This window comes from Acinetobacter sp. ANC 4805 (assembly GCF_022549495.1).
In the GTDB taxonomy this organism is placed as follows: domain Bacteria; phylum Pseudomonadota; class Gammaproteobacteria; order Pseudomonadales; family Moraxellaceae; genus Acinetobacter.
Window position 1 is genome coordinate 173,015 of record NZ_JAKZGD010000004.1, and the last position, 57,671, is coordinate 230,685.

51 protein-coding genes, 1 other RNA gene and 1 pseudogene (2 of these 53 running past the window's edge) are annotated in these 57,671 nt (G+C 38.1%); 32 read left to right on the forward strand and 21 right to left on the reverse strand.

Annotation, left to right across the window (positions count from 1 at the left end; translation table 11 throughout):
• Positions 1-189, forward strand: the final stretch of a protein-coding gene (sohB, locus tag MMP60_RS07105) for a protease SohB (protein ID WP_241335620.1). 774 nt of this gene lie to the left of the window's left edge; the window shows 189 of its 963 coding nt (coding positions 775-963); the start codon falls outside the window, past its left edge; it ends in the stop codon at positions 187-189.
• Positions 190-434: 245 nt separating this feature from the next.
• Entirely contained in the window at positions 435-2,612 is a 2,178-nt protein-coding gene (blp2, locus tag MMP60_RS07110) for an Ig-like repeat protein Blp2 (protein WP_241335621.1), read from the forward strand.
• Between the two features lie 23 nt (positions 2,613-2,635).
• Here the strand turns inward: blp2 and MMP60_RS07115 are convergent, their stop codons facing one another.
• Together MMP60_RS07115 and MMP60_RS07120 are read right to left on the reverse strand one after the other, a co-directional pair.
• The gene (locus MMP60_RS07115) at positions 2,636-3,274 is read right to left on the reverse strand and encodes a DUF2238 domain-containing protein (protein WP_241335622.1); all 639 of its coding nucleotides are present in this window, start codon (positions 3,272-3,274) and stop codon (positions 2,636-2,638) included.
• A gap of 39 nt (positions 3,275-3,313) precedes the next feature.
• Positions 3,314-3,664 carry a hypothetical protein gene (locus MMP60_RS07120; RefSeq protein WP_241335623.1) on the reverse strand — a complete coding sequence of 117 codons (351 nt, stop codon included), beginning with the start codon at positions 3,662-3,664 and terminating at the stop codon, positions 3,314-3,316.
• A gap of 144 nt (positions 3,665-3,808) precedes the next feature.
• Here MMP60_RS07120 and MMP60_RS07125 point away from each other — a divergent pair, with 144 nt between their 5' ends.
• Both MMP60_RS07125 and MMP60_RS07130 read left to right on the forward strand, forming a co-directional pair.
• Entirely contained in the window at positions 3,809-4,414 is a 606-nt protein-coding gene (locus tag MMP60_RS07125) for a GNAT family N-acetyltransferase (RefSeq protein WP_241335624.1), read from the forward strand.
• Positions 4,415-4,509: 95 nt separating this feature from the next.
• Positions 4,510-4,914 carry a hypothetical protein gene (locus MMP60_RS07130; protein ID WP_241335625.1) on the forward strand — a complete coding sequence of 135 codons (405 nt, stop codon included), beginning with the start codon at positions 4,510-4,512 and terminating at the stop codon, positions 4,912-4,914.
• Here MMP60_RS07130 and rsmD read toward each other — a convergent pair.
• Complete coding sequence (gene rsmD / locus MMP60_RS07135) at positions 4,911-5,459, reverse strand: 16S rRNA (guanine(966)-N(2))-methyltransferase RsmD (RefSeq protein ID WP_241335626.1); 549 nt, start codon at positions 5,457-5,459, stop codon at positions 4,911-4,913. The two genes, MMP60_RS07130 and rsmD, sit on opposite strands and share 4 nt — an antisense overlap.
• Complete coding sequence (gene mrdA / locus MMP60_RS07140) at positions 5,459-7,462, reverse strand: penicillin-binding protein 2 (protein WP_241335627.1); 2,004 nt, start codon at positions 7,460-7,462, stop codon at positions 5,459-5,461. Before mrdA ends, rsmD begins: the two co-directional genes overlap by 1 nt.
• A 245-nt stretch (positions 7,463-7,707) precedes the next feature.
• On the opposite strand from mrdA, the gene MMP60_RS07145 reads away from it, so the two are divergent.
• The 9 genes from MMP60_RS07145 to MMP60_RS07185 all read left to right on the forward strand — a co-directional run bounded on the left by MMP60_RS07145 (position 7,708) and on the right by MMP60_RS07185 (position 18,473).
• Entirely contained in the window at positions 7,708-8,229 is a 522-nt protein-coding gene (locus tag MMP60_RS07145; protein ID WP_241335628.1) for a hypothetical protein, read from the forward strand.
• Between the two features lie 63 nt (positions 8,230-8,292).
• Positions 8,293-9,606: a hypothetical protein gene (locus MMP60_RS07150; protein ID WP_241335629.1), complete on the forward strand. Its 1,314-nt coding sequence runs from the start codon at positions 8,293-8,295 to the stop codon at positions 9,604-9,606.
• 83 nt (positions 9,607-9,689) lie between these two features.
• Positions 9,690-10,343: an adenylate kinase gene (adk, locus tag MMP60_RS07155; RefSeq protein WP_241335630.1), complete on the forward strand. Its 654-nt coding sequence runs from the start codon at positions 9,690-9,692 to the stop codon at positions 10,341-10,343.
• 186 nt (positions 10,344-10,529) lie between these two features.
• On the forward strand, positions 10,530-11,861 hold the full coding sequence (locus MMP60_RS07160; RefSeq protein ID WP_241335631.1) for an SWIM zinc finger family protein: 1,332 nt from the start codon (positions 10,530-10,532) through the stop codon (positions 11,859-11,861).
• Positions 11,852-13,489 (forward strand): hypothetical protein, encoded by a 1,638-nt coding sequence (locus MMP60_RS07165; RefSeq protein ID WP_241335632.1) that lies wholly within the window; start codon positions 11,852-11,854, stop codon positions 13,487-13,489. Before MMP60_RS07160 ends, MMP60_RS07165 begins: the two co-directional genes overlap by 10 nt.
• 32 nt (positions 13,490-13,521) lie before the next feature.
• Positions 13,522-14,604, forward strand: a complete 1,083-nt coding sequence (locus tag MMP60_RS07170) for an AAA family ATPase (RefSeq protein WP_241335633.1) — start codon at positions 13,522-13,524, stop codon at positions 14,602-14,604.
• Between the two features lie 76 nt (positions 14,605-14,680).
• A complete protein-coding gene (locus MMP60_RS07175) occupies positions 14,681-17,038 on the forward strand; it encodes a DUF5682 family protein (RefSeq protein WP_241335634.1) in 2,358 nt (785 codons plus the stop codon).
• 3 nt (positions 17,039-17,041) lie between these two features.
• Positions 17,042-18,226 (forward strand): VWA domain-containing protein, encoded by a 1,185-nt coding sequence (locus MMP60_RS07180; RefSeq protein WP_241335635.1) that lies wholly within the window; start codon positions 17,042-17,044, stop codon positions 18,224-18,226.
• 64 nt (positions 18,227-18,290) lie between these two features.
• Positions 18,291-18,473 (forward strand): hypothetical protein, encoded by a 183-nt coding sequence (locus MMP60_RS07185; protein WP_241335636.1) that lies wholly within the window; start codon positions 18,291-18,293, stop codon positions 18,471-18,473.
• Here MMP60_RS07185 and nth read toward each other — a convergent pair.
• Positions 18,470-19,156 (reverse strand): endonuclease III, encoded by a 687-nt coding sequence (nth, locus tag MMP60_RS07190; protein ID WP_087543785.1) that lies wholly within the window; start codon positions 19,154-19,156, stop codon positions 18,470-18,472. The two genes, MMP60_RS07185 and nth, sit on opposite strands and share 4 nt — an antisense overlap.
• Positions 19,157-19,957, reverse strand: coding sequence for an RnfABCDGE type electron transport complex subunit B (locus tag MMP60_RS07195; RefSeq protein ID WP_241335637.1), 801 nt, complete (start codon positions 19,955-19,957; stop codon positions 19,157-19,159).
• Positions 19,958-20,340: 383 nt separating this feature from the next.
• Between MMP60_RS07195 and gdhA the strand changes: the two genes are divergently transcribed.
• The gene (gene gdhA / locus MMP60_RS07200) at positions 20,341-21,684 is read left to right on the forward strand and encodes an NADP-specific glutamate dehydrogenase (protein WP_241335638.1); all 1,344 of its coding nucleotides are present in this window, start codon (positions 20,341-20,343) and stop codon (positions 21,682-21,684) included.
• An 88-nt stretch (positions 21,685-21,772) separates the two neighbouring features.
• On the opposite strand, the gene MMP60_RS07205 is transcribed toward gdhA, so the two are convergent.
• The 5 genes from MMP60_RS07205 to MMP60_RS07225 form a co-directional block, all read right to left on the reverse strand.
• Positions 21,773-22,879 (reverse strand): META and DUF4377 domain-containing protein, encoded by a 1,107-nt coding sequence (locus MMP60_RS07205; protein ID WP_004663193.1) that lies wholly within the window; start codon positions 22,877-22,879, stop codon positions 21,773-21,775.
• A 181-nt stretch (positions 22,880-23,060) separates the two neighbouring features.
• Positions 23,061-23,834 carry a class III extradiol ring-cleavage dioxygenase gene (locus MMP60_RS07210; protein ID WP_046739158.1) on the reverse strand — a complete coding sequence of 258 codons (774 nt, stop codon included), beginning with the start codon at positions 23,832-23,834 and terminating at the stop codon, positions 23,061-23,063.
• Positions 23,835-23,934: 100 nt separating this feature from the next.
• Entirely contained in the window at positions 23,935-24,414 is a 480-nt protein-coding gene (gene rlmH / locus MMP60_RS07215) for a 23S rRNA (pseudouridine(1915)-N(3))-methyltransferase RlmH (protein WP_241335639.1), read from the reverse strand.
• 325 nt (positions 24,415-24,739) lie between these two features.
• The gene (gene lon, locus MMP60_RS07220; protein ID WP_241335640.1) at positions 24,740-27,169 is read right to left on the reverse strand and encodes an endopeptidase La; all 2,430 of its coding nucleotides are present in this window, start codon (positions 27,167-27,169) and stop codon (positions 24,740-24,742) included.
• A 143-nt stretch (positions 27,170-27,312) separates the two neighbouring features.
• Positions 27,313-27,900 (reverse strand): 5-formyltetrahydrofolate cyclo-ligase, encoded by a 588-nt coding sequence (locus MMP60_RS07225; RefSeq protein ID WP_241335641.1) that lies wholly within the window; start codon positions 27,898-27,900, stop codon positions 27,313-27,315.
• Positions 27,901-28,395: 495 nt separating this feature from the next.
• On the opposite strand from MMP60_RS07225, the gene MMP60_RS07230 reads away from it, so the two are divergent.
• Positions 28,396-28,596 (forward strand): hypothetical protein, encoded by a 201-nt coding sequence (locus MMP60_RS07230; RefSeq protein ID WP_241335642.1) that lies wholly within the window; start codon positions 28,396-28,398, stop codon positions 28,594-28,596.
• A 69-nt stretch (positions 28,597-28,665) separates the two neighbouring features.
• On the opposite strand, the gene MMP60_RS07235 is transcribed toward MMP60_RS07230, so the two are convergent.
• A complete protein-coding gene (locus MMP60_RS07235; protein WP_241335643.1) occupies positions 28,666-29,046 on the reverse strand; it encodes a MerR family transcriptional regulator in 381 nt (126 codons plus the stop codon).
• A gap of 99 nt (positions 29,047-29,145) precedes the next feature.
• Between MMP60_RS07235 and MMP60_RS07240 the strand changes: the two genes are divergently transcribed.
• From MMP60_RS07240 to MMP60_RS07250, 3 genes are all read left to right on the forward strand, one after another.
• Entirely contained in the window at positions 29,146-31,863 is a 2,718-nt protein-coding gene (locus tag MMP60_RS07240) for a heavy metal translocating P-type ATPase (RefSeq protein WP_241335644.1), read from the forward strand.
• 162 nt (positions 31,864-32,025) lie between these two features.
• Positions 32,026-33,264 (forward strand): putative solute-binding protein, encoded by a 1,239-nt coding sequence (locus MMP60_RS07245; RefSeq protein WP_241335645.1) that lies wholly within the window; start codon positions 32,026-32,028, stop codon positions 33,262-33,264.
• Between the two features lie 239 nt (positions 33,265-33,503).
• Complete coding sequence (locus tag MMP60_RS07250) at positions 33,504-35,204, forward strand: Hsp70 family protein (protein WP_241335646.1); 1,701 nt, start codon at positions 33,504-33,506, stop codon at positions 35,202-35,204.
• Between the two features lie 54 nt (positions 35,205-35,258).
• On the opposite strand, the gene MMP60_RS07255 is transcribed toward MMP60_RS07250, so the two are convergent.
• Positions 35,259-37,229 carry a molecular chaperone gene (locus MMP60_RS07255; RefSeq protein ID WP_241335647.1) on the reverse strand — a complete coding sequence of 657 codons (1,971 nt, stop codon included), beginning with the start codon at positions 37,227-37,229 and terminating at the stop codon, positions 35,259-35,261.
• Positions 37,230-37,569: 340 nt separating this feature from the next.
• Here MMP60_RS07255 and MMP60_RS07260 point away from each other — a divergent pair.
• Positions 37,570-38,013 (forward strand): annotated as a pseudogene (locus MMP60_RS07260) (SMI1/KNR4 family protein).
• A gap of 51 nt (positions 38,014-38,064) precedes the next feature.
• Here MMP60_RS07260 and ssrS read toward each other — a convergent pair.
• From ssrS to MMP60_RS07275, 3 genes are all read right to left on the reverse strand, one after another.
• Positions 38,065-38,246, reverse strand: a non-coding RNA gene (ssrS, locus tag MMP60_RS07265) — 6S RNA.
• Between the two features lie 90 nt (positions 38,247-38,336).
• Entirely contained in the window at positions 38,337-38,624 is a 288-nt protein-coding gene (locus MMP60_RS07270; protein ID WP_018678673.1) for a cell division protein ZapA, read from the reverse strand.
• 2 nt (positions 38,625-38,626) lie between these two features.
• Positions 38,627-39,181, reverse strand: coding sequence for a hypothetical protein (locus MMP60_RS07275; RefSeq protein WP_241335648.1), 555 nt, complete (start codon positions 39,179-39,181; stop codon positions 38,627-38,629).
• A gap of 66 nt (positions 39,182-39,247) precedes the next feature.
• On the opposite strand from MMP60_RS07275, the gene MMP60_RS07280 reads away from it, so the two are divergent.
• From MMP60_RS07280 to MMP60_RS07305, 6 genes are all read left to right on the forward strand, one after another.
• A complete protein-coding gene (locus tag MMP60_RS07280; RefSeq protein WP_241335649.1) occupies positions 39,248-39,880 on the forward strand; it encodes a UPF0149 family protein in 633 nt (210 codons plus the stop codon).
• A gap of 63 nt (positions 39,881-39,943) precedes the next feature.
• Positions 39,944-41,269, forward strand: coding sequence for a Xaa-Pro aminopeptidase (gene pepP / locus MMP60_RS07285; RefSeq protein WP_241335650.1), 1,326 nt, complete (start codon positions 39,944-39,946; stop codon positions 41,267-41,269).
• Positions 41,270-41,324: 55 nt separating this feature from the next.
• Positions 41,325-41,786: a hypothetical protein gene (locus MMP60_RS07290; protein WP_241335651.1), complete on the forward strand. Its 462-nt coding sequence runs from the start codon at positions 41,325-41,327 to the stop codon at positions 41,784-41,786.
• Positions 41,787-41,926: 140 nt separating this feature from the next.
• A complete protein-coding gene (gene ubiH, locus MMP60_RS07295) occupies positions 41,927-43,138 on the forward strand; it encodes a 2-octaprenyl-6-methoxyphenyl hydroxylase (RefSeq protein WP_241335652.1) in 1,212 nt (403 codons plus the stop codon).
• Positions 43,135-44,367, forward strand: a complete 1,233-nt coding sequence (locus MMP60_RS07300) for an FAD-dependent monooxygenase (protein WP_241335653.1) — start codon at positions 43,135-43,137, stop codon at positions 44,365-44,367. Before ubiH ends, MMP60_RS07300 begins: the two co-directional genes overlap by 4 nt.
• Before the next feature lie 174 nt (positions 44,368-44,541).
• Complete coding sequence (locus MMP60_RS07305; protein WP_018678667.1) at positions 44,542-44,790, forward strand: hypothetical protein; 249 nt, start codon at positions 44,542-44,544, stop codon at positions 44,788-44,790.
• Positions 44,791-44,815: 25 nt separating this feature from the next.
• Here MMP60_RS07305 and MMP60_RS07310 read toward each other — a convergent pair whose 3' ends face one another.
• Positions 44,816-45,265: a MerR family transcriptional regulator gene (locus MMP60_RS07310; protein ID WP_241335654.1), complete on the reverse strand. Its 450-nt coding sequence runs from the start codon at positions 45,263-45,265 to the stop codon at positions 44,816-44,818.
• A 61-nt stretch (positions 45,266-45,326) separates the two neighbouring features.
• Here MMP60_RS07310 and MMP60_RS07315 point away from each other — a divergent pair, with 61 nt between their 5' ends.
• Positions 45,327-45,968 carry a cation transporter gene (locus MMP60_RS07315; protein WP_241335655.1) on the forward strand — a complete coding sequence of 214 codons (642 nt, stop codon included), beginning with the start codon at positions 45,327-45,329 and terminating at the stop codon, positions 45,966-45,968.
• A gap of 65 nt (positions 45,969-46,033) precedes the next feature.
• Here the strand turns inward: MMP60_RS07315 and rsmI are convergent, their stop codons facing one another.
• The gene (gene rsmI, locus MMP60_RS07320; protein ID WP_241335656.1) at positions 46,034-46,873 is read right to left on the reverse strand and encodes a 16S rRNA (cytidine(1402)-2'-O)-methyltransferase; all 840 of its coding nucleotides are present in this window, start codon (positions 46,871-46,873) and stop codon (positions 46,034-46,036) included.
• 59 nt (positions 46,874-46,932) lie between these two features.
• Between rsmI and MMP60_RS07325 the strand changes: the two genes are divergently transcribed.
• From MMP60_RS07325 to MMP60_RS07340, 4 genes are all read left to right on the forward strand, one after another.
• On the forward strand, positions 46,933-47,073 hold the full coding sequence (locus tag MMP60_RS07325; protein WP_162147134.1) for a hypothetical protein: 141 nt from the start codon (positions 46,933-46,935) through the stop codon (positions 47,071-47,073).
• A 90-nt stretch (positions 47,074-47,163) separates the two neighbouring features.
• The gene (locus tag MMP60_RS07330) at positions 47,164-47,568 is read left to right on the forward strand and encodes a YraN family protein (protein ID WP_241335657.1); all 405 of its coding nucleotides are present in this window, start codon (positions 47,164-47,166) and stop codon (positions 47,566-47,568) included.
• 61 nt (positions 47,569-47,629) lie between these two features.
• Complete coding sequence (locus MMP60_RS07335; RefSeq protein ID WP_241335658.1) at positions 47,630-48,340, forward strand: BON domain-containing protein; 711 nt, start codon at positions 47,630-47,632, stop codon at positions 48,338-48,340.
• 3 nt (positions 48,341-48,343) lie between these two features.
• Positions 48,344-49,216, forward strand: coding sequence for an alpha/beta hydrolase (locus tag MMP60_RS07340; RefSeq protein WP_241335659.1), 873 nt, complete (start codon positions 48,344-48,346; stop codon positions 49,214-49,216).
• 452 nt (positions 49,217-49,668) lie between these two features.
• On the opposite strand, the gene nudC is transcribed toward MMP60_RS07340, so the two are convergent.
• From nudC to dnaQ, 3 genes are all read right to left on the reverse strand, one after another.
• Complete coding sequence (gene nudC, locus MMP60_RS07345; protein WP_241335660.1) at positions 49,669-50,418, reverse strand: NAD(+) diphosphatase; 750 nt, start codon at positions 50,416-50,418, stop codon at positions 49,669-49,671.
• Positions 50,418-52,064 (reverse strand): chemotaxis protein, encoded by a 1,647-nt coding sequence (locus tag MMP60_RS07350; protein ID WP_241335661.1) that lies wholly within the window; start codon positions 52,062-52,064, stop codon positions 50,418-50,420. The genes nudC and MMP60_RS07350 overlap by 1 nt, the downstream gene beginning before the upstream one ends.
• 125 nt (positions 52,065-52,189) lie before the next feature.
• Positions 52,190-53,551 (reverse strand): DNA polymerase III subunit epsilon, encoded by a 1,362-nt coding sequence (gene dnaQ, locus MMP60_RS07355; protein ID WP_241335662.1) that lies wholly within the window; start codon positions 53,549-53,551, stop codon positions 52,190-52,192.
• A 283-nt stretch (positions 53,552-53,834) separates the two neighbouring features.
• On the opposite strand from dnaQ, the gene MMP60_RS07360 reads away from it, so the two are divergent.
• A complete protein-coding gene (locus MMP60_RS07360) occupies positions 53,835-57,119 on the forward strand; it encodes a LysM peptidoglycan-binding domain-containing protein (RefSeq protein ID WP_241335663.1) in 3,285 nt (1,094 codons plus the stop codon).
• A 6-nt stretch (positions 57,120-57,125) separates the two neighbouring features.
• On the forward strand, positions 57,126-57,671 hold the start of the coding sequence (locus MMP60_RS07365) for an extracellular solute-binding protein (protein WP_241335664.1). Its footprint extends 1,305 nt past the window's final position; 546 of the gene's 1,851 nt are visible here — the first part of the coding sequence; the start codon lies at positions 57,126-57,128; its stop codon lies off the right edge, out of view.

The following is a 57,671-nucleotide window of genomic DNA, read 5'->3' on the forward strand; positions in this document are numbered from 1 at the left end:
TTAAGCCTATTACCAAAACATGATGTGTATGTGATCAATACCCGTAAGCGCCCAACTTTTGGTGAAAAACTAGGTTTGCAGGCTGCGCAAATGGCTGAGAGTTTAATCCCAACAGTAATCGGAAAACTTGCTGATAGTTTAGTGAAGGCAAATAGTTCACTTGTGCAAATGCGTGATCCAAAATTTTAATTAGATTTTATGTTGGGTATTTTGATAAACCAGTCTATTTAGGCTGGTTTATCTTGTATTTAGAAATTTATAGTACAATTTTATTATTCAAATTTGGATACAGAACCGCTATCTGAAAACAAAAAAGTTGTTCTAGAACAGATTGTTGTTATCACTATCATTTGTTATTTTAACCATTGGGTTAATTCTTTAACGATCTAGTATTCAATAAATACATAAAAAGCAATTGATAAGAGAGCATAAAAATGACAAGAGTCGTCGTTTCATCTAAGAAAAATTTACATATTTTACAAGATGCCCAAATGAAAAGTGTCATTTTGGATCAGCCCTCAATTGTACAAATTGGTCTAAATCAGGCAGATATAAAATCAATTATCAAGCAAGGTAATGATCTTGTTATTACATTAAAAAATGGTGAGAAAATTATTATTAGTGGTTTCTACACAGATGCCAATATAAGTGAACATACACTTGCAATTCCAAATGAAGATGGAAGTTATGCAATTGCTCAATTTGATGACTCAGGCAGGTTTATCCGTTATGTGCCTGCAACTCAATTGTCTGCGTTTGTTTATAGTGAAATACCGACTCAAAGTATTCAAACCGAGAGAGGGGTAGATGATTTAGGCATTAGTAAGTCACAATTATTGAAAGTTGGTTTAGTTGCTTTAGCAGCAGAAGGCGTATATCTATGGGCTGTAAAAGATGATGATGACACATCTAATCAAAATCAGTCTGTTGATATTAGTCCACCAGTTGTTCCAACAGCAACCTTAGGTGAAGATACGCAAACCATTACAGGCAAAACAGAAGCTGGTGCAAAAATTGAAATTAAAGATACCACAGGAAAAGTAATTGCAACTTCACAGGCCGATCAGGAAGGTAATTATATAATTAAGCTTGAACAGCCTTTGGCGAATAATAACAAAGTAACGGTGATTGCGATTGATGCTGCTGGTAATTCCTCTAAAGCAATTGCCGTGATTGGTAATAAAGATACGATTGCGCCAGAAGCGCCAAGTGCTCAATTAAATGTAGATGGGACGATTGTCTCAGGTAAGACAGAAGCGAATGCTAAAGTATCTATTTATGATGCAGATGGAAAATTATTAGGCTCTGTGAATGCAAATAGTTCGGGATTGTATTCCATTAAACTTTCACCTGCATTAACGGGTGATAAAGGTGGAACAGTGATTGCTGAAGATGTCTCAGGGAATAAGTCTACGCCGTCTAAGGTTATTGCAGGAAAAGATACTTTAGCTCCTGATCAACCATTAGTAGAAGTGAATCAAGAAGGAACGTCAATTTTAGGTCGAGCAGAAGCAAATACAAAAGTACAAATTAAAGATCTAGATGGAAAAATTCTTGGAAGTGGTCTTACAGATGCACAGGGCAAATTCAATATTACACTTTCACCAGCTCTCACACTAACTCAGAAAGCGACTGTTGTGCTTGAAGATGCGGCAGGAAATCAGTCTAAGCCATTAGAGATTAGTGCAGGAAAAGATACTATTGCGCCAGACAAGGCAGTAGCACAATTAAATGCGGCAGGTGACTCGCTCACGGGTACAGCTGAAGCAAATGCTAAAATTCAAATTAAAGATTCAAGTGGTAAATTAATTGGAAGTGGGGTTGTTGATGCACAAGGTCAATTTACGATTTCTATTTCACCCGAATTAACAGATCAAAAAACAGCGAAAGTATATGTGATTGACTCAGCGGGTAATTTATCTGATGCAACGGGGATCGTTGGGACAAAAGATATTACTCCTCCCACGAAGCCTATAATTCCAAAATTAACTGATGATGTTGGTGATGTTAAAGGTCCTATTAATGCAGATGGTACAACGGATGATGTTAGACCAACCATTTCTGGAGCAGCAGGTTCAGCAGAATCTAAGGCTTTATTAACGATTTATGATAATGGTCAAGCAATAGGCGTTGTTACAGTTGCTAGTAATGGAAGCTGGGTGTTTAATCCAAATTATGATTTAGCGTTAGGGCTTCATAAAATTACTTTGACTCAGACAGACGTAGCTGGGAATACTAGTGAATTGAGTGATGAATTTAGTTTTACAATCGTTTCTCCAATGGCGACCTTAGCATTAATGCAAAGTGAAAATATTGATTCTAGTCTTAGTTATGTATCGCTCGTGGATCAGGTTGATTTGAGTTCGTTGGAAACGAAACAAGTAGCTGTTACACCATTACCATCAGTCGAAAAAATTTCATTAAATGATATATTGGTTTCGTCAAATCAACATGATAACCAACTTGATGAGGTATTAAACCAGTTTACTTCTACACCATCCACATCTACCAATGATGTTGTGGATAAGAGTTTAATAAATTCTGATTTTATTCCAATCACTAAATCAGAGATCTTTGATCCATTGGATGTATTGCAACATTCAATCATTTAGGTTCGATTTGTTAAACAAAACGTTTATTTGAGAGTAAGCGTTTTGTTTTTGTATAGTTGAATGATTCCCGTTAGGATCGCGCCAAGCGTAGCAAGAAACATGTCTTTATGTGCATCCCACTGATCACCTTGCTGCCCATTATAGTTCTCAGCATCTTCAGGAGATAAACCCATCGCAATCCACCATTCAATTAATTCATAAAATAAGCTGGTTGCCATGACAAACTGAATCACTAATAAGAATAGAGAAAATGGTTTTACTTGAGGTAACCACACTTGGAAGCATCGGTAAAAGAATGGGTACAGTAATAAACCATAAGCAAAATGTACGAACCGATCATACATGTTACGTGACCAGTCCATGCTTTGATTTAAGTCAAAGTGGAACAGCGTGCTCACCCAATCATTATAGGGAACATATGAGTATAAGTAGTGTGCGCCAATAATATGAATGAAAAGAAATGCTAAATATAAACAAAAACTATAAAAGGTAATGCCAATTTTTTTAACTGCGACCAATAGTGCAATCAGCATCAGAACAGTACCTGTCTGATGCAGTAAATAGGATTCAAATTCTAAAGGGTAAATACTTGCGAGAATTACACTGAGCAAAATGATTGCCAAAGCAATGTAGTGTTTTAAATAGAGCTGTTTTTCTATCATGCCATATCCAAAAATGAAGTAAGGCAAATGAGATTTACCTTACTTGGTCGCGTTTATGTCAATTGGTTCTTCTACTGTAGATATACCACCAAGTGCCTGACAAGCTTGTTTATATAATTGATATTTTTGTTGTACAACTTCATCTAGTGGGATGTCAAAAAGGTCTTCTCCATTTTTATATTGTTCAATATAAGTTGAAGCTTTTTCCTTGTTTGCTGCAAGTGTTTGTTGGTAAAAATTGGACATTGAAGAGGGGGCGAGCTGATTTGCTTCAATGTTTTTGCATTGGAAAGCTTGTAAGATTTTCTCAGCACGTTTGACTTCGCTAGATTTGCCAAAGATACACCCAGTTAAACCGAGAATAAGAATAAATAAGAAAAAAAGCTTCATGATAAATAGGGTAAAATTGGGTTGCGGTATTATTGTATATTAAATTAATGACATGAATTAATTATTAATGCCGAGCACAAGAAAAATTAAGTAATTTTTAATAATTTACATTTGCTTTGAAAAATAACCAATTTGGGGGTGGCTATGAACATCAGAAAAGCTGAGAAGAAAGATGTATATGAATGTGTCCCATTAATTTATAGCGCAGGAATTCCACTATTTGATTACATCTATCAGCATGAGCAGATCACAGCAGAAAACTTTATTCATAAAGAGTTTCTATCAGAACAAGGCTATACCAGTTATAAATTACATTGGGTTGTTGAAGAGCATGGCAAAGTCATTGCTGTGGTGGCGTGTTATGCAATCAAAGATTTATCCAGCATGGACAATGGAACGATTAGAAATATCTTAACCATGTATAAATTTCGATTTCCTCGCGTTTTAATACGAGCATTACATTCTGGTTCAGTGGTGACAAAACCCAATGCGGCTAGTCTGCATGTGGCAAATTTTGGTGTGCATTCTAGTTATCGTAGTAAAGGAATTGGCTCTTTATTGTTGCAGCATCTCAAATTGCTTGCAAAAGAACAGGGCTATTCGTCGCTGTCTCTAGATGTCTCACAAGGCAATCCGAAAGGGCAACGTTTATATGAACGAATTGGTTTTAAAGTTGTTCAACAAACAGCATTTAAGGGAGAGAAAAATCAAACTATACCAAATGGTCGACGGATGGAATGGCATTTCTAACAACACCTTTCATATGGAGATGAAACATTGAGTGAATTGATCAAAAATAATTTTTGGCATTATGCTAATCATCAGCATCATTAAGTCAAACATTTATGCAAGTTCTAAAAAGTATTTTATATGGTTTACTGCTTTGTTGCTCGTGTTGGGCGAGTGCTCAGGATTATGATTTCTTTGTAGAAAGAGATGATGATACTGAGCATCTGTTTGATGCGGCTTATCCAAAAATTACAACAGATTATTCAGTACTACATAATCTATTTTTTCAAGATGATCGTTGGCAAGTTTACAATTATACTGCTTATCAAACCAATCAGTTCAGCCACAAAATGTTAACAGGAGATACAAGTAATCTTTCCTTAGATGATTTTTCGATTTCACTTGGATATGGCATCGTGTATCAATTGAATCAGAATAATCGACTTGGTTATGAGTATCTCTCAAGTTTTCCGTTTGATCGTGGGCAGTTAATCCGTTTGTTTTGGTTACGTATTTTTTAAGCCTTTTTTTGATACAAACCAGCTCTGACAATCCCCGCTTTGGTTTCTTTGAGCTTTTGCCACGTTGATGGAAGTTGCAGTTGAGCCAATTCTCGATCGGCTTCTACATAAATAAATGCATTTTCAGCAATGATTGGATCAGCTAACGCAGCAAGCTCTTGCCATAAGTCTAAATCATAGGGTGGGTCTAAAAATATTACATCGAAAGGAGTATTAAGCTTCTTTAATGCCTGCTGAGCAGTGAGGCTGAGTAGCTGACAATTTTCGGCTTTTAGAAGTTGGATATTTTCTTTTAAAAAACGTGCTTGAATCGGGTTTGGTTCGATCATCACAACTTTGGCAGCACCACGTGATAGTGCTTCAAAAGCTAATGCACCAGAACCACTGCACAAGTCTAAAACCTGTGTGTTTTGAATATCCCACATGAGCCAATTAAATAAGGTTTCTCTTACGCGATCTGGGGTTGGGCGTAAACCATCAATGCTAGCAAATGGAAGTGTTCTGCGTTTCCATTCACCACCGATAATACGTAATTGATTCTTCATTATTCAGAAACTCCATCAGTTGCATGAGAAACGGCAGGTGTTGTGGTCTGATTGGAGGTTGCAGGAGCAGATGCTGGTAGGTGAGTTGCACCACTTGGTAATTCACCAGGCTTAATACCAGCGGTCATTAAGCCACCACTCACTTGATGGTTAGCTGGGCGAAGAGGATTCTTTTTACGTGTCACTAACCAGTAATCAAAAACTGGGCGGGCAAGTTGAGCTGCTGAGCCACCATGTTTACCATTTTCCCAAACGACAGCAATTGCGATTTCAGGATTGTCTGCTGGGGCGAAGCCAACAAACAAACCATGATCCCATTGTCGAGATGAAAGGGCAGCTTCATTATAGCGTTTGCCTTGAGCGATACTTTTGACTTGCGCTGTACCTGTTTTACCTGCAATAGAGTACTGTAAACCGCCTTTAATCCCACGACCTGTTCCTGATTGAATGACATCAATCATAGCAGCATGCATGTTGAGCCAATCTTGTTCTGTACCATTAAATTGAATTTTGCCATCAGGGGCGTTATGAACAGCGAATTTTTTTACGCCTTTGTGCTCTCGTAATACATGAGGGGTAAGATGAGAGCCTTTATTGGCGGTAATTGCTGTTGCCATAGCGAGTTGCAGTGGTGTTGCTGTAAATGCACCTTGCCCAATACTGACGGAAATGGTTTCACCTTTTAACCATTTCGATTTACGTGTCCGCATTTTCCATTCTGGACTTGGATACAAACCTGTACTTTCACTTGGTAAATCGATACCTGTTTTTTCACCAAATCCAAATTGGCGCATCCAATCATTCATTTTTTCGATACCCATACGGTAAGATAGGATATAGAAATAGGTGTCACAAGAAACGACTTCGGCTTTGTGTAAATTTACAGCACCATGCCCCGATTTTTTATGATCGCGGAAGCGATGGCTATCTCCAGGTAAATTAAAATAGCCAGGGTCAGAAATCGCAGTGCCCCAATCAACAAGTCCGTAGTGAATACCACCCAACCCAAACATTGGTTTAATGGTTGAGCCAGGTGGATAAACGCCTTGTACCGCACGGTTATAAAGAGGTTGATCTAAGTTATCACGTAGCCCACTATAATCTTTTGAACTAATGCCTGTAACGAATAGATTTGGATTGAAGCTTGGACTAGATACCAGCGCTAGAATTTCTCCAGTCCGTGGATCCATTGCAACAATTGCACCTCGACGGTCTGTCAATTGTTGCGCTGCAATGGTTTGAAGACCATAATCTATTGATAAATAAAGGTCATTACCTCGAATTGGGTTTTGACGTCCTAAATGGCGGAGTACATTACCGTGCGCATCTGCTTCAACAGATTCATAGCCTGGTGTCCCATGTAATAATTCTTCATAACTTTTTTCCGCCCCAATTTTTCCAATTAGGTTTGTGCCTGCATATAGATCTTTATCAATTGATTTAAGTTCTTTGTCATTAATTCGACCTACATAGCCAAGTACATGTGCAAATAGTTCACCATGTGGATAGTAGCGTGTCATTTGTGTTTCAATTTTGACGCCAGGGAAGGCATATTTGACTTCACTGAACTTAGCAATATCTGTTTCAGTCAGATTGAGTTTAATCGCAATGCGTTCGGTTTTACGTGCAGTTTTAACACGACTTTTAAAACGATCTACGTCTTCTTGGGTTAAGCTCAAGACTGGAATTAAACGTGCAATTGTTCCATCAATATCTGCAACATCTGTACGACTTAGGGTTGCAGTAAAAACAGGATAATTATCGGCTAAGAGTACGCCATTACGATCATAAATGTAGCCACGCGCAGGTGGGAGTGGCTGTAAGCGAATACGGTTTTTATCTGATGCCGTTGTAAAATCATCGTAATGAATAATCTGTAAATATGCATAACGACAGATTAATAAAAGTAGAAAAGTCGTGACAATAAAAATTGCAAAAAAGATTCGACCCTTATAAATGCGCTTTTCTTGTTGCATGTTTTTTAAAGGAAAGTGCTGTTTCATAGGGTGTCGACTTAAATTACAAGGAGAAAAACATAGAAGTGCGGTATTTTAACGTAAGTTGCATGATCATACTGTAGTATTTTCAATACATCAGTTTGTATGCATGATGGCACGACAGTTTTTGACTTTGCAGACATTAAAATTGTAGGGACTTGTATATTAGAAGCAAAATAATTCTGTTAAAGTCACAAACTGTTTGAAATAGGATTGTCCAATATACATTCTTAGGGAAAATGGAGAAAATAATGAGAAAATTTTACCTATTACTAGCGGTTTTAGCACTTAATGGCATCGTCCATGCTGAAGAAAATGCCTATATGCCCGAAGCAAAATTAAAAGGGGCAAAAGATGTAGCAACTTGGAACGTTGGTGCAGGTTTTACTAAAAAATTACTACACGCAAATCTAGAATGGGTCAATCCATATGGTATTGCCTATGTAAAAGCAGGTGCTTTTTTAAATGATGGTAACCCTGCTGGTGGTCAGATTGGATTCCGTTATCCGTACCATTTAACAGGAACGGATAAAAATGGTTATTACATTGGTGCTTATGCCGGTCATATTGAAAGTAAAAATGTTGATGGTGAAGAAAAAGCACGCTTAGGGGCCGGGGTTGATCTTTCATATGTTTGGTTGAATTCTGAACGTGTTAGTACCTTTAGTGTAGGGCTTGGTGCTGGTGAAAGACTGAAAAACTCTCGTGGTGTTGTCACTGATAAACCTGAGCCAACAATCCAGTTTTCTTACAGCTTAAGTTTTGGCTTATAGGAGCAGAACTTATTGTTCATTCTTTTATAAGTCTTAATGTATTAATAATTCTGAGAGTCATGCATGTTTGATTACGTCAATGAATTGTGGCAGATTTTCTTAAATCGACCTGACCATCTGGCGGTCCTAAGTATTATTCCAGTGACAGCCCTAGTAACATGGGCTCACGTATGGATGGCTTTAAAAATGGTATTTTACCCAATTAACTTTTGGGGATTCCATCTAGGACCATTACCTGTTGGTTGGCAAGGAATTGTGCCGCGTAAAGCAGGGCGTATTTCGGGCATCATCACAGATAATACATTATCAAAATTAGGTTCATTGCGTGAATTTTTGCAAGCAATGGATCCTGAAGATATGGCAATGATCATTGGTGAACAAGTTGGGTTTGAACTTGAGCACTTGATTGATGAAGTCATGGTTGATCGAAATGCGGTGCTGTGGGAAAACTTACCTTATTCGATTAAGCGTCGTATTTATGCGCAAGCGCATAAACAGCTTCCAAATACTTTAAAGGAACTTGTGACTGAGCTGACCATGAACGTGGAGTCACTTGTTGACATGCGTGAAATGGTGGTAAGCCAAATGGAAAATGATCGCCGTTTAATGGTGCGCATGTTCCAAAAAGTCGGACAAAAAGAAATTAATTTTATTTGGCATATCAGTGCTTTAATTGGAATGTTCTTTGGTATTTTCCAAATGATCGTTTGGTTCGTTGTACCGTGGCATTGGACAGTTCCTTTTTGGGCTGCGATTTGGGGCTTTTTGACCAACTGGATCGCAATTTGGATGGTATTTAATCCGATTGAACCGCATTATATTCGTTATCCGCAGATTTTTCGTTTGACCAAAGATCGTAAGTTTCCTTGGATTGTTCCTGTGCTAAAGCTTGGTACATATAACGTTCAAGGTGCATTCATGAAACGCCAAGAGGAAGTTTCGGATGTTTTTGCGAGCGTGGTAACGGAGGATTTGATTACTCTAAAATCCATCATGACTGAAATGATGTATGGCAGTAAAAAAGACAAAACTCGTCGTATTGTCAAGCGCCATATCAATGAAATCATGGAAACCCCATTGGTTAGAACATCATTGCAGCTTTCATTAGGTCCAAGAGAATATGCTAGACTCAAGACCGACTTGATTGATCGCTCAATTGAAATTACTATGGGTCCAGTATGTGATCCAGCTCTGAATGCAAGTCGTGCGCAGAAGATCTTTCAAATGTTTAGAGACCGCATCCGTGAACTGACACCGAAAGAGTTTCAGAATCTATTGCGACCTGCATTCCAAGAAGATGAGTGGATTTTAATTGTATTGGGTGGTGTAACTGGTTTTTTTGCAGGTTTAATCCACTTATTTGTCGCTTTCTTATAATTAATTTGATGTTGGTTGAGCAATAAGTCTGTATGATATTGCTCAATTTAAGATTTATTGTTTTTAAATGAGGATGTTCTTTTATGCGCATTATTTTACTAGGACCACCTGGGGCAGGTAAAGGTACTCAAGCTCAGTTGATCTGTAAGCGCTACAATATCCCACAAATTTCAACCGGTGATATGCTCCGTGCTGCGATTCGTGAAGGAACTGAACTAGGTCTTAAAGCGAAAAGTGTTATGGAGTCTGGTGGTTTAGTATCAGACGAACTCATTATTGGTTTGGTTAAAGAGCGTATTGCTCAACCAGACTGTGTAAACGGTTGTATTTTTGACGGTTTCCCACGTACGATTCCACAAGCTGAAGCTTTGGAAACAGCGGGTATTTCAATTGATCATGTGATCGAGATTGATGTTCCAGATGAAGAGATTGTTCAACGTCTTTCAGGTCGTCGTCAACACGCTGCATCGGGTCGTGTTTATCATATGATTTACAATCCACCGAAAGTGGAAGGTAAAGATGATGAAACAGGTGAAGATCTTATTCAGCGTCCAGATGACAAAGAAGAAACGATTCGTAAACGTTTAGGTTCATATCATAGTGAGACTGAGCAATTGGTCGGTTTCTATCAAGGTCGTGCTGCTTCAGGCGAAAATGCACCAACTTATGATAAATTGAATGGTCTACGTGCAATCGAAGAAGTTCAAAAAGAATTATTTGCAATTTTAGATAAATAATTTAGATTTTTGATAAAACTGTCTTATATGAATATAAGGCAGTTTTTTTATGCCAATAATTTTCTACGACATAAGATGTCGTCTTGTCTAATTAGATGATATAAAAATTGACTGAAAAACGTTATAGTTCATTCAAGCGTAAAATTTAAAAATACTGAAACTTAGAATTATTTTAAAGGGTTAACTATGTTGCTGACGATTCAATCTGATCAAGTCGAGCAGATTATTCCAGATGCAAGTTCGGCAAAATCAGCCAAGAAGCTCGCAAAATTTGAAGCATGGAACAATATCTCAGGTTCGACTGATCAGTGGATTTGGGGAGAAATTCAAGGCAGTGCAATTTATCAAAGTGCAATTTTTTTACCTGAGCTTAAATGCGAATGTAGTTGTCCAAGTTTTAAACGACCTTGTAAACATGCCTTAGCATTATTGTTTGTCTATACTGAGTATCAAGACAAATTTATTGTGCAATCAGATGAACAGAGCATACCTGATCGAGTACAAAAATGGCGGGATAAAAAAACAAAAACACTTGAGAAAAAAGAAAACAAGATTGATAAGCCGATTGATGAAGAAGCACGTGCAAAACGCCAATTAGCACGTGAGAAAAAAATGGATGCAGGTATTGAGGCATTACAAACATGGTTGAATGATGTTGTCACGATGGGACTTGGGCGATTGCGTCAACAACAACATGAAAAGTTCCGCGATATTCAAAGCCGTTTGGTCGATGCTCAAGTTGCAGGCCTAGTCAGTTATTTAGATGAGTTTTCGAGCGCGCTGTATCAAAGCAATTGGCAAATGCAGAGTTCATTTTGGTTAGCTAAATTACAAACAGCCGTTCATTTATGGCAAAACCGTCAACAGTTCCAACCAGAACTTTATGAAGAAGTAAAACAGCTTTTTGGTGTGAATTTACCAACTGATGTGTGGGATAACATATCCGCTCAGATACTTCATGTTTATGCCTTAGGACAAGTAACACAGGAGTTGGTCAATACTCGTGGACGTTATCGTCGTCAATGGCTGTGGGATAGTCAAAATTTACGGGACTATTTGCTATTAGATTTTGAAATTCCACCTTATTCGAACTTTGGCTTAACGTTGCCTTTCCAAAAACAACTGGCTTTAAATGCCAAACTTTATCCAGTGATAAGCCAACAACGCCTTCGTTTGGAAGATAATTTAAAGTCATTCAATGATTTGAGCCTAACGCTGGTTGCGCCAAAAGGCTTTGAAAATTTTGATCAAGCATTTACTCAATATGCGAATGGATTAAAACAATATCCTTTGCAGTTAGTACGCTTTTTCTGGCTAGAGCAATTGCATTTAGTCAAACATGACAAAGTAATTTATTTGGTCGATCAGGATCAAAAAATGTGTGAAATTGAGATTAAACAATTTGTTGAGTTATGGTTTTTAGTGGGGACTGAGCCATTTAGTGCAGGCGTTGAATGGAATGGATTGCAACTAAAACTGGTGAGTATTTGGCAGGGAGGGCACTTTGAATGTCTTTAAGCACATCATACACTGAGTTTAACCAGCAATTACTACTCAAACTGACGCTAGGACAGCAATTTAAACAGACTGTAAAAGTTCCTAATGAATTGCAAGTCTATGTGCCTCAGCAGATTGATTCAGCTCAAAATTTATTAGTCTTGAACCAATATTGGGTGCTCATGCAACAAGCAGGTTATCAAGCGCAAGTTGTGCCTGAAACAATCCAAAAAAACATGATTAAGACCGCTCAGGTACATAATGAAAAGTCATTGGATCATGAGCTTGTTCAAATTTTGAAATGGGTTGTGGCGCAAGAGTCGCCATTTTTGTATCAGGATTGGGTCAATCAAATTTTGAAACTTGCTCAACAGCAGCAGCAAGTGATTCCTCGCTATTTGGTGCTAAATGTTTTGCCACTGTGTCGAAATCCAGTATTACTGGCTTCTAGTTTCCCTGAATTTGCATTTCAAGGTGATGTGACAACACGTTTGGATGATGTTAAAAGGGTATGGAAATATTTGAAACAACAAGATGCAGCGCCATTGATTCGGCAGTTATTGAAATCAAAAAATAGCGAATGGTCATTGTTGATGAGCCAATTATGTAGTCAACTCCCCAACTTTATTCATCAGCATATTGCTGAATTTTGGTCACAATCCATTCAGACAAATCATTTGCAAAGTCATGCTGAAAGTCTTGTGACATATAATATGCCAGTGACTAAATTTGAAGCTTTATACCAGCATGTAAAAACATTAGAACCACAGAATGCAGCGACAGTAAGTAGTAATGCTGCATTAGCTTTCTATTTATATTATCAAGATAATGCACTTTATAACGAAGTTATGGCGTTACTGCGTGTATGTTTGAGCTACGATGCTCAAGCTAAAAAAGTTAAGTTCGATATTAACTTAGATCAAGATGATGTCCTCAATGATTATGGCTTTTTTGATCGAGAAGCTAATTTGGTTGAAAGTCGTAAAAGTTTAAAAACAGCTTACCAAAGTGCTCAAGTTGAGCAAGCTTATCAGGCATTTTGTGCAAGTTCACAGGGCGTACTTTATCTCAAAAGAATTTTAATCCAATTGCCACTTGCGTATTGGTTAGAATTATTTGGTGCTTGGGAACATTTATTCTTATTGCATTCACAGCAAAAAGATTCACTTTGGAATGCGTTTATTGTGTGTTGTTATCGAGAGCAACGACATGATTTAGCTATATCGTTTTACCAACATCAAGCCAAATGGTGTGAAGCTGTAACGGTATCAAGTGGGAACATGTTTGAACGTGAGTTAGTCTTTACTTTACTAGACCAAGAACCAGCAACTGGATTGTTATTAAAGCAACTCGAGTCCCATTACCAAAATCAAGATTTAGAACATTTCTGGTTGTTGTTTCAGCGTGCTAAGGCGCTGCATGATGTTCAAAATATCTCAGAAATGGCAGTCGTGTTATTACAACATGCATATGCGAACTTAGATTTGCAGCAGGATCAGAAGAAATTTACATTATTAAAAGAGCAGGCTCAATGGCTGATTTTGCAAGCTTATCCAATCGACATCAGTAGTTTACAAGCTCTTTTTTCTATTTCTGAATGGAAACAGCTCATTCAATTTAATCAGTACAAACAAAAACTTATTGCTTAATGATCAAGAAATCATAAATTAGGATAATCAACATGTCTCAACAAGTTTTACGTGCGCGTGCAGAACAACAGTTTTCTCATGAATTAGATGCATTAAAAGCACATGACAGTTTAGTAAAACCTCCTCAATGGCAGCTTTCACCAAAAGCAGTGGTTGATTATTTACTAGGAGCAACTTTAGCTGATGGCACAGTGATTTCACCAAAATATATTGGTAATCGCCGTTTGATGGAAATTGCTGTCGCAACGTTGGCGACGGATCGCGCCTTATTGTTATTAGGCGTACCAGGCACAGCAAAATCATGGGTATCTGAACATTTGGCTGCGGCGATTTCAGGTAATAGTGCTTTATTGATTCAAGGTACGGCAGGTACGAGCGAAGATACCTTACGTTATAGCTGGAACTATGCACAACTTTTATCTAAAGGCCCGAGTGAAGATGCTTTAGTCAAAAGCCCGATGTTACGTGCGATGCAAGAAGGTAAGATCGCGCGTGTGGAAGAACTGACTCGTATTCCTGCCGATGTCCAAGATACCTTGATTACCTTACTTTCTGAGAAAAATTTGCCTGTTCCTGAGTTGGGAATTGAGTATCAGGCGGTACAAGGTTTTAGTGTGATTGCAACAGCCAATAATCGCGATAAAGGGGTGAATGAACTTTCTTCTGCGTTAAAGCGTCGTTTTAATACTGTAATTTTACCGCCGCCTGCCACTATCGCAGAAGAAGTAGAGATTGTTCAAAAGCGTGTTCATTCATTAGGTAAAAGTTTACAACTGCCTGAGATTCAGCCTTTGGATATTCAAATTCAAAAACTGGTGACGATTTTTAGAGAGTTACGTCATGGGCAAACCTTGGATGGTAAGCAAAAACTAAAAACCACCACAGGAACTTTATCAACGGCTGAAGCCATTTCAGTGATGAGTCATGGTTGGGTGATGGCAGGGCATTTTGGCTCGGGCAATGTTACGGATCATGAACTAGCAGCAGGTCTACAAGGTGCAGTATTAAAAGATCCTGTGCAAGATATTGTCCCTTGGAAAGAATATGTGGAAACCGTGATTAAACAACGTGAGGGTTGGCAAGACCTGTATCGTGCTTGTCGTGACTTAGAATAAAACCAAATAATAAATGACCTCATCCCAATCTTCTCCTTGAAAAGGAGAAGCTGTGATCGAAATAAAGGATAGAAAAATGCTGCATATTCTCGGTATTCGTCATCACGGGCCTGGTTCAGCGCGTAGTGTCTGTAATGCTTTGGCTTCGATTCAACCTGATTGTATTTTGATTGAAGGGCCACCTGATGCCAATTCAATCATTGCTCAATTGCAACATGCAGATTTCAAACCACCTGTTGCATTATTGTTGAATACCCCTGTACAAAAAGAAGTGCGTTCACAAGCGGTTTTTTATCCCTTTGCTGAGTTTTCACCAGAGTGGCAAGCCTTACAATATGCGTTGCGTCAGCAAATTGCAGTAGAGTTTATGGATCTGCCTTTGCAACATCGTTTTGCGCTGGAAAAACAATGGGCAGAACAACATTTACAGCAAGCTTCAGCAGATGAACAAACATTCGCAGATGATGCTGAGATTGAGCCAGAGCTGCAAGTGCCTGATGAAGCAGCGCAGAATCTGGAGCAGCATTATCTTTCGATTCGCCGAGATCCAATTCAACTCTTGGCAGAACAGGCAGGCTATCAAGATAGCGAACGCTTTTGGGAACATTTGGTTGAACAGCAACCGCATACTGGACAAATGTTTGCCGCAATTAGTGATGCCATGGCAGCTTTACGTGATTATTTGCTAAGCCAGCAACCTGAAAATTATAGTAGTGAAGACCAACTGCTAGAGCAGTATCGCGAAGCCTATATGCGCAAAGTGATCAAGCAGGCAGAAAAGCAAGGCTACCAAAATATTGTGGTGATTTGTGGTGCATGGCATGCACCTGTATTGGCAGATTTAAAAGCGCAAAATAAAGCAGATACCGCTTTGCTCAAAGGCTTGCCTAAGGTAAAGATAGATGCTGCATGGATTGCATGGACACATGGGCGTTTGAGCCGAGACAGTGGTTATGGTGCAGGTGTAAAAGCGGTTGGATGGTATACCCATCTTTGGAAGCATTACCAACAAGCCTTAGATGCAGAGGCAGATGGCGAAAAAATTACGATTGATTGGTTAAGCAAATTTGCCCAAGCCTTACGCCAAGCAGGTCATGATGCCTCTAGCGCTCAGATTATTGATGCGGTACAACTGATTCAATCTTTATTGCAATTACGTGGACGACGTATTCCTGATTTGGAAGATTTATTTGAGGCAATTCGTTCGGTCTTAAATCACGGCTTAGATATTCCGCAACCGATTTTAGCTAAATTGCTTGAAGACGAGCAATTGGGGCAAGTGCCTGATGAGTTGATTGAGTTGCCCATTCAAAAAGACTTTTTACAGCAAGTGAAGCATTTCCGTCTGAAGCTCGAAGCACCTCATCGTGACATTAGTCTGGATTTACGTGAGGCCTTCGACTTGGCAAAAAGTCAATTTTTACATTGCGTGAAATTACTTGGTCTCGCTTGGGCAGAGTTAGCTGGTGCAGGCTCAAAGCAAGGTAACTTTAAAGAAGTTTGGCAGTTGTCTTGGCAGCCTGAAACTAGTTTATATCTGAATGAAATGTCATTGTGGGGAAATAGCATTCAGCTTGCCACACAAAGTTATGTCGAACATCAGATTAGACAATGTGACGATGTGGCGCAAATTGCGCAACTGATCGAGAGCATTTTATTGTCTGGTTTGGATCAAAGCCTAAATTTGGCTTTGGATAAATTGAATGAGCTCACTACTCAGCATCAAGACCCAAGCATTATTTTGGCAACATTAAAGCCGCTTATTACGGCAATTCGTTATGGCAGTGTGCGCCAATTTTCAATGCAACATTTACATCAAGTGGTAGAACATTTAGCGATTCGTTTGATGTTGAGTTTGCCAAGTTATTGTGTACAACTGAATGCCGAAATGGCTCAGCAATTTGCCCAACAACTACAAACTTTATATGAGCTTTTAGAACAATTACAACAAGATGAATTGTTACGGCTCTGGCAAGAGACCTTACATCAGTTATTGCAGTTGGAACATATGCAAGGTTATTTGCATGGTTGTTGTGTGCGTTTAGCTCGAGAACAGCACTTGATTGATGTGGAGCAAACACAGGGATTTCTGTTTCGAGCTTTGTCGATCGGGCAGACGGCAGATTATAGTGCAGCTTGGTTTGAAGGTTTCTTGACCCATCAAGCTTTGTTATTGATTCATGAGCAAAGTCTTTGGGACACCGTGAGCCAATGGGTCAATCAATTACAAGAGCAGCAATTCATTGAGTTATTGCCAATTTTGGCCAGAACAGCTTCAAGTTTTAGCCCTGCTGAGGCACAGCAATTAATTCAGAAAGTGACGCAGAAAGCGACCGCAGTCAAACAAGAGGTTGGTACTTTAGATATTGCACGTGCTCAAACGGTATTAGATGAAATTTATGTGTATTTACAGCCTGTTGCTGTCGAGGTTTAAGTGATGAAGATGAATGAAGAACTGATCACTTTAGAGCAACCTGACCTTGCGGAACAAGAACGACGTTGGCGATTAATTTTAGGGCAAGTCCCAAATTCGACTTCGCATTTACCGAATTGGTCGGTGCAAGATACCAAAATGCAAGAATGTCTGAATGAGCTTTATCAGGCGCAACAGCCTAATCGTCGTGGTGGTTTGGGGCATTCTAGTCCTCGAGTGGCACAATGGTTGGGGGATATTCGTCAGTATTTCCCATCTTCTGTGGTAAAAGTTATTCAAAAAGATGCTTTAGAGCGTTTGAATTTACAACAAATGTTGTTAGAGCCTGAATTGTTGGCGAGTGTAGAAGTCGATATTCATTTGGTTTCTACCTTAATTTCACTCAATCATTTGATGCCTGAAAAAACAAAAGAAACCGCGCGCATCGTGGTAGGTCAGTTGGTAGAGCAGCTTGAAAACCGTTTAAAACAACCATTACAGCAAGCGATTCGAGGCAGTATTAATCGCTCAGCACATACACGCCGTCCTAAACGCATGCAAGACATTAATTGGAAGCGCACCATTCAGTCCAATTTGAAACATTGGCAGGAAGATTTTAAAACGATTATCCCACATGAGTTACATGGGCATCCACGTCAACAAACGGCTTTAAAAGACATTGTACTCTGTGTTGATCAGAGTGGTTCGATGGCACCTTCCGTGATTTATTCCAGTGTTTTTGCGGCGGTGATGGCAAGTATTCGTGCAGTCAGTACGCAAATGATCGTGTTTGATACTGAATTAGCCGATTTAACCCCTTTGCTCGAAGATCCTGTGGATGTGTTATTCGGTACACAGTTAGGTGGGGGAACCGATATTGCTAAAGCAATTAAATACTGTCGTAGTAAAATCACTCGCCCAGAAGATACCATTTTTATTCTTATCAGTGATTTGTGTGAAGGTGGCGATGCTAAGCAAATGCTCAAGCAAGTGGCTGAAATGCTAGATAGTGGTGTGCAAGTGATTACGCTACTGGCATTGTCTGATGACGGTGCACCTTGGTACGATACTCAACATGCACAGATCTTTGCGGATATGGGGATCCCAACGTTTGCCTGCACACCTGATCAATTTCCAGAACTCATGGCGACGGCTATTGAAAAACGAGATATTCATGCATGGTTTGCAACCCAGCAAAATCTGACATAATAGAAGTTAAAGATGATGTTACGGCATAAAAGCCGAAACGTATGAGTAAATTGAGGATATGTCTTTGCTGAAAATTATTTTGATTGTGGTGGTAATTTTAAGTTTAGCTTTACTGTTGTTTTTATTGTATCAAAGTCAAAAAATGCTACGTCATGTGCAGAAACAACAGGCTTTGGAAAATAAGAAAAATGGTCAAGAACGTCGGCTACATCCCAAATTACAGCAGCGTAAAAAACCTCAGGATTAACTGAGGTTTTTTGTTGGAATTGTTTTTACGGCTCCAAATTCAAAACGATCAGGCCAGTTGCAGACATCGGATACGATACATTCAGCACATTTAGGTTTACGTGCTATACAACAATAACGTCCATGCAAGATCAGCCAATGATGAGCATCAATAATAAACTCTTTAGGAATAACCTTAATTAATCGATCTTCGACTTCTAAAACATTTTTACCTACTGCCAAACCAGTACGATTGCCAACACGGAAAATATGGGTATCGACTGCCATGGTGGGATGACCAAATGCGGTATTGAGCACGACGTTTGCCGTTTTACGCCCTACACCCGGTAAAGCTTCCAGTTCTTTTCGCGTTTCTGGAATTTGTCCTTGATATTGATCAACTAAAATCTGACAAGTTTTGATCACATTTTCAGCTTTAGCGTTATATAAGCCAATCGTCTTAATATATTCTTTTAAGCCATCAACCCCAAGATTTAAAATAGCTTGTGCGGTATTGGCAACTGCATAGAGTTTATCAGTCGCTTTGTTGACACTGACATCGGTTGCTTGTGCAGAAAGCAAAACAGCAATCAGTAACTCAAAAGGAGAGTTATAATTCAGCTCAGTTTGGGGATGTGGTCTTTGCGTACGCAAACGTTCAAAAAAAGTCTGAATCTGCTTTTTGGTCATATTCTTTACGGGCATTTAGATGTCCTGCAATTCATTTAAACGTTGTTGCAAATCAAGTAATTGTGTTTGCTTGGATTCATCTGCACGTACACTTAACTGCTTTTCTAACTTTTTGATTTGTGTTCTAATTTTCGCAAGTTCAATTGTCGTTTTTGCATCTAATACAGGATTTTCTTTAGGTTTATCTATGAGTGTGATCACGGGTACATTGTTAAGTGCTTGAGAAAATTGAGCAAAAAATTCAGTATCAATTTCAGCACGAACAATCGGTCCTTTACGACTCAAACGACGTTTTTCTTCTCTTTGAATATGTGCATAGTAACGATGTCTTAGATCATCTTGTTCAAGAGTACGTTGTTGAATTGTGGGTAATGGATTGGTATCTGCGACCAGATCAATACAATCTACAGGACAGGGTGGAATACATAACTCACAACCTGTACATAGATCAGTCAAGATACTATGCATTAATTTTCCGCTACCGATAATGGCATCAACAGGGCAGGCACTAATACATTTAGTACACCCGATACATTCATCTTCACGAATTATCGCTTTCATTTGTTGTGGTCGACCATCTGCTTGAATGTCCCAAACACTCGGTTCCGCAATCATTGTTGGTCTTTTTAATAATGTCGCAAGCGCATCTGCAACAGGTTGTCCACCTGGAACGCATTTGTTTGCATCTTCACCTTCCACGATCGACTTCGCATAAGGTAAGCAACCATCACGATGTCCACATAAACCACATTGCGTTTGTGGTAAAAGTTGGTCTACTTGAACGATAAGAGAGAGTTGTTGTGCTGAAACTGACATGAAAGAAGATAGGATAAAAACAGTGTCTCTATTATAGCAAAGAATAGTTTAATCGGCGGCAATCGTTGCTTTAATCTACTTTTTATAGATTTTTATTTTTGCAATTTTATAGTGCTAATATTGTTTTATTTTGGTGCTAAATTTTGTATTTCGAAATATTTATGTTGTCTTATTACTAAGTTAAACGCTGATTTAAGCTATTTTTGAATATTTATTATAAAAATAACGAATATTTTTAAATTTAAAATATTGATTTAAAATAATAAAAAATATTTTTTATGAAAATTAGGTTGAGAGTTGAGCATAAAGGGTATTAAATGTGTTTAACATTCTATTTTGGTGCATTTTTTGCACTAAATTAAATCACTATCTGGGGGTGAGAGTTGAAATACGATAGCTTAAATGATTTCTTGGAGTATGTTAAAGCTAGAGATCTATATCAACCTGAGTTTTTACAAGCAGTAGAAGAGGTCATGACGAGTTTATGGCCTTTTATACAGAAAAATCCTAAATACGCTCAATACGGTTTGTTAGAGCGTTTGGTTGAGCCTGAACGTGTTATTCAGTTTCGTGTATCGTGGATGGATGACCAAGGTCAAACTCATGTGAATCGAGCTTTTCGGATTCAATTTAATTCAGCGATTGGGCCATTTAAAGGTGGCATGCGTTTTCATCCTTCAGTAAATTTATCGATTTTAAAATTTTTGGGTTTTGAGCAAACTTTTAAAAATGCATTAACGACTCTCCCTATGGGTGGTGGTAAAGGTGGTTCAGACTTTGATCCAAAAGGAAAGTCAGAAGCTGAAATTATGCGTTTTTGCCAAGCGTTAATGTTGGAGTTATATCGTCATTTAGGATCAGATACCGATATTCCAGCAGGTGATATTGGGGTTGGTGGTCGTGAAGTAGGCTTCATGGCGGGGATGATGAAAAAGCTGAGTAATGATACGGCTTGTGTTTTTACGGGCAAAGGTATTTCTTTTGGCGGAAGTTTAATGCGTCCAGAAGCGACTGGTTATGGCACTGTTTATTTTGCTGAAGAAATGCTGAAAACTCGTGGTGATAGCTTTGCAGGAAAAACGGTTTCGATTTCGGGTTCGGGAAATGTAGCGCAATTTGCTGCTGAAAAAGCTATGTTTTTAGGTGCAAAAGTGGTGAGTCTGTCAGATTCGAATGGCACTGTTTTTGTAAAAAATGGTTTCACTGATGCATTACTTGCCGAAGTGATGGAGCTGAAAAATATCAAGCGTGGACGTATTTCAGAGTTTGCATCGAAGCATGGTTTTGAATATTTTGAGGGTAAAACTCCTTGGCATATTCCTGTTGATATCGCATTACCTTGTGCCACTCAAAATGAGCTAGGTGCAGAAGATGCAAAATTATTACTAGAAAATGGTGTGATGTGTGTTGCAGAAGGAGCCAACATGCCATCTACTTTGGATGCAGTTGAACAATTTATCGCAGCTAAGATTTTGTATGCACCAGGTAAAGCATCAAATGCGGGCGGAGTTGCAACTTCTGGTCTTGAGATGTCTCAAAATGCGTTACGTTTTGGTTGGACACATGGTGAAGTCGATGAACGCTTACATGCCATCATGAAAGATATTCATGCCAATTGCTTAAAATATGGAACCAAAGAAGATGGTACTGTCAATTATGTTGATGGTGCAAATATTGCTGGTTTCGTCAAAGTAGCTGATGCCATTCTCGCGCAGGGTATTTATTAAAGATCTCCCAAAATCCCGCTTTAATAAAGAGGGAATTCCCATAAAAAATCCGATGTTGAAAACATCGGATTTTTTTAACTGACTAAAATTATGGTTTTTTCACAATTTCTTGTTCAACCACCATATCTAATACATCTGCAATACTTGATTGATCGGCAGCAGGGTTTTTAATGTCGAAACGTTTAACTCGAACGATCACACGTTGGTTTGGATTATGTTCAAAACCTTCGATTTGACCATAGTAAAGTGACCAATTTTTATCAGCGTATGTTTTGATGCCTTTATCGTCATATTTAATTTCACGAACTTGCATACAAGTTTGTGGTGCTACACCTGTACATGATTTAGTTTGTGGTGAAATTTCGAGGAAAACGATTTTACCTTCAGACTGGTATTTTGCTTCAGCTGTCATTTTACCAAGGAACGTATATTTTTGACCGTTTGCATCGCTTAAAGTTAAGCTCGGCTGGTCTAAATTTGTCGCATTGATTTCAAATGGAACCTTACGTTTTTGTAAAAGTGTACCTGCAAATTGCTCTTGTTTCATCAGCGCTGGTTCACATGCCATCATTGTTGAAGCGCCATTACCTGTAACAATTGAACCATTTTCAATTTTCCATGAGGTATTTAAGCGGTTACAACCAGTATCTACAGATAAACGATCATTGGCTAAGAAACTTAATACGATTGGTTTTTTGGTATCAGTTGGTTGATATGACCAAGTATAGTTTGTTAACACACTCGTATTCACGATTTTGCTTCCTGTAAATACATGTTTTTGACCTTTACTATCAGTTACCGTCAAGATCGCTTGATCATTTTGGGTACTGAGTGTGAAAGGAACTTTTTTCTCACTAAAAATATCAGCAGATAAGCGTTCTTGTTGCATTAAATCATCCGCACACGCCATCATTGTTGATGCCAGTGGTGAGGTTACAATGGTATTACCTTCAACTTTCCAAGTCCCACCTTGATTATTACAACCAGTTTGAATAGATAATCGTTGATTATCATCGAAAGATAAAACTAAAGGTTTTGATGCTTTTGAACCTTGATAAGTCCAATTATATTCAGTTAAATTTTTTGCTGCAGTTGTATTAATTTGAGAAATAACATTATCAGTTACATTTTGTACAGTTTGGCACGCCATCAAAGAAAGCGGTAATAAGGCAAGAACTAAATATTTAATTTTCATAGTCAAACAACAGTAAATAAATAACAGTCATAAGCTTAAAGTATTCTTAAAAAAATAAAATGTAATCAGTTTATGGATTAAGTTCGTTAAATGTATCTATTTGTAAATTTTAAGAAAATTGATTTGGAAAATGACTTACTCAAATATAAGTAAGCCATTTGAAAAATATGATGTTTGGTTTTTAATCAAAACGATAAATATCCATACCTAATGATCCCATTGAAAAACTACTATGCACGATACTAAAACGATGACCTGTTCCCATTGCAAAGAATAATGGTGCAAAATGTTCAAGGGTAGGATGATTTCGTTGCACGTAGGGTAAAGATGGCCAGTCAAGTACAGCATCATAATCTTGATGGTTCAGTTTACTAACTACACTATTTCGAAATGTGCTTGCCCATATTGGAACTTCAGCATCTGCATGCCATGAAAGTTCAGAGAGATTATGGGTAATACTACCAGAGCCAATTAATAAAATTTGTTGTTCACGTAAAGGTGCTAAAACTTGCCCGATTTTGTAAATTTGCTCAGCATTCATTTCGATGGGTAAGGAAATTTCAATCACAGGAATATCGGCTTCTGGATACATATGCAATAAAGGCATCCATACACCGTGATCTCGTGGTCGCGTGCTATTTGCATGTGCAGGAATATCTGCTTCTGCAAATAGAGTTAGTATTTCCTCAGCAAGTTTTGGAGCGCCCGCAGCAGGATAACGGATCTCATAAAGTTCAGGGGGGAAACCACGAAAATCATGCCACGTTTGAGCTCGAGTTGATGTACTCACTTCTAGCGCTTGGCTTTCCCAATGAGCAGACATCACAATAATTGCTTGAGGTTTTGGTAAATTATTGCTTAAACGATGCAATGCAGGACCCACTTGTTCAGGATCAAGTGCGAGCATGGGAGAACCATGAGAAATAAATAACCCGGGTAAAGTCTGGAAATTCATAGATAAGCACCTGATTGGAAATACATCATTATCGTGACAAATTCATGGGAACAATGACAGCCCTTAAATATCAACAGATTGTTCTATAATCAGAACAATTTTAAGCGCGATGATAAGGATGATTATGATTGATACTCATCGCTCTATAAAGTTGTTCAATCAGTAGAATACGAACCATTGGATGTGGCATGGTCAATTTAGAAAGAGACCAATGCCAAGCTGCTGCTTGACGAACTGCGTCTGAATGTCCATCAGGACCACCAATCGCAAGAGCAATATCATTGCCTTCAAGCATCCATTGTTTCATGGTATCTGCCAGTTTTTCTGTACTGAGTTCTCGACCACCTACTTCTAAGGCAATTAACGTTTCACTGGGTTTAAGCGCATTTAAAATACTATCACCTTCAATTTGACAATATTTTAAAATATCTGCTTCGGAATCATTTTTGCCTCGTTTTGCCATCGGGAGTTCAATCACTTGAGTTTGTACAAAAGGTTGAATGCGTTTGAAATAGTCTTCAAATCCAGTTAACACCCAAGCAGGCATTTTTTGACCAATGGTCAGAATACGAATTTTCATAGAACAAACTGATGGGAAAAAGAAGCTTATTATAAACGCTGTCGATGCTTGATGGTGATGAGAGTAAGCATGAATGTTGTTCGATAGTATAAATGCTTTATTCCATAACATAAAAAACGCAGCTCAAAATTGCGTCTGAGCTGCGATCAAAGTGTCATCAGTCTGGAGTTCGGATGACACTAAAAAAATGAGTTTACGGAGTCAAGCTTCATCTTTATTTTTATCGACTCTATTTCATTATGCAACATATTGGTTATTTTTCAATCATGATTTGTAACAAAAAAAGAGAGCCGTAGCTCTCTTTAATTTTCAAATATTTAGTCGATTAGTGGCGTGCAGCCTTTGCTTCTTCTACTGGTTTAACAATAGGTGTTTTAGGCAAAGGTTTAGGTGTATCCGTCAATGCTAAAGGTAGGATGTCATCAATACTTTTCACAGCTTTGATTTCTAAACCTTCTTTTACATTGTCAGGAATTTCAGCTAAATCGCGAACATTATCTTGTGGAATGAAAACCAATTTAATTCCACCGCGGTGTGCTGCAAGAAGTTTCTCTTTTAAACCACCAATACGCATCGCACGACCACCAAGACTGGTTTCACCCGTCATGGCAATGTCTGGACGAATCGCAATACCTGTAAATGCCGATACAAGTGCAGTCGTCAGTGCTAAGCCAGCAGATGGACCATCTTTTGGTGTTGCACCTTCAGGTAAGTGAACGTGGACATCAGTTTCTTCAAAACGTGAAGACTCAATCCCCAATTCATCGGCACGAGTACGAACAACGGTCATTGCTGCGGTAATCGATTCTTTCATGACATCGCCGAGTGAACCCGTCGTAATGAATTTACCTTTACCTTTGACTGCTGCGACTTCAATGGTCAATAACTCGCCACCGACTGAAGTCCAAGCCAAACCATTAACACGACCGACTTGTGCTTCATCCTCTGCGATACCAAAGTCAAACTTATGTGGACCTAAGTATTCTGGAAGGTTGGTCGATGTGACTTCAATTTGTAAGTTCTTAGATTTCTTACTCACCGCTTCTTTCACAACTTTACGTGCAATCTTAGACACTTCACGTTCTAAGCTACGTACACCTGCTTCACGGGTATAACGTTGTACGATGTCACGAATCGCTTCTTCGTGAACAGTCAATTCTTTAGCACGTAGACCATTGTTCTTGATTGCCTTTGGAACAAGGTAGCGTTCAGCAATATTCACTTTTTCATCTTCGGTATAACCCGGTAGACGAATCACTTCCATACGATCCAATAAGGCTTCTGGAATATTCATGCTGTTGGCGGTACAAATGAACATCACTTCTGAAAGGTCAAGATCAAGATCTAAGTAGTGATCGTTGAACTTATTGTTCTGTGATGGATCAAGTACTTCAAGCAAGGCTGATGCAGGATCACCACGGTAGTCTTGTGCCATCTTGTCGATTTCATCGAGTAAGAACAATGGGTTCTTTACACCCACTTTCGTTAATGACTGCACAATTTTACCTGGCATCGCACCAATATATGTACGACGATGACCACGAATCTCGGCTTCATCACGTACACCACCAAGCGCCATACGAACAAACTCACGACCTGTTGCTTTTGCTACAGATTCGCCAAGTGAAGTTTTACCAACACCAGGAGGACCCACTAAACACAAAATTGGACCTTTGAGTTTTTTCACCCGCGATTGAACTGCAAGATATTCAACAATACGATCTTTCACGTCATCTAAGCCGTAATGATCTTCATCAAGAATTTCTTGTGCTTTCGCTAAGTTAATGCTGACTTTGCTCGCTTTGTTCCATGGTGTATCCAGAATGACTTCTAAATAGTTACGCACCACAGCAGCTTCACTTGAAGCAGGTTGCATCGCTTTTAGTTTACGAAACTCAGCTTCAGCTTTTTTGCGTACGTGTTCAGGTAAATCGGCTTCAGCAAGACGTTTTTCGATTTCAGCAACGTCATCTTCAGCACCGCCATTCATATCAGAAAGTTCACGTTGAATGACTTTCATTTTTTCATTTAGAAAGTATTCACGTTGGTTCTTTTCCATCTGACGTTTTACACTGTCATGCAGCGTTTGTTCAATTTGCTGCTCAGCAGATTGATTCATCAAATAGCTCATCAACTCTTGTAAATGCGCTTCAAACTCATCGTGCTCTAAAAACTTTTGTTTTACTTCAATGTTTAAAGGCACACGAGTTGCAACGAAGAACATTAACTGTAATAAGTCTTCGATTTTATTCGCTGCTGCAACAAGTTCACGTGCATTACGTAATTTTGCTTCTGCATATTGAGCAAACAAAGTCCGTAATTCATTTAAGCGAGTTTCTTGAGTCTCTTGATCCAATGGTAATGTGATTGGGCTTAAACGATGTTCAGCTGTTAGGTATTCTTCGCCATCAATAATACGTTCTAATTTAGAACGATATAGACCTTCGATCAGTACTTTAATGCAGTTTTCATCATTTTCATGATTCACCACTTGTACGATTTTAGCTACAGTTCCATATTGATAGAGGTTATCGTGATCAATTTCTTCTGTAAGCGAATCTTTTTGCGCAACTACAAATACTAAATTGTCACCGTTACGAGCCACATCCACTGCATTGATCGATTTTTCACGACCCACAAATAGCGCAATTTGCATGTGCGGATACACCACAACATCACGTAATGCTAAGAGTGGTAATACACTTGGAACCTGTGGCTCTAAGCTTGTTTCATTATTTAAAATATATTCAGACATGGGCACTCCTAATGAGTGACAACGGTGTTGCCATGTTTTTATAGTGATGTGCATTTTAAAAATTACAAGGGTTTTTGCTTAGAAAATATTAAAAAAAGACTAAATCACTCGGAATTTTTCTAGAAAATGTTTAAAAAATAAACCTAAGCTTTGAAAATATAAAATTTTTCTGAGGTGAGTAGAGCATTGAGAGGTTGATCCCATTTTTGTCTAGGCAATGTTTGATCAATATATTGGAATGTGTGAGCGAGACCTAAACGAAAAGGTCGGTGTGATGCAGTTGCTAAAGTGCGGTCATAGAAACCACCTCCCATGCCGATTCGAGTGCCTCGATGATCACAAGCAAGCAAGGGCATGATGAGTAAATCTAATGTTGACACATGATTGCCTCGGCTTGCCATAGGTTCTTTCATGCCCAATGGGTGATGCGAAAAACGTTTGTTGATGTATTGGTTTGAATTGATTTTTACCCACACAAGGTTTTGATTCATCGTGCAGATCATGGGTAAGTAAACTTGTTTTTTATGTTGAAAACAGAGCTGGATTAATTTCTTTGTATGGATTTCACCGAAAGCATGAAGATATAACCCAACTTTCTTCGCTGATTTGAATTGAGATGACGATCTTAATCGGTTTAAAACCTGTTGCTCATTTTGTTTATGCTCAAAGCGATTTACTTTTTTTCTTTTTAGGTGAATCTCTTTTCTGAGTACGTTCAAATTACTGTTCATTGTGTGTAAAGGGTGAGAGAGTTTTGAGAATGATACTTGATTTACGCTGTGCATACTTAAATATCTGATTGAGTAAATTCGGGCTGAACTGTAGATGGCTCAATTTAAACAATAGAAATAGATAAGAAAAATTGATGTATATCCGAAATTCTTCATGATGCTAGGGCGGATCAAAAAGCCTTTATTTGAGAGATCGTACACAATGCGCTAATAGATATTTGATGTTAAGGCTGCTTCCTTTAAAAAAAAGTGCAAAAAGTGTCATTTTTTGGTTTTATATGACAAAAATATAACAACTTGTATGAAAAGTGTTCTATAATCCTGCTATGAAAGTAACAAGTGCGGTGTTACTTCAGTTATTTGAATAACTAAAAGGAATATTTTTAACTGTATGAATGAAGTGGTCATTTTCATTCATCCGCGATGATATTCACTTATCGACTTTATAAAAATATTTATGAAACCTAAGAATATGATTTTTTTAGAGGCAAAACTATGTTTGATTCAAAAAACGTAATTGTGTTAGATCAAATGCTTATCTTAACCAAAGAAGGTAAAAATGATTTGGTTTATCAAAATGATACATTATTGAAAGTCATGTTGGTGTCCAATCAACACCTTATAGTCGTTGATGATTATCAAACCAGTTTTCTATTAAAGCAGAAAGATGAAAACGTCATTTGGTCGTTTATTTAATGAAGATAGCTTAGGCATCTAGGTGGTGATCTACAGATGTTTATGATGTTGAGTTGTTATTCATTTAGTTTAATGTTTAAGCTCCATTAATATCGGACAGCAATTGTTTTCTGTTGTTTTACAGTCTTCTAACCATGTCGAAAGTCGTTGTTTCAAACCGACTAATTCTTGAATACGCTCATCAATTTTGTTTAAACGCTGTTCAATCACATGTTGTACTTGAATACGATCTTCTAAGTTTAGTGTGAGCAACTCTTTAATTTCATTCAGTTGTAAACCTGCATCTTTGGCTTTTTGAATAAAACTCAAGGTTTCCAAATCCTGTTGATTATAATAACGATAACTTTGCGTACTTTCAGGGATGCGCATTAAACCAATACGTTGATAATAACGAATCGTTTCAACATTCATATTACATGATTTTGCTAGTTTTCCGATGGTAAGATTCATTTTTTGATGCCTACATTTGAAGAGTAAAAAGCACTTGACTCTGTACCTAGGTACAGACTTTATCCTAGACCCATCAAGAAAGAAAAGATAGGTGTCGTGATGGCTCATCAACAACCTTCATCATGCTGTTCTAAAAAAGAAACAGCGTTTGTTTATGAATATATTGATCCTGTTTGTGGTATGCAGATCACTGAAACTTCTCAGTATTACTTTGATTATCTAAGTATTCGATATTTGTTCTGTTCAGCAGGTTGCCAGCAAAAATTTAGTTTACAACCTGAAAACTTCTTAAAACGAGAGAACGTGCCACAAACAGCATCGTCTTGCTGTGCTAAAGAGAAAGAAAAAAAACAATCTTCATGTGGTGAGGGTGAATCAGAGCAGAAGATTGAGCCAGTCAAAGCATCATCTGGTTGTGCGCCGAAACCAATGGAGCAAAAGCTAAGTTCATGTTGTGATTCTAAACAAGACGTACCGCCTGTCAAAGAAGAAACTAAGCAATCATCTTGTTGTGGTGGTGGGCAGCAACACAGGCATGCGAACGAAGATGCGCAAACCGAGATTGACCCCGTGTGTGGTATGTCAGTCAAAACCACGACAGATTTAAAAACAGATTATGAAGGTAAAACTTATTATTTCTGTAATCCTTCTTGCTTAGACAAATTCAGCAATGATCCTGAATTTTACTTGATTCCTGCTGATCAACGTCCTGTACCAGAAGGTGCGATGGACATGGATTATACCTGTCCAATGGATCCTGAAATCGTGCAAAAAGGACCAGGGACTTGCCCTATTTGTGGTATGGCACTTGAACCGATGCAGCCGACGTTAGATGACAGTCCAAATCCTGAACTGGTGGATTTTAGTCGGCGTTTTTGGACAACGCTGCCTTTGAGTTTGTTGGTAATGATTTTGGCAATGGGTTCACATATTCATGCTTTTATTTCACCGCATATTCAGCCGTGGATTGAATTGGTTTTAACTTTACCTGTAGTGCTATGGGCAGGTTATCCCATTTTACAACGCTGTTGGGTGTCCTATAAAACTGGACATCTGAATATGTGGAGTTTGATTGGCGTTGGGGTATTTGCTGCATTTATCTACAGTGTGGTTGCCACGATTTTTCCATCGTTGATTCCAGTTGAAGCAAAAACAGGACATGGTGTTGCTGTGTATTTTGAAGCGGCTTGCATGATTGTTTCATTGAGCTTGCTTGGTCAAATTCTAGAATTAAAAGCACGTTCACAAACAGCAAATTCATTAAAAGCTTTACTACGTTTACAACCTGCTAAAGCAAAACTCGTTCAGCATGATCAAGTTGTTGAAGTTGATATTTCGATGGTCAAACAAGGTGATATTTTGCAAATATCATCGGGTGAGCAAATTCCACTTGATGGTGTCGTGGTTGATGGCAAGACCTATGTCGATGAATCTATGATGACAGGTGAGCCTGTTGCTGTGAAAAAGGAAAAAGATGATCTAGTCATTGGTGGGACGATTAATCAACAAGGTTCTATTCGAATCCAAACCACTGCGGTCGGGGCGAATACCACATTAGCCAAAATGATTCAGACCGTTGCCGATGCTCAACGCTCCAAAGCACCATTGCAACGAATTGCAGATGTTGTTGCAAAATATTTTGTGATCGCCGTACTCAGTATCAGTGTTTTGACTTTTATTGCATGGATGGTATTTGGGAAAGCACAATTTGATTTAGCTTTAATGTGTGCTGTTGCAGTTTTGATTATTGCCTGCCCATGTGCTTTAGGTTTGGCAACGCCAATGTCCGTGATGGCAACCACAGGTCGAGCCGCTCAAAAAGGCGTGTTATTTAAAGATGCCGAGGCGATTGAAGCTTTAAGTAAGGTCAATACTTTGATTATTGATAAAACAGGAACATTAACTGAAGGTAAACCAAGCTTAAAAGAGATTCAGCTTTTATCTAAAACCTATGACCAAGCACAAATTGAGCTATGGATTGCATCGATTGAACAGTATTCAACTCATCCAATTGCCCAGACCTTAACTCAACTAGTTGATGCAAATCAATTGCTCAATGTTTCTGATTTTGAAGATGTCGCGGGCTTTGGTGTGAAGGGAAATATTGATCACCAGACCTTGTATATTGGCAGTCAGAAGCTTATTGAACAGTTAGCTTTAACCTTAGATGCTGATTTAATCCACGAGTTGGATCAAAAACGTGCACAAGGCGATGTGTTTAGTTTTCTTATGTCAGAACAAGAAGTCATTGCTTATATTTCGATTCATGATGCAATCAAACAAAATGCCAAAGCGGTGATCGATCAACTACATGCTGATGGAATTGAAGTGATTATGGCAACGGGTGATCATCAGAAAAATGCAGACATGGTTGCAGGTCTTTTGGGTATTCAAACCGTTTATGGCAATCTTGACCCTAAACAAAAGCTTGAAATTGTGAAACAGGCGCAAGCTCAAGGAAAAATTGTGGCAATGGCGGGAGATGGGATCAATGATGCACCAGCGCTTGCACAGGCAAATGTCGGTATTGCGATGGGAACAGGAACAGATATTGCCAAGCAAACAGCACAAGTGACTTTAGTTAAAGGGGATATTCAAGGTGTTGCCCAAGCGGTACACATGGCAAAATTAGGTGTGAAGAACATGAAGCAAAATTTAGCTTTTTCCTTTGTTTATAATGGATTAGGTGTGCCTATTGCAGCAGGGTTATTTTATCCATTCACAGGTTTATTGCTTACGCCAATGTTTGCCGCAGTGGCAATGTCACTAAGTTCACTCTCTGTTGTGGTGAATGCTTTACGTTTGAATAAATCATAATTCACTGTGTAAGAATAAAGCCCCTATTCTCATAAATTGAGAGTAGGGGCTTTATTTTGACCCAATTGACATCATCAAAATGAATGCAGTCAATTCTATTTCTTGGTTTTATCCTTAACTTGAATCAAAACTATTGGGAAATAGCTAAGGATGGATCGAAATATGCAAAACAATAAACTCACTCGGATTGTAAAATCATTATTTACTTCAAGTGTTATCGCATCGTCACTATTACTGGCGAATGCTAGTCATGCCGCAGCTGACGGGAAGTTGGATTTAACACTTTCTGCTCATTCACAAAATAAGATTAAACAATTACTCAATGACCCAAAAACGTGGCAGCAGATTCCGAAACAAGTCACCTTGTGTGTCTTTTCTCCAAATGGTGAACACAGTGAAGCATTTGAGCAGGCAACCAGTTACATCACTGAAATTCCGCGTATGGTACGTGTCGCCAAGCAATTTGGCGTCAATATGAATGTGACACGTCCTTCGCATCTACAATTTAAACTGGATTTCGATTACCCAAAATTGAAAAAAGAAGCATCCACCTTAGTTAATCTAAAAGTCTATACCAATGAAGCGGTACTGACAGAGGATTTCCGTAGTAAGCGTTGTGATGGCGCAGGGATTAGTAATTTACGTGCAAAACAATTTAATAAATTTGTGGGGAGTATTGATGCGATTGGCGCATTACAAACCTATAAGCAATTGAGTTCGGTGATTCAGGTTTTGGCAAATCCAAAATTTGATGAAAAAATGGTAAATAAAGATTATGAAGTCGTTGGTATTGTGCCACTTGGTGCAGCATATATTATGGTCACAGATCGTAATATTAATACTTTAGCAAAAGCAGCAGGTAAGAAAGTTGCTGTTTTCCAATTTGATGAAACTCAAAAGAAATTAGTACAGAGTGTAGGTGCTCAACCTATTTCAGTGGATTTAGTCACTGTTGGAGGTAAGTTTAATAATAAAGAAGTCGATATTATGGCGGGGCCAGCTATTCTATTTGAGCCACTTGAATTACAAAAAGGTATGACTGATAAATCAGGTAAGGCTGTTGGGGGAATTATCAAGTTTCCTGTGATTCAAGTGACAGGAACTTTGATTATGCATCGTAATAAATTCCCCGCAGGAATGGGGTCGATTGCACGAGAAGTCATTTCTAAACAGTTAAATCCTGCATTTGAATTTGTCGATAAGATTGAAGCGAAAGTTCCAGATAAATTTTGGTTGAACTTACATGAAAGTGATAAACCTGGTTATGTCAGATTGATGCGTGAAGCACGTATTCAAATGACTAAAGAAGGATTTTATGACAAAGATATGATGAAGTTACTCAAACAAGTCCGTTGTTCACAAGATCCAAGTAATTATGAATGTGCTTTGAAGGATGAGTGAGATAGTTTTAACACTTTAGATTAGAGCTCTTGTAAAAGTGTGGTTTTTAATGACTTTAATAACTGCTTAAAAATTATAGATTAAAGTTATTTATTTTTGGCTTTTACAAAGGCTCTATTAATATTACTTTTTAATATAGATGGGAATTTTCTGATTATTTTTAATCTAAGACTCGCTACTTATTTATTTATCAACTAAAATGAATTTAAACTTTATTACTTTTTAATTATTGATAAAAAATGACAGAATCAAAACCTTTAATTGCAATCGATCTTGGAACAAGTAACTCTCTTGTTGGTATTTTTGAAAAGGGTCAATCTAGGCTGATCGAAAATCCATATGGATGTAAGTTAACACCTTCTGCAATTGCAATGGATGAGCAAGGGCAAATATTAATTGGGCAAGCTGCTTTAGAATTAAGAAGTGGCGGAAATGAAGTTCTCACCAGTTTTAAACGGTTGATGGGAACATCAAAGAGGTTGAAGCTCGGTCAACAGACTTTTTCGGCAGTTGAATTGTCATCACTTCTTCTTAAATCTTTAAAACAAGATGTTGAACATGAGTTGAAATGTGAGGTTGAGGAAGCGGTCATTACCGTTCCTGCATATTTTAATGATATTCAACGTCAAGCAACTATTTCTGCAGCAGAACTTGCTGGTTTAAAGGTTAGTCGTTTGATTAATGAGCCGACAGCCGCAGCTTTAGCTTATGGTTTGGGACAAACGGAAGATAGTTGCTTTCTGATTTTTGATTTAGGTGGCGGCACGTTTGACGTTTCAATTGTAGAGCTATTTGATGGCATTATTGAAGTTCGGGCGAGTGCTGGCGACAACTATTTAGGTGGTGATGATTTCGTACAACTTTTGATGAAGCAATTTTGGAAAAAAAATGCTTCAGTCTTTAGTTATATTGAAAATACAATCCCATTAGATATTGAAATTGCATTAAAAGCAAAAGCACAACATTGTTTACATGTATTAAGTAAAGAGTCTCAAACAACATTAAATTTCAAATGGAAAGATAAAGAAGCAACGCTTGATGTGAGCCAAGAAGAGTTTGCGAGTTGGTCTGAACCATTGCTTCTTCGCCTACGCCGTCCATTAGAACGTGCTTTAAGAGATGCACGCATATTACCGCAGCAAGTAGATCAAATCATTATGGTCGGTGGGGCAACTCGGATTCCTGCAGTTCGTAAAATGGTGACCAAGCTCTTTGGTCGTTTCCCATCAACCAGTGTACAACCAGATGAGGCGATTGTTCGTGGAGCATGTGTACAAGCTGGACTAAAATCAAAAGATTTATCCTTGAAAGAAGTGGTATTAACAGATGTCTGCCCATTTAGTTTGGGAATAGCAGTTGGTCTTGATGAGCAATTTTCACCAATTTTGGAACGAAATACGGTCATCCCGGCAAGTAAAGTGAATACCTATACTGCAATGAATAAAGGGCAAAGAGAAATTAATGTCAGGATTTATCAAGGTGAACATCGTTTATGTAAAGAAAATATTTTCTTAGGTGAATTGAATATTCCTTTACCATCAAATGATGATCATTTATCGATTGAAGTTCGTTTTTCTTATAATCCGAATGGGATTTTAGATGTTGATGTAGAGGTACCTATAACTGGTGAGAAGCTACAAAAAGTTGTGATCAATCATCAAAGTGTGATGAGTCCTGAACAAGTTGAGCAAGCTCGTAAACAACTACAAAAACTCAAAATTCATCCTCGTGATAATTTAATGAATAAAAGCTTATTGCTACGAGCAGAACGATTGTTTAGTGAGCGTACAGGTGATATTCGTTTACAGATTGGTGAGCGAACACAGCAGTTTAACCATATTTTAAATCTACAAGATGAAAGACAAATTCGAGAAGTACGTCAATACTTTGAAGCATTTTTAAATGAAATTGAAGATTTAAGTTTATTTGAAGAGTATTGATAAGCCTACCCATATCATAAATTTTGATGATTTATGATATGGGTAACTTATATATTAAGCGGTAATAATTTTTTTGGCTTTTAAACTACAGTATAAGAAGTAAGCAATAACAATAGGTCCAATGATTGAATAAAGAGTTAAAAAGAATAAACCGATATAGGTTGTATATTTAATAAAAGAAGATATGGTTTTAGTGCTAATTCCTGTAATTATTGTACTTGCTAATATGATGCAGCTCGCATACATGAAAGATTTAAAGTTTTCAGAAACTAAGAAGAAACTAAAACCAAATACCCAACTTAATCTAAATAGAATAACAAAAATACTTTTATAAAAAACTTTTTTCTCTGTTAGCTCGGGATGGTTTTTATTATAACCAAATATATAAAATAAAGGTCTGAATGATTCTGGTAGTAATAGTAAGCTGACTGGTATTAAGCTATATGCAACCAACCATGGATAATTCGGTTCACCAATCAGATAGAAGAGGGTCATGAGCAAGATAGATATTGCAGTGAGCCCAATGTTAATTACCCATATATCGAAAGTAATAAAAACACTCTGTAATAGCTTATTTATACCTGTTTCAGTATTAAGTTGTATGCTGCCCAATAATATAATTGAACATACTAGCCATCCATATGTTAATACTTGATGTAAGATTTCAGGAAGTAATGGTGCAAAGCCACAGAAAATAAATCCCGATAGAAGCCAATTTTTACTATAGGAGATTAATTTTTCTTCATGATTCTCACGACCTAAAATCTTGGTTTGAAAAATTGGTTGTAAGATGAAAATAAAAGTAAGACAAAATAAAAATGTTGTTACGAATCCTGTTTCTCTATAAGGTGTTGAGTTAAATAGTTTTTCTGAAAAATAGAATGTTCCAATAATAAAGATCAAGCTAATGAGTGCTAATTTCTTAAAGTTATCTAGACTCTTTAGAAAAATATAATTTTGATTTTGTGCTGAATTCTGAATTTGAAATTCATTGATGACCATATCGATCGTTGGTTTCGAATAAGCTTTTCTAAACTTCCTTCTTAGTTTGAGCATCTTAAAAGGCTTAAATTCCTTTTCGCCTGATAACTCTTGCAATTGAACATATTGATCTTGAGGGAGTTTTTTTAATAACTGTCGTTTTGATAAATAATTAGTTAATTTCTCTTGCAACAAGTTTGAATAATAAGATTGATCATATTGATTAGCATCATCAGGATAAGTCTCATGCCATAATTCAAGGAACCTGAAGTATTCAGGTTGTAAATCACTTGAATCAATTTCTGCAAGTGGTGCAATAAGTTGATCTTTAATCTGAATTTGTTGACTAAGAGGGATGTCAAATTTCTGATTCAGTAGGTATTTAAATTTATCAAAGGTAATATCATCAATATCTTTATTCCATAATGCTTCTGTTACCTCATTTAGATAAGTTGGGATAAGTGATGCAGTATTCTCTGCTAAGACTTCTTCTGCATGATCAGGTATTAATTCAGCTTGATCAGTTCCATCGTTATATGTTTGATTGATTATAGATGGTGTTATATTTTCTTGAGTTTCTTCATCTTTGAAAATAGTAAGAAAGTCATCTAAATCATATTTTTTTAATAGGTCTTTTATTTTATCGGTATAACTATTTTTTAGATCACTGTTTTCACATGTTTGTAGGAGCAGGTAAAATTGAGTTAGCTCATCTCTAATGTTGAAATTAATATCATAAATAGAAATATGCTGTTCAATTTTTAAAAATGAATCATTAAGTTGATCTTCAATAGAGAGTGTTTGGTGATGTTGCGCTACATAAACATCACTAGTTTCATTTTCAAAGAAGTAGTCATCTGAGTCATCATACTCATATGCTATATGTTCGGCTTCATATTGTGCTTGTTCAAATGCTGCTCGTAATGCAATAAAATCATCAGGTTGTTGATCTTGATCAATCAGTTTAAGTTGCTTTGCATAAGCTTTTTTAATTTCTCTTTGGTTATCTGTTGGTTCTAGTCCCAAACGCTGCCAAGCTGTCATTCATTTTACTCAGAATATTTTTAATAAATTAAAAGTGAACTTAATCAAATTTTATTTGATAGATTGATTCATATTTTAGTTATCTTTCATGATTTTACAATTAGCTGATAATATTTTTAGCTTAAAAATCTGCCGATTCCATCGCTGTATTCTATACCTTTAAGGAAAATAAAAGGTCAATTAAATTATTGATTTATGTTTTTGGTTGATCGTCATCGAAATGGTGCTATTGATAAATTTAGCATTCTATCAATCTAGTGATAAGTCATATCCAAAGAATTGATCATTGGACTAATAGAAATGATTTGTTTTATAGAAATAAATAACTATAGGGTAAATCATGAATATAATTTTTCAACTCAAAAATAAATTAATCAAACAAGGTATTCAGCTAAATAAACCAGCAACATGGCAGGAAATTTTGGCTTTTGAATATAAATATCAAGTCAAATCAAATTATCGCCAATTTTGAGAGCTTACTTCTTGGAATTTAATGGTATAGCTGATCGAGAGATGGATGATAATTATTTTACATTTTTGTCACTGGCTGAATTTCAATTAATTGAAAGCATTTCAAGCTACTACGATAAAGATAAGTATTTATATCCGAATTGTTTTGTAATTTCAGATTATCTAGTGTGGTGCTGGGGATATGCAGTACAACTCGATTAGATTGGTTTAGATGGTGCTGTATATCAAGTGGCAGGATTACTTAAAAGAAAGGTTGCAGATTCATTGACAACATTTGCAGCAATATTTAATTGATAGTGATGAATTATTATAAAAATATACAAAACAATAGCATGGTGAAATACAAGAGGGAGCTACAGAAAATAAATACTCCAGAGGTGCCGCTGCATGGTCGTTACCCTGAACCCGATGAGTTCAAGGTGGAGGTGACGTATACTTACTGGGTTTCCTACTCGAGGTAGGCATACACTCAAAATACACAGAACACATCCATAAATTTAAGTATCGGCAGGGGAATAGACGTACTGGCGAACACCCTAGAGCTAGGTTTAGTATAACTGATCTTTACACGATGACAATCCTTGCAAGCCACATATCTGTAAAGATACTTACTAGTTGATGAGGCTTTGTGCAATTTTACTCAACAGTTTGTTCTATCTCTTCCAAAATGCTTTGTAGTAAATGCTCACAGTGTGCATATTCCTGTAAAGATTTATTTAAACCAAAGACTTCTTGCGCCATTTGTAGTGCAACCATAATCACAAGTTTATTGTGCTCAACTCGTGGTGCATTTCGGCGCATATCATGAAATTTTTGATTGAGTAGCTCAGCCGCTCGCTCCAATTCTTCACGTTTATCTTCAGTTGTATTGAGGCGGAAAGTCTGTTCGATTAAGCGAAGCTCAACAACAATAGGTTCACTCATCTTCAGATCTCCTCTTGGGTTTCAGCATTCGGATGCGCGAGTTGCTGAATTTCTTGTGCGTGTTGATCTTGTGCTGTGCCTAAAATTGCAAGCCGTTGAATAATGGCTTCAACTTTAGATTTTGCCAGTTCATTCTTCTGCAACAGGCGATCACGGTCTTGCTGTAAATCTTGAATTTCTTGCTGACCATGACGTTGTTGTGCTTGTAACTTTTCTTTGGTCAGCCGTAGATCATTTCGTTCAGCCAAAATCTCTTGAAAGCGATTTTTCAAATCAGTCGTGCTTTTCTCTAAACGGCTATAACGTTCCGCTAAAGTTGTTGCATCTTGATTCAGTTGTTTAAATTGACCTTGTAACTGAGACAATTGTTCAGTTAAGTTATCAACTTCTTCCTGCTTTTGCGTGATGATGCTATTTTTCTGCACAACTTGTGCATGATGATCAGTTTCAGCTAATTGTTTAGCTTCAGTGAGCGAAGTATTCTCTCGCTCTAAATGATGTAAGCGTGTTTTTAAAACACCAATATGCGCTTGTAGACGCTGTAATTGTTCTAACATAACGAAGGTCGCACAGAGTTGCAATCAAAGGTAATATATACAGCAGTATAGAGATTGGATAAACGAATGCAAGACGATATTTCAGGTTGGACGGAATGGAATGCTCATTTTGATGAGATTGATGAAATTTCAAGTCCAAGTGAGTTACACGGTTTACTAACAGGTATAGTTTGTGTGACACAGGCACCCACTACCGATGAATGGTCACAAATTTTAAATACTTTGAATGTGCCTGCTTTAAAAGCAGAAGCACTAGAGAGTTTGACAGATGAAGCTGAAGATGTTGCACATGCATTATCTGATGATGAATTAGATTACCTACCGATGTTACCAGATGATAATCATTTGCTCGCAGATCGCGTACAAGCCTTAGCAGATTGGTGTGCGGGGGTGGTTCTCGGTTTTGGTCTAGCTTCAGGACATATTCGTGTAGAAGAACAAGAGTTGATTGAACATTTACAAGATGTTGCGGCTGTTGAATTTGAAGATTCGGATAATGATGAAGAGGGCGAAGAAAGCTATCAGGAGCTTTACGAGTTTGTACGTTTGATTCCTGTGAGCTTGTCGATTGGTCGCAGCAAGATTCCTGTAGCTGAAAGTTCTTTATTACAAAACTTTCATGCCAAAAGCAGAAATCAAGATACAGCAGTTGATCCACAAAATGTTGTAGAAATGTTTACTCCACATCGTCCGAGTTAAGGCGATTTTAAATCTCCCTAAATCCCTCTTTATAAAAGAGGGACTTTCTAGCTGTAGGATAATATGAAATTAACTCAAGCCGATTTTAAACAACGCCGTGATCTTCTTGCTAAACAAATAGGCAGCAATAGTATTGCCATTATTGCGACTCGAGCAGAAATGTATCGTAATCGTGATGCTGACTATAAATATCGTGCAGACAGTAGTTTTTATTATCTCACTGGATTTGCAGAACCAGAAGCCGTTGCGATCATTGAAACTTTTGAAGAAGGTGAAGAATATAGCTATAGCCTATTCTGCCGTGAACGTAATCGCGAAATGGAAATCTGGAATGGCTATCGTGCAGGCGTTGATGGTGCGATTGAAATTTATGATGCCGATGAAGCGTATGCAATTGATTTACTCGATGACGAAATTATCGACAAACTATTAAATAAACAGCGCCTTTACTATCGTATTGGTCAGAATGCTGAATTTGATGCGCGTGTGAGTCAATGGATTCAAAAGGCAGATGCACAACAGCGTCGTGGCGGTGCTGCGCCTGCTGAGCTGATTCAGCTTGATCGCATTGTTGATGAAATGCGTTTGAAAAAATCAGCACAAGAAATTGAGTTGATGCAGATCGCATCAAATATTAGTGCTGAAGCACATACTCGTGCCATGCAAACCGTTAAACCGAATATGATGGAGTATGCACTTGAAGCAGAACTCAATTATATCTTTGGTAAAAATGGTTGTGTGCCTGCTTACAATAGCATTGTAGGTGGTGGTGAAAATGCTTGTATTTTGCACTATGTTGAAAATAATAAGCCATTAAAAGATGGTGATTTAGTCTTGATTGATGCAGCGTGTGAATACGAGTTCTATGCATCGGATATCACCCGTACTTTCCCTGTGAATGGTAAATTCAGCCCTGAACAGAAATCACTCTATAATATTGTTTTAGATGCTCAACTTGCAGCGATTGATGCAACGCGTATTGGTAATCACTATAAATATCCGCATGAAGTGGCTGTGAAGATTTTAACTCAAGGTCTAGTTGATCTTGGTTTATTAAGCGGTAATGTGGATGAGTTGGTTGAAAGTGAGGCGTTCCGTCAATTCTTTATGCATGGTACAGGGCATTGGCTCGGTATGGATGTACATGATGTCGGTGCGTATAAGATTGGCGAAGACTGGCGTGCTTATGAAGCAGGTATGGTTGTCACAGTTGAACCGGGTTTATATGTTGCCTCAGATGACGAAACTGTCGATGCAAAATGGCGTGGTATCGGGATTCGTATCGAAGATGATATCGTTGTGACCGAAAATGGACCATTGGTCTTGACCAAGAATGTAGTCAAAACCATTGATGATATTGAAAGTTTGATGGTTAAAACAAAAGTATAAAGATGTGATATGGGCTAATGAATCTAGCCCAATTTTTCTATAAAAGAGAATAATAATGAATAAATATGCACCGCAATACACCTTTAAAGAAGGAATAAGGTTACGGTTGTTGTATGTATTATATTCGATACCAGTGATTTTATTTTTATGGGGTGTTTGTGGAGAAACAAAAATATCATATTGGTTGAGGTGTTCTCCTTATGGGCGGCATGTATTTTTCTATGGCGAATTTGTTGGAATGTATATTTTGTTTGGGTGTGTTTCCTTATTTTTTTGGATACGAAATGACTATCCTGTGATTAAATTAAAACAATACCCATTACCTAATAAAAAAGTAATCAGAAAAATGAGGTATCGATATGGTTGGAGAGCTGTGATCCCTGCTCTAATTAAGTTGTTAATTTGCCTTTCTTTTTTTATTATTTCTATATGGGGGTATTTTCAGGCAACTATTATCATTAACAATAATATCAATGTAATAGAAAGTGAGAGTAATATTCCTTTAGTATGTAATTAATCCAACCATCTCTTATATCAGCTTGGGTAAGTATGGTGAAAAACACAGACCAAACAAAGTACAAATTCCAATCCTGATTTGAGTTAGAGTAAGATAGTCCCGAAACATCAAGTCATGAAAAACTGATAAGGAATAATATTATGCAGCAACAAGTCATCATTGTCGGTGGAGGTATGGTTGGACTCAGCCTTGCTCTAATGTTGGCAAAATCTAATATCGCAGTAAAGTTATTAGAAGCTGTGAAATACCCAAATTATGATGACGAAAACGTTGCCCCTTATCATTCTAGTTTTGATGCGCGTAATACTGCATTGTCACGCCGTAGCGTACAGATTTACCAAAAATTAGGTTTATGGGAAGCCTTACAACAACATGCAACACCAATTCTACAAGTGCATATCACCGAGCAAGGCAGCTTTGGAAAGGCTCGCTTAGTGGCAGAACAAGAAAAAGTCGAAAGCTTTGGGCAAGTAATTGAAAATGCTTGGTTGGGGCGTGTCTTGCTGACACAAGTTCGTCAACAGCCTTTGATTGAGTTGATTGATGGTGTGCAAGTCACCGCATTGACGCAAGATACAGGCCATGTGCAAATCGAAGCGATGCGTAATGGTGAATATATCCATGCTTTAAAATCGAAGTTGGTGATTGCTGCTGATGGTCGTGATTCATTTTGTCGCCAAGCCATTGGGGTAGGTGTCGATGAACATGATTACGACCAAGTGGCAATCGTCACCACCGTACAAACCTCGAAACCACATCAACAAGTTGGCTTTGAGCGTTTTAGTGCTTTAGGGCCATTGGCACTCTTACCTTTACCGGGTGAATACCGTCGTTCAGTGGTATGGCCTGTAAAAAAAGGTACTGAGGCAGAATGGTTAGGTGAAGAAAACGATCAGCATTTCTTGGATGCCTTACAGGAAACTTATGGTGATCGTGCAGGTAAGTTTGAAAAAACAGGCAAGCGTTTTAGCTATCCACTGGCGCAGGTCTTGGCACATAAGCAAGCCGTTGGGCGTGTGGTGTTGATGGGTAATGCCGCACATACCATCCATCCAGTTGCAGGGCAAGGTTTTAACCTATGTCTACGTGATGCAGATGTGTTGGTTCGTTTCTTGATGGAGCAATTGGCGAAGTCAGATGATATTGGCAATCCTGATAATTTATTGGCTTATGAACAAGCACGCTTAACTGATCAGCAACGGGTGATTAAATTCTGTGATTCAGTGGTACGTGGCTTTAGCAATCAAAATCCAATTCTCAAATTATTGCGGAATACAGGATTGGTTGCATTTGATGTGATTCCGGGAATTAAGCCTTTAGTTGCCAATTATGCAATGGGGCTGAAAGCATGAGTGAATTATTAGATGTTGTGATCGTAGGTGGCGGTTTAGTGGGGGGCTTAACGGCTTTGCTATTAGCGCAGGGTGGTGTGCAAGCGACAGTACTGGATGCTGCTCCAGTCCTCGATCAAGAAAAAACGTTGGCAGTGATGAATCCACGTGTATTGGCTCTTAGTCAAGCAACCATTCATTTACTTAAAACAGTGGATGTCTGGAATGATTTAGCACGTCAAATGCCTTATTCAGGTATGCAGGTCTGGAATAAAAATGGCTATGGCGAAATTAATTTTGGACATGCTTCAGAACAGCAACCTCAATCAGATCAGGCTTTGGGTTCGATGGCTGAGCCGAGTGTCTTGAATGTTGCGATTCAGCAGAAAATGTTGCAGCAGCTTAACGACTACCGTACCCAAGTGAAAGTGATACGTATCGAGCAGATTTCACAAGGCTGGTCGATTCAACTGGCTGATGGCACTGCACTAAAAACCAAGTTATTGATCGGTGCAGATGGCGCAAATTCATTTGTACGTGAGCAAGCTTATATTGATTTAGATGTACTGGATTACAAGCAAGCTGCGATCAGTTGTGCGATTAAGACCACTCAGCCAAATCAATATGTCGCTCGACAAATTTTCTTGCCTACAGGGCCATTGGCTTACTTACCAATGGCGAGTCTTGATTCGCAAGAGAATGGCTATTGGCAGTCGATTGTGTGGACTTTACCAGATGACTATGCGGATGAGTATTCAGCATTAAATGATCAAGACTTTATGCGATTACTCACACAAGAGAGTCTGCATATGTTGGGTGAGGTAGTTGAGGTGCGTTCAAGAGCGCAATTCCCATTGAAAGCTCGTGCAGCGCAGCGTTACGTTAAATCAGGCTTGGCATTAATCGGCGATGCAGCACATGTCATTCATCCTTTGGCTGGGCAAGGTGTGAATATTGGTTGCTTAGATGCCGCAGTTCTATGTGATGTATTACTACATGATTTAAAACGTGGTGTATGGGCAAATAAACAAACCTTATTACGCTATGAACACCAGCGTAAGGGACAAAATGATGCGATGATGCATAGTATGTCAGCGATTGGTTGGTTAGAAAGTGCAGAATTATTTCCGTTTGTTTGGGCACGAAACTTTGGTTTAAAACAAGTTGAACAATTGAATTGGTTTAAGGATCGTTTTATGCGACAAGCCAATGGATTAGATGCCTTAGAACATACAAGCTATGCTTGCTAAAAAAACAGTAGATATTTTTTAAACAATCATTTATAAATCAGAGTTAATTTGGTCATAAAAAGCACAATTTGATGAATATTTTGCTTTGATAAATGAGAAGAGCTTGTTAAATTTCTTCAAGTTCTGATGACCAAATAACGATGATGAGAGTTTAGTCATTGTGGGGAGAGTAATATGACGGAAATGAATGATTACGACGAAAACACAGAAGATTCTGCTGTAGACGATGAAGAGGCGAAAGCCGCAGAAAGTGGTGCGGATAATGAAGAATCGAGTGCCAATGATGCAGATCTTGCTGAAGCAGAAACTTTAACTGTGACTGCAAAGTTAAAACAGCGTCAAGCTTTGGAAGATGAAGTGGCTGCGTTTCTAGCACGTGGTGGGCGTATTACTGAAGTTCCACCCGGTGAGCATCAAGATTAAGTCTGCAAATGACAAAGAAAAAGCATCACGATTGTGGTGCTTTTTTGTGTTGATGCGCTTCATGCCCACATTCGAGTGGCTGATGTAACTCTTTTAAAATCCCACATTGTTCAATCGTACGATGTTGTGAACATTGTTGTTTTAAATGGGTTAAGTCTTGTTTGAGATGCTCTAGATTTTTAATCTTCTGCGATACTTCAGCAAGATATTGATCAATTAAGTGATCGACTTCCATACATGTCTGAGCGGGATTAGTTGATAACGCTTTGAGTTTTTGAATATCTTGCAAGGTAATGCCAAGCTCTCGACAATGTTTTAGAAATAAAAGTTCTGAAAGCATTTGCGCAGAATAATAACGATAATTTCCCGCAGTTCGGTTGGCTTTTTCGAGCAGCCCAATTTTTTCATAATAACGAATGGTATCAACTGAGACGCCTGACTTTTTTGCCAATTGTCCAATCGTGAAATTTATCATGCTTGACTCTGGAGTTACTCTAGGGTTTTAAATCACTATAAAAGATTGAGTGAGAAAAGTCATGGCAGGATGTGGTTGCAATACAACATGTTCACCAACACAAAAGATTAGCCCCAAATTTAGAAAAGCACTTTGGATTGCTTTAGTACTCAATGCATTGATGTTCTTTGTCGAGATGATTGGGGGATCACACGCACGTTCGGTATCGTTATGGGCAGATGCATTAGATTTTGCAGGTGATGCTGCAAACTATGCAATCTCTCTGGCAGTATTGTCCATGACCTTGTATTGGCGGGCGACAGCAGCTTTGCTAAAAGGCATCACAATGGCTGCATTTGGGATTTTCGTCATAATTAAGGTGATTTGGTCATGGTGGTTAGGTGTAACACCTGAGCCCATGTTGATGGGTACAATTGGTCTACTCGCATTGGTTGTAAATGTCGTTGTTGCATTGATGCTTTATGCATTTCGTGATGGTGATGCCAATATGCGTTCTGTATGGTTGTGTAGCCGTAATGATGCGATTGGCAATATCGCCGTGATTATCGCGGCAGTCGGTGTGTTTGGAACAGGCACCATGTTTCCTGATTTATTCGTGGCCTTTGTGATTGCGTACTTGGGCGTTTCTTCTGGCGTGAGTGTGATTAAACAAGCCAGAGTAGAAAGAAAAATAGACCAAGATGCTTTCGGCACAAAAGCTTAAAAGAGATTGTTTTGATACTTTATCTTAAGAGAGGTGTAGATCTCACAGAATCTACACCTCTGTTTTTAATCTTTTTGAGTGAGTTCTAAAGCTCGTTGATAAGCGATTTTCTTTTTAATTCCAGTTAAATCAGCAGCCAGTTGTGAAGCCGCTTTGACTGATAAATCTTGTAATAAGCGCTTTAATAACTCATCTAATTTATCTTGTTCTAGGTCTTTTTCAGCAGATGCGCCGCCTACCACAACTACAATTTCACCTTTTTCTTGATTGTGATCATTTTCAATAAAATGAATCAATTCTTTTAAGGTCATTTTCTTGATCGTTTCAAAAGTCTTGGTAATTTCACGGGCAAAACCCACAGGACGATCTTCACCAAATACCTCAGCCATATTTTTAACACTGGCTAAAATACGATGCGGTGCTTCATAAAAAATAAGTGTTTGTGTTTCATCTTTTAGCTTTTCAAGTTGGCTAATGCGTTGCGAGGCTTTAGATGGTAAAAAGCCTTCAAAACTAAAACGATCACTTGGTAAACCCACAGCACTCAAAGCTGCAATTGCGGCACAAGCACCAGGTACTGGAATGACGCGAATATTGTGTTCTTGCGCTGCACGTACTAACTTAAAACCAGGGTCACTGATTAATGGTGTACCTGCATCACTAATCAATGCAATACTTTCACCATTGAGCATTCTTTGTATAAGCTGATCAATTTTGTTACTTTCATTGTGATCATGACATGCAGTTAGTGGTGTTGAGATATTATAATGTTTAAATAGTTGAGCAGATTCGCGTGTATCTTCTGCCGCGACGATTGATACTGACTTTAAAATATCAATTGCACGAAAGGTCATGTCATCTAAGTGCCCAATCGGGGTTGCTACAACAAATAACTGAGCACTCATAAAAGGTAACTCCCTGAAGTATTACAAAATATTGGTTGCTGCTCAGTTTGGCAGCAATGATGAGTCCAGTTTATACGGACGTATTGGTGATTCTACCCGAATCAGGTGTAATAGCGCGAGCCAGTAACGGCATTAGCCCTTGTTTCTTGAGTGCTTATACAGCATCTGGTGGCAAAGAAAAAATAATTTTTGTAGATTGAGCCAAAATAGCAGCAACCTGATTTTTAAAAAATTGGGTATGAGCTATATAAAAATAGAAGCCAAACTTTAAAATAAAAAATGAGGAGCGAATGGAACAAGACATTTTAGATTTAGGAAAATGGGCTGAACAGCAAGCACGAGCATTATTGGAACGAGAGAATTATCAGTATGTAGATCAAAACTATCATTCACGTTATGGTGAAATTGATTTAATTGTTAGATTAGGAAAGGAGCTTATTTTTGTTGAGGTAAAGGCGAGATCTGCTGGCAGTTATGCAGCGGCATGTGAAGTCATCACTGAGTCTCAACAACGTAAAATTATTAAAACTGCACAAATGTTTTTACAAAAACACCCTAATTATGAAGATTTTGATTGTCGTTTTGATGTGATTTGTTTTGATTTTCCAAAGAAATTTGCAAAAACAGTACAACCAGATTTTTCAAAATTGCAGTATGATCAGCAATGGATTAAACATGCGTTTACTTTGGATTGAGTAATCACTTATTATTTTTAAGATAAATGCCAACAGGTTTTTAGATAGGGAGTCTTGCCAAGTGTTAAAACGTTTAACGATTACGTTACTTTGCGCTGCAAGTTTATCAGGATGTGCGAGTTTTATTTCAGGTGGTACAGGAACTTCGCCTATTGGTACTGAAAGTGGTGAGCGTAGTTTAGGGCAGGTTTTTATTGATTCTTCGATTAAGCGTACTGCAAATATTAATTTATATAAATTAGATCATCGTTTTAAACAATCACGTATCAATATTGAAAGTTTTCACAGTCATGTTTTATTGACAGGACAAGTGCCTGATCTGTACTTAAAACAATTGGCAGAAGATAACCTTAGAGCAATGAGTGATGTGAAAGCTGTGCATAATTACATCACTGTTGGGGATAAGGTTAGTTATAATACCATTATGCAAGATTCAACAGTCACTGCAAATACGCGTGGTCTATTGATGAGAGCGCCAGTCGTTTCTGATAGTAAAGTGCTTGTGCATACTGAAAATGGCATACTTTATATCATGGGGCGTTTGAATACTGCTGAGTTAAGAGATTTAGATAATGTCTTACAAAAAGTTGGTAATGTGAGTAAAATTGTGACGCTGATTGATAATATTGATCAACCATCTGGAACGATAGCAAGTGCTACAGCAGCAACACCAATGCTTGGCAGTGCCTCAACACAACCTTTAGTTGAAACTCCAGTTGCAATTGATCCTGATCAGACTGAACCTGCGACTATTACTCCGACTAAACCCTAATTTATGAAGCAACTTATTCAACAAGTACAAGAAAATGTTATACGGGCGAAAAACTTTTATCAGGAATTTCGCCTTTATGATTTAGCAAGTTATTCGATGAATTATCTGACGCCAAAGGATACTTTTGAAAAAGAAGAACATCTTGCTTATGGATTAAAAGCCAGAAATCGATTGGATCTTTATCGAACTAAAAATCCTAAAAAACAAAAACCTTTGATTGTTTTTGTGCATGGTGGATCATGGCAACATGGTAATAAAAGAGACTATTTATTTATTGGTGAGACCTTCGCACGAGAAGGCTATGATGTTGCAGTCATTAATTATCAACTCGCACCTGAGAATATCTTTCCAGCATTCGTTGATGATTTAGCTCAAGCAGTTCATTATCTAAATCAAAATAAAAGTAAGTTGAATATTTCAACGGACAATATCATTTTAATGGGGCATTCAGCGGGTGCTTTTAATGTAATGTCTGTGGTGTATTCAGCTCAATCTCAACAGTTTAAATATATAGACAATATCAAAGCAATCGTTGGATTGGCTGGTCCATATCATTTTGATTACAAAAATGATCCATTATCTGAACATGCTTTTGATCAAAAAATATCGTATCAACAAGTGATGCCGTATTATTTTATTAATCCGAATAAGATTAAACATTATTTGTTGATGGCTGAAAATGATCAGTTGGTTGAAAACCATAATAGTTTTGATCTGGATATGGCATTAAGGGAAAAGGGTAATCATAGCCATGTGATGATTATCCCAAAGACAGGACATATTACCATTGTGGCGACTTTGGCCAGTTTTGTGAGCCATTATTTCAAAACCAAGCGAACGATCTTGCACTTTTTGGATGAAGCTTTGGAAGAGTAGAAAGAGAATCTGAAAGCTTACTAATTTTCAGTTCTTTCGTACTTCATGTTTGAACTCGCCATATACTGATAAAGAAAAGTAATACCCTAGACTCAATGCTTTCTAGGGGATTTTTAATTTAAGATGGTATGAAATATTAATTTAATTATAAGGATTGGTGTTTTTACTCTCTTTTAAAATATTTTATAATTCCTTTCGTTATTAAAATGAATAACAGACTTATAGGTATTGTTATTAATATTAATGAGTCATGATTCACTAATCCTTTACTAACTAATTCTTTCTGGAGTAAAGGCATTAAGATAAATGGTAAAAGTCCTACTAATAAAATAAATTTTGATTGATTTAATTTTCTGATAATCATTGTGCTTACTCATATTATTTTATAACTGTATCAGTCAAAGAATAATATTCTCTTTTAAAAGCGGTGAGATTTCAATTATGAATGATTCTTAGGTGACTTTATTTTCAATAATCTGCATGATCATTGCATGTGCAATACTACCTTTAAATGGAATTTCAGGTAGTTGATCAAATCTAAAGAATTGGGCTTCGCTAATTTCTTCAACTTGTAATTGAATCTCACCTGAATCATATTCAGCATGAAAAGCGATCATTAAATTGCTTGGAAATGGCCATGGTTGGCTCGACATATAACGAATGTTTTTAAGTTTTAAACCAACCTCTTCAAAAGCTTCTCGTTGTACAGCTTCTTCTAGTGTTTCACCGACTTCAACAAAGCCTGCGATTAACCCATACATGTTGCTTTTATTATGTACTGATTTCGCAAGTAAGACTTCATTATCACCTTTGGTAATAATCGTGATGATACAAGGTTGCACACGAGGGTATTGATGATAACTACAAGCAGGGCAAACCATTGCGTATTCTTTGGAATGAATTTCTGTCACATGCCCACAATGGCTACAGAATTTATGGTTGCGTCGCCATTCTAATAACTGGACTGCACGACTAGCTTGTAGGAACTCTGTAGTTGACCATGATTGAATTAATTCGCGGATAGGTACTAGTTGATAGCCTTCGGGAATGGCTTCATTCTCAAGCAGATCACGCGCGATGACGTGATCATTATGATGTAAGGGTAGATCACTTGCCAATTTTTCAACTTCTGGTAGTTGAAGGTTTTGGTCGACTAACAGTTTTTGGTGTTGAAAAATATAAGCAAGTGATAGTTGAGTCATTATGCGGCTATGTTTTGTAATTGCTGACTGCTTGATAATGCCACATCAAACATAGATTGCAATACAGGTTGCTTATTCTTCAGGTTATCTACGAGTAAATCTAAACCAGCCACAACATTGAGGATGCAGTTAATTTGTTCAGCATCAATGGCTTGATTTTGATTTAAACGATGCTGCGCAAAATGCGCTGCGCCTAATAGAGCAGTTTGTTGCACTGGGCTACCTAAGAATAATGCAGCACCAGATAACTCATTGAGATATGTAGGAAGTGCTTCTAAGGTGTGTGCTGCTGGATCTTGAGCATATAGGCTTAAGGTTTGCGTTAATGCTTCAATCAGGGTTTTTGTTTCGGTCAATAATGCTCGGTGAGCTTCATCTAAACGATCTAAAGAAATTTGCATATTGTTGACGCGTAATTGTAAACGACTTGAAGTGTAATTACGCTCTAAGATACCGATTGAATTCATCGATGCCAAAATGCTATTCATTAACTGTTGGATTGAAGTCGCATCCGTTAATGTATTGGGTTGGCTCAATTTTTCAGCTTGTTGGGTTAACTCTTTCGCTGCTTCATTCAAATTAAGTACTTTAAACACATTTGAAAGCTGGGTTAACTTTTGCTGAAGTTCTTGAGTTTTTTCAGCCGACATATTTTGATGGTTATACTCAATTTCATTACGAATCTGAGCCATTTCATCTGTCATTAACTGACTGATGGTATGTACTGTTTCGTAGTCAGGGCCATATAAATGACGGCTAAGAACTTGAAGCTGCGTATCACTTAGTAACTCATCACCAATATTCAATTGTTCACGAATATGTTGAGATAAATTATCTTCTTGGCTAATACAAATAGTTAAAATATCTGCCAAATCAGCAATACTATTTTGAAAAGCTGATGGTTGTGCTAAGAATTTTGCAATATTTGTTTCGATTTGAATCAGAGTACGTAAACGTGCTTCTGTAATCAAAAGCTCATCAATATGTCCTAAGCCTACATTGACCAATTGCCAATATTGTTGGCTAGGTAGATTATTGGCTAAACCTGCAAGGTAAACACCAACCAGTTTAATGCCTTGTAAATCGAGAGGAGATTCACTTTGTTTAATCAGCTTGTTTAAGCATAATTTATAGAGCTGGTGGATATATTGTGACTGTTCCAAGCTCGGTGCTTGTGGCAAATTAAAATTTGGTGTTATGAACTCCAAGAAAGGTTGCAGAGCTTGCCCTTCTTTGGTGATTGGTTTACCCAGTGCTTTTTCTAAACGATTGAGTGTATCTGTTAAGAACTGTGGCACTCTTACTTCACGTAAACAAATAAATTCCATATAGCGTTTTAACATGGTTGTCCCTTCACTGAGAGCAACAACATCGCTAGTTTTAATTTGTTGTGGTTGTGCCATAATTTGACGCATCAACTCAGCTGAATATTGAGTGATTTGTGCTAAATAGGGCATGTCAATCAACGCAAGTACTTGAGTACATTGTTCAAACTGATTAAGAGCATCATCAATACCGAAAGGTAACGCTTGTTCTTCGGCAAGTGTATTGACTGCTGTCTCCACCAATTTAATCGAATTGTCGATCTCATTTTTTATTATTAATAATGCAGTTGGGTCGAAATGAATCGAGGTTTGGTAAGACATATGACCTACACCTTTCCTAAGTTGTTATATCCATAACCTCCTAGAATAGGAGGCAAAATCATTAACAGTTAATATAACTTAAGTTTGAAAACTTGAAATACAAAAACTTACACTCACCAGCAAATTTATTTTGTAAAAAGGCAAGCGCTTCCATGTTTTTGTTCAAATTGTTTGATCCAAGTCTCATGTTCATTTAATTCATGCTCTGATGGGTAGATGATTGGTAAGTCTGCTTCAATACGAGAACGAACCGTTTTATTTTGGTTGTGTTCTGTTTGAGAAAGGGCATCCATATCAAAAGAGACTTGCCCACCTGTCATTGCTAAATAAACATCGGCTAAAATTTCAGCATCGAGTAGTGCGCCGTGGAAAGTACGATCTCGTGCGGGAATTTCATAACGGCGTACCAAAGCATCCAAAGAGTTTTTTTGTCCTGGGTGCTTATTTTTTGCAAGTGCGAGAGTATCTGTGACTTCACACACCTCAGACAGTGAAGGTAAACCAACACGGTTGAACTCCATGTTGAGGAAGTTCATATCGAAGGTTGCATTATGGGCAATAATTTCAGCACCTTGCAAAAAGCTGAATAATGTATCGGCAATCTCGGCATATTTCGGTTTATCTTGTAGAAACTCGTCGCTAATACCATGCACATTCTCAGAATCGCCAACAGGCTTTTCTGGATTGATATAAATATGGATTGAGCTGCCTGTCAGTTTTCGATTGATCATTTCAATCGCACCGACTTCAATAATACGGTCACCATCTTGGAAATAGAAACCTGTGGTTTCCGTATCTAGAATTAGTTGACGAGGCCCTTGAAGGTTTAATTTTGCCTCGGTGATGACAATGTGGGGGTGTTGGGCACGTGTTGAAATATCTTCTATTGCTTGGGGCACAGTTGCTACCGCATCAATGTTAGGTTCTTCGATGCTAAGCTCGTCATTGTCTTCGATCAATTCCTCTTCCTCTATATCGAGATCAAGACCGAAAGGATCATTTAATAGCCAGTCAGCTTCAGGCTTTTTTATATCAGCGTTAGCCTGTGTTGAAGATTTCATTTGTTGAGCAGTTTGTTCAGCACCAAGATTGGCTAATTGATCTGCCATTTCATTACCTGCATGTCCTGCATGACCTTTAATCCAATTCCATTCGATATCACGATTGGCACAAACGGCATCTAATTTCTGCCATAAATCAGGGTTTTTAACATCTTTCCAATTTTTCTTTTTCCAACCATGAATCCATTCAGTAATGCCTTGTTTGACATAATTAGAATCTGTCCAAATAATCAGTTGTGCATCTGTTGGGCAAAAATTAACTCCCTCGATTGCAGCTTGGAGCTCCATTCTGTTATTGGTTGTTTCAGGTTCACCACCAAAAAGTTTATGTTTACCTTGTTCAGTAATGATATACGCACCCCAACCACCTAAGCCTGGATTGCCTTTGCATGCGCCATCAACATAAAGTGTGATTGTTTGAGACATAGTTGAACCTAAAAATTAAGAATTTGAGTTGTATTGCAACCAGAAGATTGAAATAAAAGCGATGTTTTATTTGCATATATGCCGTGAAAGTTTAGCACTCTCGTCAGATAAGTTATATTGTAAAGCGAAATTTGGGTGCTGAACGGTTACAAAACTCATATTTTTTAATTTCTTGTAACATTTCCATGCAAATCACGTTAAATTATCGCCTTGTCTAAGTGACATGCTTTACTACAATGGCAAATCAAAGAAATAAACTAGCGTGAGTTGACTGGAAGTTTTTATGTATAAATCGAACACATTGGTGCTGCAAACATCTGCGACATCATTATTCAAAATCACTGTACTCACTTCTGCTCTAACTGCGTTGGGAATCACGACTGGTTGTTCATCAACCCCCCAGACAAACAAAGTATCGTCATCTAAACAAGTGAGTTCAGGATATTTAGACGCAAGTAGTTTAGATTCCTTGGAAGATTTACTTTCAGCAACAGATATGCGAGCAGTTGAAGGTGATCGCTTGTTGGTCTTGAAACACGGTGATGTGTGGAAGCGAATGACAGTTGGATTCAAAATGGATTTAAACCATTGGGATTCGCGTATTGAAGCTCAGCGTAGTTGGTTTATTTCTCGTCAGCCTTATTTAGATCGTCTAAGTGCGCGTGCCAGCCGTTATTTATATCATACGGTTAAAGAAGCTGAACGTCGTGGTATGCCTACCGAATTAGCATTGCTTCCTGTTATTGAAAGTTCTTATGACCCGGCTGCAACCAGTAGTGCGGCAGCAGCAGGCTTGTGGCAATTTATTCCGAGTACGGGGCGTATCTACGGTTTGCAGCAAACCAGTTTATACGATGGTCGCCGGGATGTGGTTGAGTCGACACGTGCTGCTTATGAATTTTTAGGCAGTTTATATAATCAGTTTGGTTCGTGGGAATTGGCTTTGGCTGCTTATAATGCAGGGCCGGGTCGCATCCAACAAGCCATTAACCGTAATCGTGCGGCAGGCTTGCCAACAGATTATTGGTCATTAAAGCTCCCACAAGAAACCATGAACTATGTACCGCGCTTTTTAGCGGTAGCGCAGATTATTAAAAATCCAAGTGCATATGGTGTTGCGTTACCTCCAATTGCGAACCGACCTCACTTTCGTGAAGTGGGTCTGGCTGGGCCTTTAGAATTGAATCAAATTGCTTCGATTACAGGTTTAAGTCGTGCTGAACTCTATGCATTAAACCCTGCACATCGTGGAGAAATGGTTGACTCAACCAGTCCAATGCGCATTTTAATTCCCGCAGATTTAAGTCCATCGATTGATGCCAAACTACGTTCGGGTAAAATCAGTTCTGGCGGTTTCTGGGCAAGTAATAGCCAACCACCTGCGATGAATAACCCATCGAATGTAGTTACGACAACAGTTCGTACAACAACCAACTCAGGTCAGACGATTACACCTTCGACAAAGACACCACCACCTTTAACGGCGACCAATACAACACGTCCAACAACAGCAACAATCACTACGAGCAAAACAAATACACCACGGGGCTCTGATGCATTGGCTTCATTTGCTGCTGCGGCTGATGTGCCAAGTGCGCCACGTATTCCCGTTGCGATTACACCTGCTGTGAATGTTAAGCCTGTCAAAATTGAACCACCTATTTCAATCAAAGAGCGTGAGCAAATTATTGCTGCTGTAAAAGAGACGGGCGATAAGAAAACAGTTACTCAAATTTTAGAACCGCAAGCTACGCAAGCAGAAAAAGATCAAGTTGTTGCTGAGATAAAAGCGATTGCCCCACAAGGTACAGAAATTGTCGATCCATTTGATGGCAAGATTAAGTTAACGGCAATTCAGACCAGTCAATCGGTTGCAGATCAAACAGGACAAGAAGTCACCAAGGGCTTTGCGTATCCGAAAAACTTAGTTGAAGATGCGACAACTGCAAATAGTGAAGATGCGAAGCGCAATCAAGGTAAGCCGTATATTAAAACCGATACCGATGTGGTCGTGGTTGCACCGAAAGGCAAGCGTAGCACCTACGTTGTACTACCTGGCGATACCCTCGCATTCATTGCACAAAAGAATGGTGTGAATTGGCGTGATATTGCGACATGGAATCAAATTGATCCAACAGGTACTTTGTTTGTAGGTGCAAGCTTGTATTTGTATGATGCAAAACCACAAGTGATTGAGCCACCGAAAGTGGTTGAGCGCAAACCTGAGAGTTATGTAGTGCAATCAGGAGATAACCTCACCAATTTAGCAGCACGTTTTGATTTAACCCTGAAACAGTTAGCTGACTATAATAATTTATCAGTCACTGACAATTTATTTGTTGGGCAAAAGTTATCGTTAAAAGAACCAAAAAATAATACACGTAATACTCCAACGACTGCACCACAATCAACGCGTACTACAGAAACGAAAGCAGCTACTGCACCGAAGGTTGTTACGAAGTCTTATACGGTGAAACGTGGCGAGTATTTAAAGTTGATTGCTGATCGTTATGCTTTATCTAATCAAGAGCTGGCTGATTTAACCTCAGGTTTGACTGCGAATAGCAATTTGTCTGTGGGGCAAAAAATTAATGTACCACAGCATGAGGTCTCAAAAACTGAAGAGGTCGCTGAGCCTAAAAGTACGGTTAAATATGAAAATGTAACAGCTTCAAGTAATTATAAGACAGAGTCTTATATCGTACAGCGTGGTGATACTTTATCGAACATTGCAACGAAATCCAAAATCACATTGAATGAATTGGCTGAACTGAATAACCTGAAAACCAATAAAAGTGTGCGTTTAGGTCAGGTTTTAAAGATTCCAGCAGGTTCAACGATTCCTGAGCAGTATGTAGTGCAATCTGGTGATAGCTTAAATGCAATTGCTAGTAAATATGAGCTTACCGTGAATTATATTGCTGATCTAAATGGTTTGGAACGTACCGCAGGTGTTCGCGTTGGTCAAAAGCTAAAACTCACAGGTGATGCACCAAGCAAAAATAATGTGAGCAATAATAGCAAGTCAAAAGATAAGGATAAGCAAGAAACTGCGCCAGATATTTATACTGTTAAATCTGGGGACACTTTAGGCAATATTGCGAGTCGTTATTATTTACAACTGGATTATGTGACCGCTTTAAATGGCTTATCTCGTGGTAGCAGCGTTCGTGTGGGTCAAAAACTGAAACTTACAGGTGATGTGCCAAAAGCAGAAACAGCAAAAGCGGAAAATAGTAAGAATAGTTCAAAGTCAGCGCCAAGCAAGAATACTGAGAAATATACGGTTAAAGCAGGCGAGTCTTTGAATAGTATTGCAAGCCGCTTTGGTTTGTCAGGTCGTGAATTAGCAGAGCTAAATGATCTGAAAGCCAATGCAAGTTTACAACGTGGTCAAAGTATTTCTGTCCCTAAAACAGTGACTGAATATAAAGTAAAACGTGGTGATACTTGGATTGGTTTAGCAAGTAAATATGGGATGGACACTAGTGCACTTGCTGAAATGAATGATTTAACGCCAAGTACTCAATTGCGGATTGGCGATGTCATTAAAGTACCAAATCTGTAATTGTTAATGAATTCATTTGTTTTATTTAAAAGGCTTAGTCTATTTTATGGATTAAGCCTTTTTGTTCAGCTTTCATTTGCGACGATGCAGACCACACCTTATTTAGCCATGCATGTTCAACCCAAATATGCAAAGTTGAGTTCGATGCCTTATGCCAATCCGAATGCGCCAAAAGGTGGAATCCTTAGCCAATCTAGCTTGGGGACATTCGATAATTTAAATAGCATGAATGGCAAAGGGAGTTCTACTGAAGGGGTGAATTATCTTTTTGATAGTTTAATGGATCGTGCTTTAGATGAGCCACGCGTCATGTACCCGTTACTCGCAGAGAAGGTGAGTTATGATCCTGATCATCTTAAAGATGTGACCTTTCATTTAAATCCTCAAGCCCGTTTTAACAATGGTCAGCCTTTGACCGCAGAAGATGTTAAATTCACCTTTGATACCTACCAAACGAAAGCCAATTTAGGTTTTCAAATGTATTTGTCTGATTTAGCAAAAACGGAAGTGATTTCTAAGTATCAGGTCAAATTTATTTTTAAGTCCAAGAAC

What these genes read in the sequence shown, in the direction of transcription:
- blp2 (WP_241335621.1), top strand. Translation starts at nt 435, where the DNA reads ATGACAAGAGTCGTCGTTTCATCTAAGAAAAATTTACATATTTTACAA.
- MMP60_RS07115 (WP_241335622.1), bottom strand. Translation starts at nt 3,274, where the DNA reads ATGATAGAAAAACAGCTCTATTTAAAACACTACATTGCTTTGGCAATC.
- MMP60_RS07120 (WP_241335623.1), bottom strand. Translation starts at nt 3,664, where the DNA reads ATGAAGCTTTTTTTCTTATTTATTCTTATTCTCGGTTTAACTGGGTGT.
- MMP60_RS07125 (WP_241335624.1), top strand. Translation starts at nt 3,809, where the DNA reads ATGAACATCAGAAAAGCTGAGAAGAAAGATGTATATGAATGTGTCCCA.
- MMP60_RS07130 (WP_241335625.1), top strand. Translation starts at nt 4,510, where the DNA reads ATGCAAGTTCTAAAAAGTATTTTATATGGTTTACTGCTTTGTTGCTCG.
- rsmD (WP_241335626.1), bottom strand. Translation starts at nt 5,459, where the DNA reads ATGAAGAATCAATTACGTATTATCGGTGGTGAATGGAAACGCAGAACA.
- mrdA (WP_241335627.1), bottom strand. Translation starts at nt 7,462, where the DNA reads ATGAAACAGCACTTTCCTTTAAAAAACATGCAACAAGAAAAGCGCATT.
- MMP60_RS07145 (WP_241335628.1), top strand. Translation starts at nt 7,708, where the DNA reads ATGAGAAAATTTTACCTATTACTAGCGGTTTTAGCACTTAATGGCATC.
- MMP60_RS07150 (WP_241335629.1), top strand. Translation starts at nt 8,293, where the DNA reads ATGTTTGATTACGTCAATGAATTGTGGCAGATTTTCTTAAATCGACCT.
- adk (WP_241335630.1), top strand. Translation starts at nt 9,690, where the DNA reads ATGCGCATTATTTTACTAGGACCACCTGGGGCAGGTAAAGGTACTCAA.
- MMP60_RS07160 (WP_241335631.1), top strand. Translation starts at nt 10,530, where the DNA reads ATGTTGCTGACGATTCAATCTGATCAAGTCGAGCAGATTATTCCAGAT.
- MMP60_RS07165 (WP_241335632.1), top strand. Translation starts at nt 11,852, where the DNA reads ATGTCTTTAAGCACATCATACACTGAGTTTAACCAGCAATTACTACTC.
- MMP60_RS07170 (WP_241335633.1), top strand. Translation starts at nt 13,522, where the DNA reads ATGTCTCAACAAGTTTTACGTGCGCGTGCAGAACAACAGTTTTCTCAT.
- MMP60_RS07175 (WP_241335634.1), top strand. Translation starts at nt 14,681, where the DNA reads ATGCTGCATATTCTCGGTATTCGTCATCACGGGCCTGGTTCAGCGCGT.
- MMP60_RS07180 (WP_241335635.1), top strand. Translation starts at nt 17,042, where the DNA reads ATGAAGATGAATGAAGAACTGATCACTTTAGAGCAACCTGACCTTGCG.
- nth (WP_087543785.1), bottom strand. Translation starts at nt 19,156, where the DNA reads ATGCCCGTAAAGAATATGACCAAAAAGCAGATTCAGACTTTTTTTGAA.
- MMP60_RS07195 (WP_241335637.1), bottom strand. Translation starts at nt 19,957, where the DNA reads ATGTCAGTTTCAGCACAACAACTCTCTCTTATCGTTCAAGTAGACCAA.
- MMP60_RS07205 (WP_004663193.1), bottom strand. Translation starts at nt 22,879, where the DNA reads ATGAAAATTAAATATTTAGTTCTTGCCTTATTACCGCTTTCTTTGATG.
- MMP60_RS07210 (WP_046739158.1), bottom strand. Translation starts at nt 23,834, where the DNA reads ATGAATTTCCAGACTTTACCCGGGTTATTTATTTCTCATGGTTCTCCC.
- rlmH (WP_241335639.1), bottom strand. Translation starts at nt 24,414, where the DNA reads ATGAAAATTCGTATTCTGACCATTGGTCAAAAAATGCCTGCTTGGGTG.
- lon (WP_241335640.1), bottom strand. Translation starts at nt 27,169, where the DNA reads ATGTCTGAATATATTTTAAATAATGAAACAAGCTTAGAGCCACAGGTT.
- MMP60_RS07225 (WP_241335641.1), bottom strand. Translation starts at nt 27,900, where the DNA reads ATGAACAGTAATTTGAACGTACTCAGAAAAGAGATTCACCTAAAAAGA.
- MMP60_RS07230 (WP_241335642.1), top strand. Translation starts at nt 28,396, where the DNA reads ATGTTTGATTCAAAAAACGTAATTGTGTTAGATCAAATGCTTATCTTA.
- MMP60_RS07235 (WP_241335643.1), bottom strand. Translation starts at nt 29,046, where the DNA reads ATGAATCTTACCATCGGAAAACTAGCAAAATCATGTAATATGAATGTT.
- MMP60_RS07240 (WP_241335644.1), top strand. Translation starts at nt 29,146, where the DNA reads ATGGCTCATCAACAACCTTCATCATGCTGTTCTAAAAAAGAAACAGCG.
- MMP60_RS07245 (WP_241335645.1), top strand. Translation starts at nt 32,026, where the DNA reads ATGCAAAACAATAAACTCACTCGGATTGTAAAATCATTATTTACTTCA.
- MMP60_RS07250 (WP_241335646.1), top strand. Translation starts at nt 33,504, where the DNA reads ATGACAGAATCAAAACCTTTAATTGCAATCGATCTTGGAACAAGTAAC.
- MMP60_RS07255 (WP_241335647.1), bottom strand. Translation starts at nt 37,229, where the DNA reads ATGACAGCTTGGCAGCGTTTGGGACTAGAACCAACAGATAACCAAAGA.
- MMP60_RS07270 (WP_018678673.1), bottom strand. Translation starts at nt 38,624, where the DNA reads ATGAGTGAACCTATTGTTGTTGAGCTTCGCTTAATCGAACAGACTTTC.
- MMP60_RS07275 (WP_241335648.1), bottom strand. Translation starts at nt 39,181, where the DNA reads ATGTTAGAACAATTACAGCGTCTACAAGCGCATATTGGTGTTTTAAAA.
- MMP60_RS07280 (WP_241335649.1), top strand. Translation starts at nt 39,248, where the DNA reads ATGCAAGACGATATTTCAGGTTGGACGGAATGGAATGCTCATTTTGAT.
- pepP (WP_241335650.1), top strand. Translation starts at nt 39,944, where the DNA reads ATGAAATTAACTCAAGCCGATTTTAAACAACGCCGTGATCTTCTTGCT.
- MMP60_RS07290 (WP_241335651.1), top strand. Translation starts at nt 41,325, where the DNA reads ATGAATAAATATGCACCGCAATACACCTTTAAAGAAGGAATAAGGTTA.
- ubiH (WP_241335652.1), top strand. Translation starts at nt 41,927, where the DNA reads ATGCAGCAACAAGTCATCATTGTCGGTGGAGGTATGGTTGGACTCAGC.
- MMP60_RS07300 (WP_241335653.1), top strand. Translation starts at nt 43,135, where the DNA reads ATGAGTGAATTATTAGATGTTGTGATCGTAGGTGGCGGTTTAGTGGGG.
- MMP60_RS07305 (WP_018678667.1), top strand. Translation starts at nt 44,542, where the DNA reads ATGACGGAAATGAATGATTACGACGAAAACACAGAAGATTCTGCTGTA.
- MMP60_RS07310 (WP_241335654.1), bottom strand. Translation starts at nt 45,265, where the DNA reads ATGATAAATTTCACGATTGGACAATTGGCAAAAAAGTCAGGCGTCTCA.
- MMP60_RS07315 (WP_241335655.1), top strand. Translation starts at nt 45,327, where the DNA reads ATGGCAGGATGTGGTTGCAATACAACATGTTCACCAACACAAAAGATT.
- rsmI (WP_241335656.1), bottom strand. Translation starts at nt 46,873, where the DNA reads ATGAGTGCTCAGTTATTTGTTGTAGCAACCCCGATTGGGCACTTAGAT.
- MMP60_RS07325 (WP_162147134.1), top strand. Translation starts at nt 46,933, where the DNA reads ATGAGTCCAGTTTATACGGACGTATTGGTGATTCTACCCGAATCAGGT.
- MMP60_RS07330 (WP_241335657.1), top strand. Translation starts at nt 47,164, where the DNA reads ATGGAACAAGACATTTTAGATTTAGGAAAATGGGCTGAACAGCAAGCA.
- MMP60_RS07340 (WP_241335659.1), top strand. Translation starts at nt 48,344, where the DNA reads ATGAAGCAACTTATTCAACAAGTACAAGAAAATGTTATACGGGCGAAA.
- nudC (WP_241335660.1), bottom strand. Translation starts at nt 50,418, where the DNA reads ATGACTCAACTATCACTTGCTTATATTTTTCAACACCAAAAACTGTTA.
- MMP60_RS07350 (WP_241335661.1), bottom strand. Translation starts at nt 52,064, where the DNA reads ATGTCTTACCAAACCTCGATTCATTTCGACCCAACTGCATTATTAATA.
- dnaQ (WP_241335662.1), bottom strand. Translation starts at nt 53,551, where the DNA reads ATGTCTCAAACAATCACACTTTATGTTGATGGCGCATGCAAAGGCAAT.
- MMP60_RS07360 (WP_241335663.1), top strand. Translation starts at nt 53,835, where the DNA reads ATGTATAAATCGAACACATTGGTGCTGCAAACATCTGCGACATCATTA.